We start from the raw sequence: 47,579 nt of genomic DNA on the forward strand, positions 1-47,579 counted from the left end.
ATCGACCGCTACTTTTCCGGCGGCTACTTGCTCGACCCGTTTTGCCTGGCCGTCGAGCAGGGGCTGGCGGAAGGGTTTTATCACCTGGAGGAAATCGCCCCGGACAACTTCTTCGACAGTGAGTATTACAAGACTTACTACTTGAAGGCGGGGAGTTCTGAAGACAGTTTTTATATTGTCGATACCGGCCATGACACCAAGGTGTCGGTGAGCCTGTTTCAGGGATTTGGCGGGGAAAGTCTGCGGGCTGAACAGTTGAATCTGTTACGGGCGGTCGAGCCGCTGGTGCGCGAATTCATCAGCGAGTTTGGGCGTCGGGGCTTGCAGCACAGTGCCGTCAGTGAAGGTGGGCGCGACGATCTCAAGCATCGCGTGCAGTCTGCATTCGAACACTTTGGCTGCGACTTGCTGACCGAGCGCGAGCGGGAAGTGGCGCATATGGTGCTGCGTGGGCACTCGGTGAAGTCCACGGCCAGCCAGATGAGCATCTCACCGGAGACGGTGCGCATGCACCGCAAGAATCTTTATTTGAAGCTGGAAATCGGTTCGCAGTCGGAATTGTTTGCGCTGTTTATCGAGTGGCTGCGCAAGCACTGATGATCGTTCCCACGCTCTGCGTGGGAACGCCTCCATGGACGCTCTGCGTCCACTGTGACGCGGAGCGTCACGGGCTGCATTCCCACGCAGAGCGTGGGAACGATCAGTGAGGGTCAATCCTCGCGCTTAACGACCAACGTCAGAATGTCGTAACTGGCCACCAACTCGCCCAATTGGTTGGTCACTTCCACATCCCACGCCACCACGCCTTGCGGTATTCCCTGCGGGCTCTTCTTACCTTGATCGATCTTGCGTTTGCACGTCAGGCGCGCCTGGATCGTGTCGCCGATCCCGACCGGGGTAATGAAGCGCAGCGTGTCCAGGCCATAGTTGGCCAACACCGGCCCCGGCGCGGGCGAGACAAACAGACCGGCCGCCGCCGACAACACGAAGTAACCGTGGGCGATGCGTTTGCCGAATTGCGATTCCTTGGCGGCGATGTCGTCGAAGTGCATGTAGAAGTGATCGCCAGACAGGCATCCAAAGTTCACCAGGTCGGCCTCGGTCACGGTGCGACGATGAGTCAGCAACGATTCGCCAATCTGCAGATCCTGGAAGAAACGGCGGAACGGATGCACGTCGGTTTCGATGACCTTGGCGCCGCGCACGTATTCCCCGGTGACGGCTGCCAGCATGCTCGGCGAGCCTTGCACCGCGGCACGTTGCAGGTAGTGTTTCACTGCGCGCAGTCCGCCGAGTTCTTCACCGCCGCCGGCACGTCCCGGGCCGCCGTGTTTGAGTTGCGGCAGGGGCGAACCGTGGCCGGTGGATTCGCCAGCGGACTCACGGTCCAGCACCAGCAAACGACCGTGCCAGGCGGCGGCAACCGGGATTGCCTTGGCGGCAATTTGCGCATCCTTGGTGATCAGGCTCGCCACCAGGCTGCCTTTGCCGCGAGCGGCCAAGGCCAGCGCTTCATCCAGATCGTCGTAGGCCATCAGTGTGCTGACCGGGCCGAACGCCTCGATATCGTGAGCGCCACCTTCGGCGTGCGGGTCACGGGCTTGCAGCAAGGTCGGTGCAAAGAACGCACCCTGGCTGACGTTCTCGCCGCGCGGTTCGAAACCGTCGCGGGCACCGAACAGCAGGTCGCTGCTCTGCAGCAGGCTTTCCAGACGCTCAGCGACGTCTTTTTGTTGATCGTGGGAGGCCAGCGCCCCCATGCGCACACCTTCGACCGACGGGTCGCCGACCACGACTTTCTTCAGTCGGTCACGCAAACGGGTCGCGACGGCGTCGATGTGTTTGGCCGGAACAATGGCGCGGCGAATGGCGGTGCATTTCTGCCCGGCCTTGGTGGTCATTTCCCGAGCGACTTCCTTGATGAACAGCTCGAATTCTTCATCGTCCGGGGTCACGTCCGGGGCGAGGATCGCGCAGTTCAGCGAGTCGGCTTCGGCGTTGAATGGCACCGAGTTGCGGATCAGGTTCGGGTTGACCCGCAGCTTGGCGGCGGTGTCGGCCGAGCCGGTAAAGGTCACCACGTCCTGGCCTTGCAAACGGTCGAGCAGGTCGCCGGTGCCGCCGATGATCAATTGCAGGCTGCCGGCTGGTAGCAAGCCGGATTCATCCATCAGCCGTACCACGGCTTCGGTCAGGTAGCTGGTGGCGCTGGCCGGTTTGACGATGCACGGCATGCCGGCGAGAAAGCTCGGTGCGAATTTTTCCAGCATGCCCCAGATCGGGAAGTTGAAGGCGTTGATGTGCACCGCCAGGCCGCCACGCGGCACCAGGATATGCGTGCCGGCGAAGGTGCCCAGTTTGCTCAGCTGCATCGCCGGGCCTTCGTGGACGATGTTGCCCGACGGCAATTCCCGCGAGCCGAGGCTGGCGTAGGTGAACAGCGTGCTGTTGCCGCCTTCGATGTCGATCCAGCTGTCAGCGCGGGTCGCGCCGCTGTGGTGCGAAATGGCGTAGAGCTGCTCCTTGCGCTCGCTCAGGTACAAGGCCAGGGCCTTGAGGCGCTGGGCCCGTTGCTGGAAGTCCAGCGCCATGAGGCCGCTGATGCCTTGGCGACGGCCATGTTCGACGGCTTCGGCGAAGTCCGGGCGCTCCTCGTGGGTGCGCGCGATTTCATGGCCGTCGATGGCGCTGCGCAGGACTTGGGCGCCGTGTTGGCCGATCCAGCGACCGGCGATGAAACTTTGCAGGGTAGGGGTAGACATGTCGAACTCCGGAGTCAGACTAAATAGAGGAATGCTGCGCAGGCCTTTGTGGGAGTGAGCCTGCTCGCGATGACTGTCTGTCAGGCGACTCAATGTTGAATCTGACGCCCTCATCGCGAGCAGGCTCGCTCCCACAGGTTTGGTGTGGCAGCAGTGAAAAAGATGTTTCAGAGCTGATCGAAATCCAGCACAACCTTGTCGCTCACCGGAAACGCCTGGCACGACAGCACATAGCCGGCGGCCACTTCGTAGTCTTCCAGGGCGTGGTTGCTGTCCATGTCGACTTCGCCTTCGATGACTTTGCATTTGCAGGTCGAGCACACGCCGGCCTTGCACGAGTAAGGCAGTTCGGCGCCCTGGGCGTTGCCGGCGTCGAGGATGCTTATGCTGTTGCGCGGCAGGTCGAAGGCCAGGGCGCGGCCGTCGCTGATGACGGTGATCTGGCTGACGGCGGCGTCCACTTGCCGGGCTGCCTCGCGGGCCTGGCGTTTTTGCGTGCTGCCGGCAGCGGCAAACAGTTCGAAGTGGATGCGCTCGGCCGGCATGCCTTTGGCCTTGAGGCTGTCGCGCACGGTTTCGGTCATCTCTTGCGGGCCGCAGATGAACGCGGCGTCGAGGGCCTTGACGTCGAGCCAGCGGGAGAACAGTTGCTCGCATTTCTCGGCGTTGATGCGGCCGTTGTACAGGTCGACATCCTGCTGTTCGCGACTGAACACAAAGATCAGGTTCAAGCGCTGCAAATAGCGGTTTTTCAGGTCTTCGAGCTGTTCGCGAAACAGCGCGCCGGAGCTCGAACGGTTGCCGTACAGCAGGGTGACGCGGCTGTGCGGCTCGGTTTGCAGGGTGGTCTTGATGATCGACAGGATCGGCGTGATGCCGCTGCCGGCCGCAACCGCCAGGTAGTTGCCATGACGAGCCGGGTCCAACTCCACGTGAAAGTGCCCGGCCGGTGGCATGACGTCCAGGCTGTGCCCAGCCTTTAGCTGCTCATTGGCGAACGCCGAGAAACGCCCGCCGGCCACACGCTTGATGGCAACGCGCAGTTCACCGTCGTTTACACCCGTGCAGATCGAGTAAGAGCGACGGACTTCTTCGCCGTCCATCTGGGTGCGCATCACCAGGTGCTGGCCCTGGGTGAAGTGAAAACTGTCTTGCAGGTGCTGCGGAATTTCGAAGGCGATGGACACCGCATCACGGGTCTCGGCGCGCACATCCTTGATGGTCAGGCTGTGAAATTTACTCATTATTGTTCTCCAGCTGGGACGGCCGATTGCCGCTCAGATGCACTTGAAATAGTCGAACGGTTCGCGGCACTCGATGCAGCGGTACAACGCCTTGCAGGCGGTTGAACCGAACTCGCTGAGCACTTCGGTGTGCGCACTGCCGCATTGCGGGCACACAACCCGTGGGCTTTCGCCGAGCAGGCTGCGCTTGCTGGTACTGCCCTCGGGCGGCGCGATGCCGTAGGCACGCAGGCGTTCGCGGCCACTCTCGGTGATCCAGTCGGTGGTCCAGGCCGGGGTCAACTTGCGCTCCAGCTGCGGCGCGTTGAAACCGGCCGATTCCAGCGCAGCGCGGATATCGCTCTCGATCACTTCCGTGGCGGGGCAGCCGGAGTAGGTCGGCGTCACCACCACGTGCAAGTGCCCGGCCTGCCAGTCGAGATCGCGCACGATGCCCAGATCAACCACGCTGACCACCGGCACTTCCGGGTCCATGACCTGTGCCAGGGTCGCCCACGCAGCGGCCAGGTCGGTCGGTTGAGCCGGCCGGGCGCCGAGGTCGCTGGCGATCAGCTCACCAGGTCGCATCGGGGTACGCTCGGGGCAGGAATTGCATCTCGGCCAACAGAATGCCCAGGTGTTCGGTGTGCAGGCCTTTGCGTGCATTGAGGTAGAAATAGCTCGGCGCGGCGGGCACGGGCAGGGTGGCGCTGGCGAAGATTTCGTTGACCTTGGCTTGCCACGCGGCGGCGACTTGCGCGGCGTCCGGGGTGACGCCGGCCTCGCACAGGCGTTGTTCGCTGTCATCGGCACTGGTCAATTCGACGGTAAAACGCCAGACCTCGGGGATCGCCGCGAGCATGCGCTGGTGGCTTTCCTCCGTGCCGTCACCCAGACGCTCGACCCACTCGCCGGAGCGGCGCAGGTGATAGGTGACTTCCTTCACCGCTTTGGCGGCGATCCCGGCGATGCGTTCGTCGCTGGACTGGCTCAGGCCGCTGAGCACCTGCAAGTGCCAGGCGTCATAGAGAAATTGCTTGAGGATGGTGACCGCGTAATCGCCGTTGGGTTGTTCCACCAGCAGCAGATTGCGATAGGCGCGCTCATCACGGCGGAACGCCAGGTGATCGGCGTCACGACCGTCGTTCAGCAGTTCGGCGGCGTATTCCAGCCAGTTGCGCGCCTGGCCGACGAGGTCGAGGCCGACGTTCATCAACGCCAGTTCTTCTTCCAGCGCCGGGGCCTTGCCGCACCATTGGCACAGGCGCTGGCCCTGGATCAGGGCGCTGTCGCCGAGGCGCAGCAGGTATTCGATCAGATCAGTCTGGTTGTTCATGGTCGACCTCACATGTGCCCGACTTCGGCCGGCAACTCGTAGAAGCTGGCGTGGCGATAAACCTTGTCGTCCGCCGGATCGAACAGCGGGTCTTTTTCATCCGGCGACGACGCGGTGATCAGCGCCGAAGGTACGACCCACAGGCTCACGCCTTCGCTGCGGCGGGTGTACAACTCGCGCGCGTTCTCGATGGCCATGGTGGTGTCGGCGGCATGCACGCTGCCGACGTGCTTGTGGTTGAGGCCGTGCTTGCTACGCACGAAGACTTCAAAAAGGGTCCATTCGGACATGGCGGTGTCTCCAGATCAGGTGGCCGAATCAGGCGGCGTTCTTGTTGTGTTTTTTACGGGCGTGGGCAACTGCGGCTTCGCGCACCCAAGCGCCGTCTTCAATGGCTTTGCGGCGGGTGGCAACGCGCTCCTGGTTGCACGGGCCATTGCCCTTGAGCACTTCATAGAACTCGCTCCACTGGATTTCGCCGAAGTCGTAGTGGCCGCGTTCGGCGTTCCACTTCAGGTCCGGATCGGGGCAGGTGCAGCCCAGCAGCTCCAGCTGCGGGATGGTCTGGTCGATGAAGCGCTGGCGCAGTTCGTCGTTGCTCTGGCGTTTGATTTTCCAGGCCATGGATTGGGCGCTGTTGGGGGAGTGTTCGTCGCTTGGGCCGAACATCATCAGCGACGGCCACCACAGGCGGTTGATGGCGTCCTGGACCATGTCTTTTTGCGCCTGATTGCCGTGGCGCATCATGGTCAGGAGGATTTCGTAGCCCTGGCGCTGGTGAAAGCTTTCTTCCTTGCAGATGCGCACCATGGCTCGGGAGTAGGGGCCGTAAGAAGTGCGTTGCAACACCACCTGGTTGACGATGGCGGCGCCATCGACCAGCCAGCCCACGGCGCCCATGTCGGCCCAGTTCAGGGTCGGGTAATTGAAGATGCTTGAGTATTTGGCCTTGCCGCTATGGAGCTTGGCGATTTCTTCGTCGCGGTCGGCGCCGAGGGTTTCCATGGCGCTGTAGAGGTAGAGACCGTGGCCGGCTTCGTCCTGGATTTTGGCCATCAGTTGCAGTTTGCGTTTGAGCGAGGGGGCGCGGGTGACCCAGTTGCCTTCGGGCAGCATGCCGACGATTTCGGAGTGGGCGTGTTGGGAAATCTGCCGGATGAGGGTTTGGCGGTAGGCGTCGGGCATCCAGTTTTTCGCTTCGATCTTGATTTCTGAATCGATTTTTTTCTGGAAGGCGCGTTCCTGGTCGGACATTTCCGAGAGGTCTTTGATGCGCTTTACGCCTGTTTCTACTAGCTGTGCGTACATGTGGGGTCTCCCGCCTTGAATCTGATCGAGGGCATGGAGAACTTTATAAGCGATACAGAAATTAATATCAAACATAAAATAACGTGTCATATTGTTTTTTTGTATCGCTTTGGGGGAGGGGTGTATATCCGTTTTCTCGGTGATGGCTGCTATTGGTTCCGCTTTTACAGCGGGTCACTTGGAGAAGCGCCAAGTAACCAAGCGCTTTTGCCCCTGACGTTCGGTGCCTCGCTAAGGCTCGGCATGCCCTCGCTCCGGTCCTGCTCCGTGGGCACGCCGCCATCGGCCATCCATGGCCGGGGGCGGCTAACCCGGCATCCATGCCGGGTTGCCCACTGCGCAGAACCTGCGCTCGGCCTCTCGAGGGGGCGGGGCATCAAGATCAAGAGCTGCAAGCGAGTTACCGCTCGGCTTGTTGAGTGGTGAGGGGCAGAAGCGTTGCGATCGGCTTTTTTGTGGGAGTGAGTCTGCTCGCGAAGTTGATCGTTCCCACGCTCCGCGTGGGAATGCATCCCGTGACGCTCCGCGTCACACGCGGTGGCGAATTCTGGACAGGGTAGTGGCTAGTTAGTAGCATCCGCGGCATACGGATTTTTCCTGTACGTCGACTGACGTGGGGCTATCAAGGAATCGAAATGCACACATTCACCCATGGCGATAAAACTGTTGTTTTCACTGTCTTGAGCGGTGAAGTGGTGGGCAGCGAGAAGCTCAGCGAGACGCGTGTGACGACCACGGGCGGCGTTCCTGTGAACGGTAAGGACGGGGATCTGACGCCGGTTCGAGTCAGTTCGGTGTCGATCATCAATCATGAGTTCTGGGTCAAGACCGCGGACGGTGTCGAGCACGATGTGAAGTTGCGTGGCGTGGATATTCCTTTGCGCACGGGTCAGGACATCTCATTGATCAGCGCCGTGAAAAAGGACGGTTCGCCCCTGCACACAATCCTGCTGAACCACTCGGCGTCCAAGCGCTGGGTACTGCGCGACGCGAGTGCGTTGAATACCGAGCTGGAGTTGACGCCCTTCAACTGGAAGACTGTGCTGATCGTGTCCGGCTTGTGTGTTGCCGGTTTTGCCACCGCCGGGCTCGGTCTTCTGGCGGCGGGCGGTTACCTTTGCTACGCGTTGTATCAGGGTTCTCAACGCAAGAAACTGCTGTTCAGCGACCTCAACGCCTACCTCGAGAAGCTGGACACCCTGGTCGCCAGTCGCGGCCAGGCGCCAAGCCCTGTTCAAGTTGAAAGCCCGGTCGAGGCCGAACTCTCTTTTGAACTCGACAGCCCTGCACCCGAGCAAAGCGCTGCCGAACCTGAAAGCCCTGCGCTGAACCGCGACAGCGTGCGCCGGGCGCTGTCGCGCAAGGTCTGAAAGTCATGCCCTGAGAGCCTCTGCACAAACCAGCGTTTGCATCGACAGCGGAACGCGGAGCGTCCCCGGCGGCATTCCCACGCAGAGCGTGGGAACGATCAATCGCGAGCAGGCTCGCTCCCACAAAAAAGCCGATCGCAACGCTTTTGCCCCTCACCACTCATCAGGTCGAGCGTTAGCTCGCCTTCTGTTCTTGATCTTGATGCACCCGCTCCCTCGAGAGGCCGAGCGTAAGTTCTGCGCAGTGGGCAACCCGGCATGGATGCCGGGTTAGCCGCCCCCGGCCATGGATGGCCGATGGCGGCGGGCCCACGGAGCAGGACCGGAGCGAGGGCATGCCGAGCCTAGGCGAGGCACCGAACGTCAGGGGCAAAAGCGCTTGGTTACTTGGCGCTCTTCCAAGTGACCCGCTGTAAAAGCGGAACCAATAGCGGACGTTACCGCAGCAATGGATATGTACACCTGAAAGAGAATGGTCGGCTGTCAGACCGCCATCGCGAGCAGGCTCGCTCCCACAAAGTCATTGCGCTGGCCAAAAAAAAAAGCCCCGCAAAAAGCGGGGCCAAAAAGGGTGCAGCAGTCATCCTTTGGGACGCTTGTCCATCACATGACAAGCCTTCCCCTCAGAGCGCTTGATCGAATGCATAGGCTGCAAAACAATCCGCGAACTGATCCCGATATACGTCTTGATATGCCGACTCAACTCACCACAGACGGCCTTCTGCTGATCATCCCCCAAATGCTGATGCTCAGCCTTCAACTCCACATGCACATCAACGCTGTCCAGATTCCCATTGCGATACAGATGAATCTCATAACACTCCGCCAGCTGTTTGATCTTCAGCACCTGCTCCTCAATCTGCGTCGGAAACACGTTGACCCCACGAATGATCAACATGTCATCGCTGCGCCCAGTGATCTTGTCGATCCGCCGCATCGGCCGCGCCGTTCCCGGCAGCAGGCGCGTCAAATCCCGAGTGCGATAACGAATCATCGGCAGCGCTTCCTTGCTCAGCGAGGTAAACACCAACTCGCCCATCTGTCCGTCCGGCAACACTTCACCGGTGACCGGGTCAATGATTTCCGGATAGAAATGGTCTTCCCAGATCGTCGGCCCGTCCTTGGTTTCCGCGCATTCCATCGCCACGCCCGGCCCCATGATTTCCGAGAGCCCGTAAATATCCAGCGCAGTAATGCCCAGGCGATTCTCGATGGCACTGCGCAATTCGGCCGTCCACGGCTCGGCACCGAAGATGCCCAGGCGCAGGGCCAGTTTGTGCGGATCGATGCCCTGGCGCTCGATCTCATCGGCGATGTTGAGCATGTACGACGGCGTGACCATGATGATGTCCGGCTGGAAATCCTTGATCAGTTGCACCTGTTTCTCAGTCTGCCCGCCCGACATCGGAATCACCGTGCACCCCAGGCGTTCTGCGCCGTAGTGGGCGCCAAGCCCCCCGGTGAACAGGCCGTAGCCATAGGAAATATGCACCTTGTCGCCACGCCGGCCGCCCGCCGCGCGGATCGAGCGTGCGACCACGTTGGCCCAGGTGTCGATGTCGTTCTGGGTATAACCCACGACCGTCGGCTTGCCGGTGGTGCCGCTGGAGGCGTGCAGGCGCACCACGTCGTGCATCGGTACGGCGAACATGCCGTAGGGGTAGTTGTCACGCAGGTCGGTTTTGGTGGTGAACGGAAACTTCGCCAGGTCTTCCAGGCATTTAATGTCATCCGGGTGCACGCCCAGCGCATCGAAGCGCTGACGGTACAGCGGCACATTGTTGTAGGCGTGGTTCAGGCTCCAGCGCAGGCGCTCCAGCTGATGCTGGCGCAATTGGTCGATGCTGGCGGTTTCCAGCGGGTCCAGCACGGGATCAAGCACAGCTTTGGCAATTGGCATGTTCATAACTTCACTCGAATTATTTTTGTGTTTCGGCCCTCGCAAAAGGGCTTTGAGTGCATGCCCCAAGGATACCTCTCGGCTCCTCGGGAATCGCGATTCTTTAGTCGGACAAACGCTCGATGATCAGCGCGATGCCCTGGCCGACGCCGATGCACATGGTGCACAAGGCGTAGCGACCCTGGCGTTCTTCCAGTTCATGCAGGGCGGTGGTCACCAGGCGCGCGCCGCTCATCCCCAGCGGATGACCGAGGGCAATCGCGCCGCCGTTGGGGTTGACCCGTGGATCGGTGTCGCTCAGGCCCAACTCGCGCAGCACCGCCAGGCCTTGCGCGGCGAAGGCTTCGTTGAGTTCGATCACGTCCATGTCGGCGAGGCTCAGGTTGGCCAGTTCCAGCACCTTGCGTGTCGCCGGCACCGGGCCGATGCCCATGATCCGTGGCTCGACGCCGGCAGTGGCCATCGCCACCACTCGTCCGCGCGCCTTCAGGCCGTGGCGTTTGGCGACTTCCGGGCTGGCCAGCAGCAATGCGCACGCACCGTCGTTGACCCCGGATGCGTTGCCGGCGGTGATGCTGCCGCCTTCGCGAAACGGCGTACCGAGCTTCTGCAACTGCTCAAGCGTGGTGTCGCCGCGCGGGTGTTCGTCCTGCTCGACGACTTTGGCCGGGCCTTTGCGCTGTGGGATTTCCACCGCGACGATTTCTTTGGCCAGGCGACCGCTGGCCTGGGCCGCACCGGCGCGCTGTTGGCTGCGCAGGGCAAAGGCATCCTGGTCGGCGCGGGAGATATTGAACTGCTCGGCGACGTTCTCGGCGGTCTCCGGCATGGAATCGATGCCGTAGGCCTTTTTCATCAACGGATTGACGAAACGCCAGCCGATGGTGGTGTCGTATAGCTGCGCATCACGGGAAAACGCCTGTTCGGCCTTGCCCATCACCAGCGGTGCGCGGGACATCGATTCCACGCCACCGACCAGCATCAACCCGGCTTCGCCGCAACGAATCGCACGCGCTGCGGTGCCGATGGCATCCAGCCCGGAACCGCACAAGCGATTGAGCGTGGTGCCGGGTACGCTGACCGGCAAACCGGCCAGCAGCGCCGACATGCGGGCGACGTTGCGGTTGTCTTCGCCGGCCTGGTTGGCGCAGCCGTAGATCACGTCGTCCACGGTGTTCCAGTCGACTTGCGGGTGACGGCGCAACAGTTCGCGCAGCGGCACCGCGCCGAGGTCGTCGGCACGCACGCTGCTCAAGGCGCCGGCGTAGCGGCCAATCGGGGTCCGCACCGCGTCGATGATCAAGGCGTCATTCATTCGGATTCTCCTGCGTCAGCACAGCGCCGCGCACTTTGTAGGATTTGCCATGGAACAGCGCGATGAGCTGGCCCAGTTGGTTTTCAATGCGTACGTCGTAGTTGCCGGTACGACCGGAGCGGCTTTGCTCTGTGCAGTCGGCGGTCAAGGTGTCGCCCAAACGTGCCGGGGCGATGTAGTCGATGCTGCAACCGATCGCCACCGTGGCTTCGTTGTAGCTGTTGCAGGCCAGGGCGAATGCCGAGTCGGCGAGGGTAAACAGGTAGCCGCCGTGGCAGGTGCCGTGGCCCTGAATCATGTCGGCACGCACGCTCATGCCAACGCGCGCGCAGCCTGGCGCGGCGGAAAGCAAGCGCATGCCCATCGCCTGGCTGGCGGTGTCGCGCTTGAACAGCGCTTGTGTGCAGGCGCTGGCCAGGTTCATGGCTTCATGGTTAGTCATGCAGCGTTCTCCCTTCGGCGACCCGACGGCGCAACAGCAGCGAGGGGCGATAACGTTCTTCGCCATAACTGGCTTGCAGGTTTTCCAGCACCTTGAGGAGGTGCGAGAGGCCGATGGCATCGGCCCAGGCCAGCGGGCCTTGCGGGTAATTGACCCCGGCGCGCATCGCCAGATCGACGTCGGCGGCCGACGCCACGCCTTGCAACACAGCGTCCGCGGCTTCGTTGGCCAGCATCGCCACCGTGCGCAAGACCGCGAGCGCCGGGCTGTCGCTGAGCGGGCTGACGGTGAATCCGGCCCGTTGCAGCAGCGCGACGCCGTGTTCGAGGGCGACAGGGTCGATGCCCGCCGCGTAGCTGATGGCGAGGCGGCTGGCCTTGCCATAATCGAATGCGAGGTCGAGCAGGATCAGGTTGCGCAAACCGTCTTCCCTGGCACGCTGACAGGCCATGCGCCCGTCGCTCAATGCCAGCACCGCGTCGCCGACCCGTATCAGGCCTTGGCCGTCACGCTGAATGACCTCGATGCCGTGCTCACGCAGACGCGGGATCAGCGCATTGGCGATGCCCAGATCTCCTTCTATAACGCAGGTTTCGATAGTGTGTTCGCTGCTGATGGTGGTCGGCAGCGCACGCTCGGCACCTTCGGCGTAGCTATAAAAGCCATGCGCGCTTTTACGCCCCAGGCGCCCGGCGTCCACCAGTTCTTTCTGGATCAGCGAAGGCAGGAAGCGGGTGTCGCCGTAATAGGCGTCGAACACCGAGCAGGTCACGGCGTAGTTGACGTCATGGCCGATCAGGTCGGTCAGCTCGAAGGCGCCCATCGCAAACCCACCGGCATCCCGCATCAATGCATCCAGCGTCGGGCAATCCGCCGCGCCTTCCTGCAACAGGCGCAGGCTTTCGGCGTAGAACGGGCGGGCGACGCGGTTGACGATAAAACCTGGCGTCGAACGGGTGTGCACCGGTTTTTTACCCCAGGCCTTGGCGGTGTCGTACAGGCACTCGGCCAAGGCCGGATCACTGGCCAGGCCCGAAACGATCTCCACCAGCGCCATGATCGGTGCCGGGTTGAAGAAGTGCAGGCCGAGCAAGCGTTGCGGATGATTCAGCTGCGCGGCGATGCTGGTGATCGACAGCGACGAGGTGTTGCTCGCCAGAATGCAGCTCTCGCCGCAGATGCCTTCCAGCTGGCGGAAGAGGGCGCGCTTGACCTCCAGGTTCTCGACGATGGCTTCGACGATCAGCTCGCAATCGGCCAATGCTTCGATGGCTTCCACCGCCTGCAGGCGGGCAATGGTGGCCGCCCGGGCTTCAGGCGACAGCTTGCCTTTTTCGACACGCTTGCCCAATTGCCGGTCAATGCCGTCGATGGCTTGCGCGGCGGCGCCCGGACGGTTGTCCAGCAGTAACACCGGGTGGCCGGCCTGCGCGGCCACTTGCGCAATGCCGGCGCCCATGGCCCCGGCGCCGATCACCGCGATACGTGCGTTAGAACTCAGTGCCGTCATGATTCAGCGCCCCTTGAAGCTTGGGCTGCGTTTTTCCATGAAGGCGCTGACGCCCTCACGGTAATCCTCGCTGCGCCCGGCCAGGCGTTGCAGGTCTTTCTCTAACTCAAGCTGCTCGTCGAAGGTGTTGCTCAGGCTGGCGTTCAGGCTGCGCTTGATCAGCGCCAGGCCGTAGGTCGGTTGCGTGGCCAGATGACGGGCGAGTGTCAGGGCTTCGGTGCGCAGTTCGGCATCGTCGACCACGCGGTAGATCAAGCCCCATTGCTCGGCTTGCTCCGCAGTGAGGCGATTGCCCAGCAAGGCGAGGGCTTTGGCGCGGGCCATGCCGACCAGACGCGGCAAGGTCCAGGTGCCGCCCGAATCGGGAATCAAGCCGATCTTGCAGAAGGCCTGAATGAAGCTCGCCGAACGCGCCGCCAGCACCAGGTCGCAGGCCAGCGGAATGTTGGCACCGGCGCCAGCGGCCACGCCGTTGACCGCGCAAATCACCGGCAGCGGCAAGTCGCGCAGCTGGCGGATCAGCGGGTTGTAGAACTTCTCGATCGACTCGCCCAGGTCTGGCACGGCGCAGCCCGGCGCGACATTGCGGTCGCTGAGGTCTTGCCCGGCGCAGAAGCCGCGACCTTCACCGGTCAACAGCAACACGCGCACGTCGGGGTTCTGCCGGACCTGTTTCAGTGCTTCCTTCACTTCACCATGCATTTGCGCATTGAAGCTGTTGAGCTGGTCCGGGCGGTTGAGGCTGAGCAGGGCGACACCGGCCTCGATGGAAAACAGGATGTGTTCGAAATTCATGGTCATGGCGCTCTCTTGGAGGTCGTTCGAATTCGGTGACTGATCGGCGAGTTACTGGCCGGTGAAGGCCGGCGTGCGTTTTTCCTGAAAGGCCTGAATGCCTTCATCGCGGTCGCGGGTGCCGGCCAGTACGGTGAAGGCATGGCGTTCGAAACGCAGGCCGCTCGCCAGGTCGGTGTCCATCGCCTTGAGCAGCGCTTCCTTGGCCAGGCGCACCGCCAGCGGCGCTTTAGCGGCAATGCTGAGGGCGATCTGCAGGGCGCGTTCGACGGTGAATTCCGGTTGCGTCACTTCGCTGACCAGGCCGGCACGCTGGGCCTGGCGGGCATCGATAGGCTCGCCGGTCAGGACCATTTGCATGGCCATGGATTTACCGACGGCACGCAGCAACCGTTGGGTGCCACCGGCGCCGGGCATGATCCCCAGGTTAATTTCCGGTTGGCCGAAACGGGCGTCTTCACCGGCGATGATGATGTCGGCGTGCATCGCCAACTCGCAGCCACCGCCGAGGGCGAAGCCGTTCACGGCGGCGATCAGTGGTTTGCTGAAACGGGTGATGGTTTGCCACGACGCCTGACGCGGGTCGTCGAGGATGCCGACCAGGTTGCGTTCGGCCATTTCCTTGATGTCAGCGCCAGCGGCGAAGGCTTTGCGGCTGCCGGTCAGGACCACCACGCGGGTGGCGGGATCGGCTTGCGCGGCGTTCAGTTCATCCGCCAGTTCGCCGAGCAATTGGGTGGTCAGGGCATTCAGCGCTTGCGGGCGCTGCAGGGTAATCAGGCGAACGCCCGGCTCGATGATCTCGACAGCAAGGGTTAGAGGCATGGCGGATGCCCTCACGGTGCACGCTCGGCGGTGATGCCGGCTCATTATTGGATCGGCGCGGTGGGCCGGTTTTGCCGGAGTATACCTACAACGTGATACGCAAATACAATAGTAAAATTGAATTAATGTGTCTTATTGGTCGATATTGGATTTTTAAAACCTGACCAACATCGTCCTCGTAAAGGGTTAAGTATGGCTATTTCATTGGGTTCTATCAGGATGAGGCGCCCTAAATGGGCGGCGCCTTCGACCGGTTTAATAAGTGATACGCTTTTTGTGCTTTGTGCTAACAAAAGCGATGTGATACAAAATGAGCCTGTATTGGCATCGCTTTGTGAATGCCCCATGAAGGGAACGTCCCATGACCTGCTACAGCCTCGATGGCCTGACCCCGGTGGTTGATCCCACTGCCTATGTTCATCCGTCCGCCGTGCTGATCGGCGATGTGATCATCGGTCCCCATTGCTACGTCGGGCCGCTGGCCAGTCTGCGCGGGGACTTTGGCCGGATCGTGCTGGAAGAAGGCGCCAACCTGCAGGACACCTGCGTGATGCACGGTTTCCCGGACAGCGACACCGTGGTCGAGCGCAACGGTCACATCGGGCATGGCGCGGTGCTGCACGGTTGCCGCATTGGCGCCGATGCGTTGGTGGGGATGAATGCCGTGGTGATGGACAACGCGCGCATCGGCCCGCGCTCATTCGTCTCGGCGGCGGCGTTCGTCAAGGCCGGGTTCGAATGCGCCGAGCAGTCACTGGTGATGGGCGCACCGGCCAGCATCAAGCGCAGCCTCAGCGACGAGGAGGTGTCATGGAAGCAGGCGGGCACCCGCGAATATCAGCAACTGGCCAAGCGTTGCCTTGAACAGATGCAAGTCTGCGAACCGCTGAGCGAACCGGAGCCGAATCGCCCGCGCATCAGCGACAGCGGGTTGCGGCCCAAGGGCAACAGCGTGTGAACACAATCCCCTGTGGGAGTGAGCCTGCTCGCGATAGCGGTGTGTCAGTCGACAGCAGTGTTTCTGACAGACCGCTATCGCGAGCAGGCTCACTCCCACAGGGGAACTCGCTTTCGGTATATTCCTTTTCTTTTTTCAACCCGGTACGCCCATGTCGTCCCTGACACCCTTGAACCACCTGATCACCCGATTCCAGGAACAGACGCCCATCCGCGCCAGCTCCTTGATCATCACGCTCTATGGCGATGCCATCGAACCCCACGGCGGCACGGTGTGGCTGGGCAGCCTGATTCAATTGCTCGAACCCATCGGCATCAACGAACGGCTGATCCGTACCTCGATTTTCCGCCTGACCAAGGAAGGCTGGCTGACCGCCGAGAAAGTCGGGCGTCGCAGCTACTACAGCCTGACCGGCACCGGCCGGCGGCGGTTCGACAAAGCCTTCAAGCGGGTCTACAGCTCCACCGTGCCGGCGTGGGACGGTTCCTGGAGCCTGGTGATGCTGACGCAACTGACCCAGGACAAGCGCAAACAAGTGCGCGAAGAACTGGAGTGGCAAGGTTTTGGTGCGATCTCGCCGGCGGTGCTGGCCTGTCCGCGCAGTGACCGTGCCGACCTCAACGCGACCTTGCTCGACCTCGGCGCCCAGGAAGACACCATCGTCTTTGAAACTACCGCGCAAGACGTACTGGCCTCCAAGGCCCTGCGTTTGCAGGTGCGCGAGAGCTGGAACATCGAAGAGCTGGCGACCCATTACAGCGAGTTCATCCAACTGTTCCGACCGCTCTGGCAAGCGCTTCGCGAGCAAGAGAACCTGCAACCGTCAGACTGCTTCCTGGCACGGGTCCTGCTTATTCACGAGTACCGCAAACTGCTGTTGCGCGACCCGCAATTGCCGGACGAATTGTTGCCCGGCGATTGGGAAGGTCGTGCCGCCCGCCAGTTGTGCCGCAACATTTACCGGTTGATCTACGCCAAGGCCGAGGAATGGCTGAACAGTGCACTGGAAACCGCCGACGGACCGTTGCCGGACGTGGGCGAAAGTTTTTATCGACGGTTTGGCGGGTTGAAATAACCCGTCGTCGTTCAAGGAGCGTGGCTGTTCAGGAGAACCTTTGGATTGGCGTAGATAATAAAAATAAGCCTGCGTGAGGCCTGACATGATTTCTTCAATTGCACAGCGCCGTGATGGATTCGATCAGTGGATTCATCAGATCAACCAGATCTGTGGAGCCTTCGACGCGCAAACCCTCGGCGCCGGGTTTTCCGGGCAGATCCGTGAGCACCAGAGCGGCGCCCTCAAACTCAGTTTTGTCGACGCCTGCCAGGCGCGGCTGTACCGCACGCCGGCACAAGTTGCAGCGGGCGAGGGCGGTAAATACTTTGCCGTGTTCCAGCTCGACGGGACGGCCGGCATGGCGCAAGGCGATAACAAGGTCTTGCTGTCGGCCGGGGACATCACGCTGATCGACGCCTCACGCCCCAGCGACTTCACCTACAGCGAAAATTCCCGGCAGTTGTCACTGATTCTGCCCTCGCACCTGGTGGAGCAAACCCTGCGCTTCAATCAGGTCAAGTGCGGCCACCGGATCGCCGCGACGTCGCCGTTGGCGATGCTGTCTCAGCGCCTGATCCTCGACGCCACGCGCCAAAACAACCTCAGCCTGCAAGAGAGCGAGGCCACGCTGGAGGCGATTGTCAGCCTGCTGCGCCCGGCCATCAGCCAGGCCGAAGAGTGCACGGATGTGCATGAGCGGATCTTTCGCAAGACCCTGGATTGCATCGACGAACACATTCGCTCCGAAGAACTCTGCCCCGAATGGCTGGCGCGGGAAGTGGGGATGTCGGTTCGCGGCCTCTATCGGATTTTCGCCAAGAAAGGCCTGGTGGTCGCACGCTACATCAAGAACCGCCGCCTCGACTTGTGCGCCGAATCACTGCGCCAATCGGGCACCGAGCAGAAGCTGTCAGTGCTGGGTTACTCGTGGGGGTTTTCCGATTCGAGCCACTTCTCCACGGCGTTCAAAACCCGCTTCGGCATCGCCCCCGGCGAGTACCGAAAAAAACACGCATGACATCTCACGGAATGAACACATAACCTGTGGGAGTGAGCCTGCTCGCGATAGCGGGGTGTCAGACAACATCAATTTATCTGCCACTGCGCTATCGCGAGCAGGTTCACTCCCACAGGGATCGAGTGTGTTTTACGGCTTGAGCAACTGGCTGAACGCCTCCAGCTCGCTTTTCTCGACGTCGGAGACCAGCACGTAGCGCATGTGATTTTCTTGCCAGGACACGACGTTGAAGCCACGAATCGACTGGGTTTTCGGTGGCTTGTCCGCTTCGGTGGTCGGCAATATGAACACGTTGATAATGTGCTTGGCCCGACCATAAGTCAGTGCCGCCGTGTTCTGGTGCTGCAAATAATCCAGTCGGCCGCCTAACAATGGAAACCCCTGCGCCGAGTAATCGAACACCGGCGGCGAGAAGTCGAGTTTGCCGGTAAACCAGGGTTTCACAGTGTGGCGGTCAGACGACACCACATCGTTCAAATGCTCACCCATCAACGAACGAACATGGCTCGACACCGCCTCATCCATCAACGGTTGTTCACCGCCGGGCATGGCCACAAAAAGCACCACCGCCAAGGCCAGCGCTGCCGCTGAAAAGGCCGGTGCGAACCATTGGCGCCAACGCTCGACGACACTAGTCCGGGGCGCAACGGTGGCCAATACGCCGTCGAGCAGCGATGCCGGCGCCGGGTAATACGGCGCCTGGCGTTTCACACTGACCATCAGCAGCTTCGCCTGATCATGCAACCGCGCGCACGCCGCGCACCCGGCCAAATGCCCGGCCACCTTCGCGGCCGCCGCAGGATCGAGTTCCCGGTCCAGATAGCCATGCATCAGCGTCTGGCAAACCTTGCAATCGAGTTCATTCATGGTCATGCAACTTCAGTAGTTCGAGCTTGAGCATGGCGCGAGCCCGGGCCAGCCTCGACATCACGGTGCCGATGGGAATGTCGACCACCAGGGCGATGTCCTTGTAGGGCATGTCTTCAAGATCCTTCAGCACAATCACCTCCCGAAACACCGGCGGCAGGGCGCACAAGGCGTGCTGGATCAGCGCCGCATTTTCCGTGTGAATCGCCAGCAGTTCCGGGCTCTCGCGATGGCTCAGCGCTGCGTCGTCTTCTGGCAGTTCATCGCCGATGGACACCCACTGGTGCCCGGCCGAGGCCTTGAGCCAGGTGTAGCTTTCATTGCGCACGATAGTCAGGAACCAGGCCTTGGCGTTGCCATCGGCGAAGCGGTGCAAAAACCTGAAGGCGCGCAGGGCGCTTTCCTGCACGACATCGCGCGCGGCGCTGTCGTTGCCCGTGAGCCAGCGCGCGAGGTTGTACGCTGCGTCCAGATGGGGCGCAAACAGTTCCTCAAATCGCTTCATAGTGTTTCCCGCACTGTCCCACCCATATAACTGTGATACGTCGGGTTTTATTCCCGGGAAAAAATATTTGTTTCGACCCGGAATAAAGTCCCGCCCCGCCAGGTTTACCTCATGTCAGCTACATCACTGTAGTTCGCCAGCGAGGGAATTCCGATGGACATTCAAGCAAAACACTCACGACGCACCGACGGCCCGCTGAGCCCTGACCGTCGAACACTGCTCAAATGCTCGGCCTGGGCCGGGGCAGGGGTAATCTGGGCGCTGTGCGGCGGTATCCCCCGGGCCTTTGCGCTGGATGAGTCGGGCACGGTCTCCGACCCCAAGGCACTGGCCAGCACCTTCCACTTCGTGCAGATCAGCGATTCGCACATCGGCTTCAACAAGGAGGCCAATCCGCAGCCAGCGAAGACCTTGCAGGTGGCCATCGACAAGGTCATCGCGCTGCCGAAACGGCCGTCGCTGATCCTGCACACCGGCGACATCACGCACCTGTCCAAGCCCGAAGAGTTCGACATCGCCGCGCAACTGCTCAAAGGTCTGCCGTCCACCGTGCACTATGTGCCGGGCGAGCACGACACCCTCGATGAGGGCGGCGGCAAGCTTTACCTGGAGCGTTACGGCAAGGGCACCAAAGGCAACGGTTGGTACAGTTTCGATGACCACGGCGTGCATTTCATTGCGCTGGTCAATGTCTTCAACTTCCAGGCCGGCCATGAAGCGACCCTTGGCGCCGATCAACTGGCCTGGCTGGCCGATGACTTGCGCGCCGTCACCACCAGCACTCCGATCGTGGTGTTCACCCATATTCCGTTGTGGACGATTTATCAGCCGTGGGGCTGGGGCACCGAGGATGGCGATCAGGCGATTGCCATGCTGCGCAAGTACGGATCAGTGACGGTGTTGAACGGACACATCCATCAGGTTATCCAGAAGGTCGAAGGCAACATCACCTTCCACACCGCGCGCGGTACGGCTTATCCACAACCTGCACCGGGGACCGCGCCGTCGCCAGGACCGATGACGGTGGCGGCCGATCAACTGCGTAATTACCTGGGGGTGACCGATGTGCGGGCGACGCAGGGCGAGCATCCGCTGGCGCTGATTGATTCGACACTGGTCTAGGGGAGGGCATGCAAATGAAAATGCGACTGTTGGCCGTTGTCAGCCTGATGCTGTCGATGCCGGTGTGGGCTCAGGACGTGAACATCGGCATCAGGGAGTTCATGTTCGAACCCAAGGATTTGACCGTGGCGGTGGGCACCAAAGTGACCTGGGTGAACGACGATCAGATCCCGCACACGGTGGCGGAAACCCACAAGGTGTTTCGCTCCGCGGCACTGGATACCAATGACAGCTTTTCCTGGGTATTCAACACCCCGGGGGAGTACGAATACTTTTGTGCCCTGCATCCGCAGATGATCGGGAAGATTGTGGTCCGCCAGTGAACTAACCCGGCACCTTGTAGGCGTGAGCCTGCTCGCGCCTACAAGGGGGGTATGTGTTTATTGGGGAACGCTGAGGTTCAGCGTCGGCGTTTCGTCAAAGAAATTCCACGGTTTCAACAGCACATGCACCCACTCGGTTGGCATGATCGGCCACTCTTCAGCACGCGCGATGTGCGTCGTGCCCGTGGTCAACCACACCACATCGTCGCTGTTTTCAATCGACTGGTTGTCCTGGCTGAACTGGCCCAGGCCCGAGTCTTTGTCCGAGCGGTTCGGGTATTTGCCTTCCGGGTATTTCTCCTGCGGGTTGTAGCGCGTCACCCAAAGTTGTTTGTCCATGAAGCTGAGGCGGTGATAGAGCCATTCGTCCTTGCCGAAGTTGGCGCCCTTGGCCACCGGGTGCGTGCCGCCGGCATAGGGAATCAGCTGATACGAAACCGGGTTGCCGACTTTGTTTTCCTTGCTGAAGTTGGTCAGCAGGCGCACGGTCGACGGGTCGAATTTCTGCGCCGCTTGCTGTTCGGTGCCGACCACCTTGTGCTCGGTCTGCATGGTGCTGGTGCGCGGGCCGCCACGGTCGTTCGGGGCAATCACCGGGTTCACTTCCACCAGCGAGTTGCTTTCACCGTCCACGTCCATGTCGAGGCGGAAGTTGTAGATGTGCTGGTGCGTGGTGCCGACGATGTTGTGGTCCAGCAGCGTGCCGTAGCGCGTGTCTTCCTTGGCGGTGCCTTCGTGCATGGTTTTCGATTTCACGCCTTTGACCGCTTCGATGCCGGTGGCGCCGGCGTCGATGCCGATGGTGCCGTTCTGCTGGAAGACCCAGTCGAAGATGTAGTCGTAGTTGCCGACGGTGCTGATCCAGCGCACCACCAGTTCACGACGCTCGGTGCTGAGGTTGGGCTGGCCCATTTCCTGGTGTTTGTATTCCGGGCCGGCGTAGCGCTCGAACACCGCCATGGCGTGGGGGATCGAGGTCGGCGCGCCGGTGTAGTCGGCAATCGTGGCGTCCAGCAGCACGGCGTTTTGCGGGGCGTCTTTGCCGCGTGCAATCGGCGAGGTCAAGGTGCCCATGCCGTAATCGCCCGAGTCGAGGTAGGCCTTGAAGTACCAGCCGACGTCCGGGTCGCCGTAGGGCACGATCATCCCGCCCAGCGAGCCTTCGTACATGATTTTGCGTTTCTTGCCCTTGTCGTCGTAGGTCACCGTGGACAGGATCGGCCCGACCCGCGAATCGAGGCGAACGTGGAAGTCCCAGTTCTGCCAATGAATGCTGTTGCCGGTGATGGTGTAGTTTTTGCCGTCTGGCTCAATGATCTCCAGCGGCTTGACCGACGTGCCAGTGCGCCCGCGTCCGTCATAGGGCGTCGGTTTCATCGGCACCGGAATCAGTGCTTCGTCTTCGATCTTGATCAGTTTTTTCTGTTCCAGGTCGACAATCGCCACCAGGCCCTCAATCGGGTGCGCCCAGTAGTTGCCGTCGCCGGTATTGAGGTAGCTGACGATTTTCAGCAGGCGCTTGTCCTGCGCCAAACCGTCCTTGCCGTCGAAGTAACCCACCGTCAATGGCGTGGCCACGACCTTTTTCACATCATTGATGCCGCGCTTGGCCAGGGCCTGTGCGTATTCGGGGCTCGATTCAACAGCGGACTGTACGGTGGCGAAGTCATCCAGCAGCACCATACCGTGGGCACCTTCGATGGGCTTCCACGACATAAGCTTCTTGCTGTCGAGATCAACCAGCGCTTCGATCACGTGTTTGCCATCAAGCACGACGATGCTGGCCTGGCGCGGCTGGGTGACGTTCTGGCCGGTGTAGACGAAATTCCACACCTGATCCTTCGGCGGTTCGTTGACCGACACTTCGGTGAAGCGAAAACCGGGCGCGTAGTGCTCCGATTGCTTGACGATGTCCACCGCCGTCTTGATTTCATCCGCGCTCAACGGGTTGAGCGGATTGGGGCGGGTCTCGACCACGAAGGTCTTGTCCAGACCGGACTGGAACACCTGATTGATGAAGTCTTTGCCCATGAACGCGGTCTTGTCCTTGAACACCACCGGCGCCGACAGCTCCATGCGCTTGCCGTTGAGCACGGCGACTTTGCTGCCGGGCTTGACCTTGAGGTAGACACCGTCCTTGGCAATCACGAACAGGTCGGCGTAATCGTCCCATTTGACCGTGGCCCCGAACGCTTCGAGGGTCGATTGCAGCGGCACCATTTCGGCGGCCCCGCCATGGGCCTGGGCGTTGGGCATCCAGCACGGCAAACCCAGGGTGCCCAAGGTGATGGCCAGCGCGAGGCGGGCCAGCGGTTTTCTTTTTATCAGGGTCATGGGCTTGAACATCTTGGTTTCCTTGGGACAACAGGTGGATAGCACACCTGCACTTTGCTACAGCCAGCGGATAAGTGCTTTGTGATTTCTGCCAAAACGTTTTGGCTCTGTGCCTGAATCGGCTTGGCTCACCAAACGCAATAAACCAATGCCACGGCAGCGGCGAGACCAAACGCGGCCAGCGCCTTGATCGGAAAGGATTCGTTCAATCGCTGCATGGGCGAGTGCGTAGACAGTGCGAAGGCGTAGCGCTCGCGCATCATTGCCCGGTAGGTATAGCGAAAGCCAATCAACAGAAACAGGATGATCAGGCCCAGGGCAACGGTGCGACTCATGACCGGCTTGGCCAATGGCGGCGTTTTGTCTTGCTGGCACGCGGCGCTGTCGGCCTCGACGACGGTGATTCGCCCGTAATCGGCGGAGGGCATTTTCTCGCCTTTGAGGATCGCCGCCTGTTGTTCCAGGTCCAGGGTTTGATATTTCCAGAGCGTCGACGACCCTTCTCGGCAGTAGGTGAACGTGATGGGGTTTGGGGCAGTAATAATGCACGCGTCATTGATGCCCAGTTTTTTCAGGGTTTCGGTCGCCGGCCGTGTGAAGTCCAGATCCAAAACAGGAACAATCCCGTTGGCAAACGCCGCCGCCGAAACCAACAGGCTCCCGGTAGCGCAGAATGTTGAAATTTTCAAGGTTGGAGGTCCCTTGTTTTTCAATGGCTTTTGTTTTTTGGAGCTCGGCTCCAATCTGCCTGTTGAAGTCTAGAATTCTAGTAGAACCTCAATGACCGGCGTCGAATCATTGCCAATTATGGCCAAAAAAAGATTCTCGACTCTGCGAGCGGCCGGCGATTCACTTCAGAGTGTCTGGATGACGATTGAAAAATTCAACGACGACTTGCGCCAGGCGCGCGAGGAGCTGACAGCCGCGACGGCCCAGGTCATGAAGCTGGTCCGTTCGGGCAAAGCGTTCGGGGATGAATGGGACGCGGCGGTTGCACGAGAGCGCAAAGCTTTTCAGAAAATGCAGTGGGTGCTGGACAGCCCCTTGGCGCCCCGGGGAAACGGGAAGTCGGATACGTAGCGGTTCGAGGGCTGACTCAATAGCTCATTCCGTCCTCAATCGCGATGCCTTGCGCACGCATGGCCTTGATCAACTCCGCCCGGGTGCCCGGCAGGTTGAGCATGGCCTTCTGGCGCAACTGCGCCACTTCATCGCTGCTGTAAGGCTGATAGTTCGCGGGGGTGCTCTTGCCCGCCAGGCCGTCTTCACGCATCAGCCAGTTAAGCAAATCCGCCAGTTGCGCATTGTTCAGCGCCGACTGCGACATGCCCGGCACCCGCACCAGAAACTCACGACCGCCCGGCACTTTGAGGAAGTTACCGACAAACCCGGTCAGGCGAGGCGTGTCGTTGGCGGCGGAACCCATGCCATTGCCCAAGTGGCAACCGGCGCATTGCAACTGGTAATTCACACCGACGCTATAACCGGCCTGGGCAATCGGTTTTTGCAGCGCTTCGTTACCCGGTGCATGGCGCTGTGCCGGGTCGGGAATGGCTCGGGCATACACGAGCGGGGCGCTCAGGGCGCAGACAAGACCGAGGAGTAGCAACTTACGCATGACAAAAGCACCTCTACGGTAAACACACTGTTATGTAGCCGCTAGCGAAACCTGTGGGAGCGAGCCTGCTCGCGATGACGGAGTGTCAGTCGACATTTATGTATCTGATACACCGTCATCGCGAGCAGGCTCGCTCCCACAGGTTTTACCAAGGGCTACAAAGGATCGTGCTGGGGCATGAAAAAAACCGCCGATTGCCTGAGCAACCGACGGCCAATGCGCGTTAAACGGCGACGCCACGGATGATCGAAACGGTGCAGTGATAGATGTGCGATTTGGCGGCCAGGCACCAGTTCACATCGTTGTTGTTGAACGGGCGGTAAGCCGGTTCTTCACTGTCGTTACGGGTGCAGGCGCACTGGGCGCAGCTTTGCTTACCGCAGCAATCGTTATACGAAATGATGTAATCCTTGCCATCGGCCGGGTTGCGGCAGGTGCCGATCCAGGTCACTTGCGACGCTTCGGTGCCTGGCGGGCAGGACGTCACCGAGCCGCCGCAGCAGCTGCACAGGAAGCCGTCGATGGAGCAGTAGCGCCAGTAGTCGCAGCTGTTCGGATCACCCGGGTCACCGGCCTTCGGATTGTCGGCGGCCAGGGCTTTGCTGGTGCGGTCCAGCGGCAACAGCAGTGGCAGGGCGGCGCCAGCGACCATCAGCGAACCCATGCGGGCCAGCAGTTTGCGGCGTGAGGTGGTGTCGGCGACTCGACGTGTCGAGCGCTCGAACAACAGATCCAGCAGTTTCATAAAAGTCTCCCTGCCTTAATCAGTGGCTATGGCCGTGGCTGTGATCGTGTGCGTGTGGCTGGCTGTTGAGGTATTCCTGCAGCGTGGATTTTTTCAGGTGCTCGACTTCGAACAGGCTGTCCAGGTGCTCACGGGAATTGACCAGGCCTTTGGCGCGCAGGGTGCCGGTCTTGTCGATCAGGGCGGCGTACGGCAGCTTGCCGATCTGATAGGTCATGCCGACTTCCGGCCCGACCACATAGGTCGCGTCTTCCAGTTTGTGTTCACGGATCAGCTTTTGTTGGGCGTCCATGTCGCCGTCGCTGATGAACACCACGTCCAGGCGATCAGCCTGTTCCTTGGCGATGGACTTGATTGCCGGCAACAGCGATTTGCAGATCGGGCAGGTTGGCGAGAGGAAGAACAGCAGCTGGTTCTTTTCACCGGCATAGCCGAAGTTCACCGGACGACCGTGACGGTCGGAGGCGGTGACTTGCGGCGCGGCTTCGTTGACCGCCACGCCTTTGTCCATCATCAGCGCGCCGGCCGGGGCCAGGCGGCCATGTAAAACACCAATCTGACGCACCAGGCCCATGACGGCAAACGCCACGGCCGCGAGCAGAATCCAGAGCAAAACGTTGGAAACAATTAAGCCTTCCATTGATCACCTACCAATCAGTTTGAGCAGAAGAGGGGAGTTCGCCAGCAAGCCATCGGCAGCGGCGTAGATCAGCAGCGCTACGCTGCTGGCGGCGACGGTGACGAAGCCGTCGAAAAAACCCAGGTCACGAACCACCGGCGAGACGCTGGCCAGCAGCGCCAGGCCCACCAGTGCGCTGTTGCGCAGCAGCAGGACCGGGCGCAGCGGTTGCGCCTGGTCCGGGCCGGCACAGCCGCAGTCGATGTCGCGACGACCGCGCCACAGGTTGATGCCAATGGCGGCGGCGTACAGCGTGATCAGGCCGGCCGCCGCCAACGCTGCCCAATACCGGCTGACCGGCACCAGCAGCGCAAATGCGATCACCAGCTCTACCGCTGGAATCACACGGGCGACCGGGCGCACAAGCGCCTCGGGCAACAGTTGGTAATCCGCCAACTGTTTGGCAAAACGTGCCGGCGCGCGGACCTTGTGCGTCGCGGCACTGGCCAGCAACACCGCAATGGCGATGGCGCTGGCAATGATGAAGATCGGATCTAAGTGCATGGCCGAGCCTCGTTTAGTAGCTCATGACCTGAGTCGCGGTTTTGGCGACTTTCGGCATGCTGCCGGTGAGCGTGTTGGTCTTCAGATCGAAAATCTGCAAACCGCCCTCGACGTCGGCACCCAGCAGCAACGGCTTGTCGTCACCGGTGGCCTGCATGCTCCACACCGGAACCGGTGCTTGCAGCGTCGCTACTTTCTTATGGGTTTTGAGATCAAACGCCCAGATCAGCGGGCTTGGGTCTTCCCACTTCATCGGTTCGTGCGCGTCGTGCATCAGCACGTACAAGCGGTTGAGCTTCGGCGCGACGGCCATCAGCTGCCAGCCACCCGGCGCCCAGCCGGCTTTCTTTTCTTCCTCGGAGGTCAGCGACCACGACGGCAGGATTTTCGGTGCGTCGGCCGAGAAATCCACCGGGCGAATGGTGCCCGTGGTGGTGGTGAAGTAATAGGTGTCGCCGACGTTCACCGCGCGCTCGTTGAGCTTCTCGGCATTCGGGTCGAAGAACGGCGTGCGGCTGCGCGCGGTTTCCTGGCCCTGGTCGTTCAGCGTGATCACCTGCAAGCTGCCGTCGCCGCACAGCGAGGCGAAACGGCGGTTGCCGACCGGGTAATTGAGCACGCAACCGGGAATCGCCAGTTCAGCGGTCACGGCCTTGGCCTGGGTGTCGACCACGGTCACCGAAGTCGATGGCGTGAAGTTGTAGACGTAGACGAAACGGTCATCGCCGCTGGTCTTCAAGCCGTAGCGTTGGGTCAGCGACTCGGCGCGCTTGGTTGGAATCAACAGTTCCCAGGCTGGCGCCAGGGTCGAGCTGTCCCAGGCGGTCAGCACATCGGTGCGGGTGCCACGGGTGCCGCGCGAGTAAAAGATGTCGGCGCTGTAGAGGGTTTTCTGATCGTGGCTTAGGGTCGACGGCGCGGCAAAACCGGTTGGCACCATGCCGAGCACGCGTTTTTTGTCGGGGTCGACCACGGTCACGCGGCCCGCCACGAAGCTTTCGAATTCGACGTCGACGACGAACGCACGGTGCACTTCCGGTGGAAATACCAAAACGGTCTGGCCGATGGTGTCGGCTGGCAGGTCCGCACGGGCGCTGGTCAAGCCGAGTACAAGCAGGCTCAGACCTAGCGCTGACTGTACGTTGATCCTGTTGGTTCGCATTAGGGGAACTCCCTGAATTGTTATTCACGCAGATCGCGGGTGCTTGGGCAGATTTTTACAATTCGATTCTGCCTCGCCGTGAATTCGGGAGAATTGCTGTGGCTGCCAACCGTTTGTGTGTCTGTGCCAGTCTCGGAAAACAAGCCGAAAACACCGTAAACACAGGCAAGAACGCACCTGTAGCCGCCTTTGGCAGCGGCTACAGGTCAGCGGGTTAATGTCAGGCGGGAGTTGCGAGGGGGAGGGAGAAGGTGAATACCGCGCCACACGGTTCCAGGTTTTGCGCCCAGATATCCCCGCGATGGCGGCCAATGATGTTTTTGCACAGCGCCAGGCCAATGCCGTTGCCGCTGACCTTGGAAGAGAAGAAACCATCGAACAGCTTGTTCTGCTCCAGCGCCGCAATGCCGCGACCACAATCCTCCACCCGGACCAAAGCAGTGTTTTCAACGCGACTGGCATGAATGCGCAGCACGCGCCGTTCGAGCGGCAAGTCGCTCATTTCTTCGATGGCATTAAAGGCCAGGTTGAGGATGACCTGGCCGATCAGGACCTTTTCGCAGCTGATCAGCAGCGGTTTGGGGCTGGTGACGATCTCGACCTTGATCAGGCTCGGGTCGGCGCGCAGGCGGATGAAGTATTGGGTTTCGCGCAGCAGGTCGTTGAGGTCGATCAGCTCTTCGGACTGCTCCAGCTTGACCACGTATTCGCGCACGCTTTTGATGATCAGCGACGCATGCTCGATTTGCCGCACCGCGTTCTGCAAACCCCAGGCGACGCCCTGGTCCTGGGTTTGGTCCTTGCCCAGACGAATCACCGCACCTTCGATGAAATTGCGCGTGGCGGCCAGCGGCTGACTCAGTTCATGGGCAATCGCCACGGCCATTTCGCCCATGGCGTTGTAGCGTGCCAGGTATTCGAGCTTTTGCTCGCTGACCCGCCGCGCTTCTTCGGCGCGCACCTGTTCGGTGACATCGCGGAACAACAACAGAAAGCCCACCAGGTCGTCTTCGATTTCGATGTAGCGGCACGTCGCGTGGTGCCAGCGCCATTCACCGTCACGCCGCTGCAAGTGGTAATGAACGCTGAACGGCGCGTGCTCCGGCTGCTCGCAGGACAGTTGTTGCAGCAAGCGCTGGCGTGAAGGCTCGTCGCACCAGTCGAGGAAATTCTCACCGATCAGCGTCTGATCCTCGCTGTTGAGCAACTGCGCGGCCGACTCACTGATGAAGCGGATATCACCCTGCGGCCCGAGCACCGCCACACCTTCCTCCAGGTCCTGCATAAAGGCCTTGAGCCGGCTTTCGAAACGCTTGAGGTCGCGCTTGACCTTGTCCTCCTTGGAGATGTCGCGGAACTGCACCATTAGCACATCGCGACCGTCCAGGTGCACCAGCGTCGCGACTGCTTCGGAGAGGATTTCCACCCCTTGCTTGGAGCGGTAACACCACTCGATGGCGCGCTGGCCGGTGCGCGCCGCGCCTTCCAGCCAGCGCAAACCGACCGAGCGACGGTACTGCGGTGCATCGCGGGTCATGTCGGGGGCTTTGAGCGGCGTCAGTTCTTCCAGGGTAAAACCCAGCGCCGCCAGGGCGGCGGCGTTGGCCCACAGGATCTCCTTGCTGTGGGCATCGTGAAGAATGATGCACAGCGGCATGGCTTCGATGAGGGCGTAGAAATCGTTCGGTTTAGGCAGGTACATCGCGCAGTCCTGAGGAACCGGTGAAAGGGAAGTATGGCTTTTTATACCCGCTTGCGCGTGGGGATGCGCTCAGAAGTAACCGGGGGCGAGCTAGGGGTTTTCTTTAGCCCAGGGGCTACACGCCCCAATAGTGGCGAGCGGATGCGGTTTTTACACTGGACCCATCAACGGTCGCCAGGCACTCCAGCAAGGCTCCGTCTAATAACAAGTCAAACGGAGAAAGCCCATGCTGCGTTCAGCCGCCGCGCAACAAGACCCTCTGCCAGTCGTCGACGACACCACCGTCCACAATCAGGCCTTCGAGCGGATGCTGGATGAAGTGCGCCAGCGTCGCGAAGAATTTGACGCCGGCTCCCACGTGCCACGGGACATGATCGAGCGCTTCAAGGAAGTGGGCATCTACCGTGCCGCCACGCCGAAATGCTTCGGCGGCGATGCGCTGGCGCCGGCACTTTTCCTGCAGATGATCGAGCGCATCTCCGAAGCCGACGGCTCTGCCGGCTGGGTCGCCAGCTTCGGCAGCGCTGGGGTCTACCTTGCGGCTTTACCGCCGCAAACCCTCGCTGAAATCTACGCCGACAGCCCTGACCTGGTGTTCGCCGGTGGCCTGTTCCCGTTGCAACCTGCCGAAGCGGTGGGTGACGGCTGGCAGGTCAACGGCACCTGGAAATTCGCCAGCGGCTGCAAAGGCGCCGACCTGATCGGTGTCGGCATCGGTGCTGCCGGCGGCAAGCCGCGTACCGCCGTGTTCCGTGCCGATCAAGTCGACATCATCGAGAACTGGGACGTGGTCGGCCTCAAAGGCACCGGCAGTCACGACCTGCGCGTCACCGACAAACACATCGATGAGCGCTGGACCTTCATCCGTGGCGGTGCCGCCACCATCGACGAGCCGCTGTTCCGTTACCCGTCGATTGCCTACGCCGCGCAGGTGTTGGCGGTGGTCAACCTCGGGCTGGCCCGCGCCGCCCTCGATGAGGTCAGCCGCATGGCCGCCGGCAGCGGCATCACCGGCGCACCGAAAATGGCCGACCGCGCTTACGTGCGCATCGAAATCGCCAAGGCCGAGGCGCAACTGGCCGCCGCACGGGGTTTCTTTTACGGCGCGACCGAACAGGTGTGGAACTCGATCCTTGCCGGCAACCCGGTCACCGCCGAACAAACCAGCCTGCTGCGCTTGTCCGCCATTCATGTGGCCCAGGCCGGAGCGGCCGTGGTGCAAAGCGCTTACAGCCTCGCCGGCACCACGGCGATTTACCTGCGCCATCCGCTGCAGCGCTACCTGCGCGACTCGATGGTGGTGACCCAACACGCATTCCTCAGCGAAGGCCTGTACGACGGCGCCGGTTCGGTGTTCCTCGGCGTACCGCCATTCCCTGGCTACATCTGAACCCACTCTTCAAGGATCAATCCCCATGTCCCAGACCACCCAAGAACCCCTGCGCGTTGTCTTTTGCATCGGCATCACCCAGAACTTTTTCGACCTGCCCACTGGCGAAGGCCTGAGCGTGTGGAAGGGTTTCAGCCAGATGATGGGCTCGCTCGGCGCCATGCCCGGCATCACCGTGCTCGGCGCAATGGACGATGACCGGCTGATGGTCGGCCCGTCGACCACCTCGCCGTGGACCGTCTACATCATGGCCGACGTCGATTGCCACCAGTCGGTGATCGAGGCCTGCAACCTGTTCCGCACCACGCCGGTGAACGAATACAGCCTGTGGCGTTACGCCAAGGTCGAAGCGCGTATCGGCCGTCCATTGACCATCCCCGATGCGGCCAAGGTGTAAGCCATGAACGAGGCCTTGTTGCAGCGTCTCGCGACGCTGGAAGGGGAGAGCCAGGTGCGCCGCTTGATGGCGCGCTACATGGACCTGTGCGATGTGCCGCGGGCGCTGACCCAGGTTCGTGAGCTGGCAGAGTTGTTCAGTGAAGACGCGATCTGGGAAGGCGTCGGCAGCCAGACCGCACAGACCTTTGGCCAGCACCAGGGGCGTGAAGCGATAGCAGCGTTCGTCGGCGGTTACTTGCCGCCCTCTGAGCACTTTCGCCTGAACCTGCATTACCTCACCAGCGAGTCAATCGTGGTCGACGGCAGCACGGCCCAGGGGCAGTGGATCATGCAGCAGATTTGCACCTACGCCGATGGTCGCAGTGAACTGTTCGGCACGCGCCTGAACATCGATTTCCACTGCGTCGACGGTGCCTGGCTGATCGCGCATTTCCGTACGCAACGCTTGTTCAACACAGGACTGGGCGCATGAGCACGTTTATCAGCGAATTTTTACTCGGTGGCAGCGGCAAGCGGGTCGCGATCAAAGACTCGATCGACATTGCCGGTTATCCGACCCGTTCGGGCAGCCGTGCGTTTGCCGAGGCTGAACCCGCTGCCCGCAACGCCGAAGTGGTGGACGCGATTCTTGCCGCAGGCTGGCAGATTGTTGGCAAAACCAACCTGCACGAGTTGGCCTTTGGCGTCACCGGCATCAACGACTGGACCGGCACGCCGATCAACCCGCAAGCGCCGGACCGGGTGCCAGGCGGTTCTTCCAGCGGTTCGGCGGCTGCGGTCGCGGCCGGTCTGGCGGACATCGCCATCGGCACCGACACCGGTGGTTCGGTGCGGGTGCCGGCGGCGTGCTGCGGCATTGCCGGGTTGAAACCGACCTATGGGCGAGTCAGTCGGGTCGGCGCGCATCCGTTGGTGTCCAGCCTCGATTGCGTCGGGCCGTTTGCTGCCGACATGGCGGATTTGATTGCGGCGATGCAAGTGATTTGCCCTGGTTTTCAGGCGCAAGGCTTGCCATCGAGCAACGCGTCCGTCGGTTTCCTCGACGTCGCCTGCGACCCGCATTTGCAAGCGAGCCTCGGCGCTGCCGCCGACCGCGCAGGCTGGCGCCGCAGCACCCTGCAACTGAGCGAATTCGACGCCGCGTTCGCCGCCGGCCTCACCGTCATCAATTTCGAAAACTGGGCTGCGTTCGGCCACCTCACTGGCAAAGGTCTGATCGGTGCCGACGTCGAGCAGCGCCTGTTGGCCGCCAGCCGCACCAGCGCTGCTGACCTGGCGCAAGCAGAACAAGTCCGCGCGCGGTTCAGCCAGCAAGTGGACGCCGCGCTGGAAGAGTTTGCGGTACTGCTGTTGCCGACGATGCCAAGCCTGCCACCAACGCTGATCGAAGCACGCAGCGCGAGCAAGGCCGTGGCCGGCATGACGCCACTGGTGCGCCCGTTCAACCTCAGCGGCCATCCGGCGCTGACGGTGCCGGTGGAGCTTGATTGCGGCGGGCTGAAAGTCGGTTTGCAGATCGTGGGTCGTAAAGGTCAGGACGAACAGGTGTGCGCCTTTGGTGCGCAGCTGCAACAGAGCATGGCCTGCGAACGGTCCAGACCTAAAAACAAATCATAAAAAAGCCATGAGGAGAACCGCATGAGCACTCATGAATACCGGCTGATCGCTTCATCGAAAAGCCCCGACGAACTGGTCCAGCATGACCGCGTCGACGTCTCGCTGTACAACGACCCGGCGCTGTTCGAAGCGGAACTGGAAAAGATTTTCTACCGCACCTGGGTGTGGGTCGCCCACGAAAGCGAAGTGCGCAACAGCGGCGACTTCAAGACCGCGACCATCGGCCGTCGTCCGGTGATTGTGGTGCGTGACAAAAAGGGCCAGATCAACGTTCTGGAAAACCGCTGCCGGCACCGGGGCGCCACCGTCTGCGAGAAACACAAAGGCAACGCCACCGGTTTCACCTGCCCGTACCACAGCTGGTCCTATGGCCTGGACGGCAAGTTGCGCGCGTTGCCGTATCCGGATGGCTACGAAGGCATTCTGGAAAAGTCCGAGTTGCCGCTCACGAGCCTGCGCGTCGGAAGCTACGCGGGCATGGTCTTCGCCAGTTACAACGACGAAATCGAGTCGCTGGAAGACTTCCTCGGCGGCGCGAAGCACTGGATGGACCTGTTCATGAAGCAGGGCGCCGGTTACCCGATCAAGACCCAGGGCGAACACAAATTCAGCTTCAAGGGCAACTGGAAGATCCAGCTGGAAAACACCACCGACGGTTACCACTTCCCGATCGTGCACAAGTCGTTCATGTCATCGGTGGATGAAGAAACCTCGGAAATGCTCTCGTTCATGACCGACGAACAAGCCGTCACCCACTCGCTGGGCAACGGCCACAGCGTGATGGTCATGGTGCCGGAGCACGTCGACCTGGATCACGACGACGGCAGCGAACAGTTGCAGGAGCGCTTCGCTCACGTCACCGAAGAACTGTCGAAAACCATGGAGCCTGCGCAAGTCCGTCGCATTGTGCGTTCGCTGCACGGCGCCGGTTTCAACCTGAACCTGTTCCCCAACGTCGCGATGTCGATGTCGTTTTTCCGCGTGCTGCGCCCGGTCTCGGTCACTGAAACCGAGATCCGCCACGTTGCGCTGGGCATGGACGGCGGCCCGGAGATCGCCAACCGCGAGCGCATGCGCATTCACGAACACTTCCAGGGCCCGTTCGGCTTCGGCAGCCCGGACGACGCCGAGGCCTGGGACCGTGTGCAGCGCGGTTCGTACGCTGGCGTCGACGCGCCGATTTTGGTCAACCGTGGCCTCAATCGCGAAATCATTGCCGAGAACGGCGACAAGGTCTCCCACGCCACCGACGAGGGCGGCATGCGCGGAGCCTATGACATGTGGAAAAGGATGATGAGCCAATGAGCAATCACGACACCCTGAACGGTTTTTCCGGCCCGTTGGCCCAGGCCATCGAATTCATCTGGCGCGAAGCCGAACTGCTCGACCACAAGCACTACGCCGAGTGGGCGACCCTGTGGAGCGAGAGCGGCAAGTACATTGTGCCGATCGACCCGGACACCGAAGACTTTGAAGCCACGCTCAACTACGCCTACGACGATGCGCGCATGCGCGGCTTGCGCATCGAACGCCTGACCGCCGGCTACTCGCCGTCGGCGGTGGATGCGGCGAAAACCGTGCGCAGTATTTCGCGGTTTCGCTTGGTAGAAGCGGCGGGCGACCTGGTTGAAGTCAATTCCGCGCAGCTGCTCTACGCCTACAAACGCGGGGTGCACACGCCTTTCGTGGCTGACCTCAACCACCGCATTCGTTTCACGGACGGTGTGGCGAAACTCGAACGCAAGGTCGTGCGCCTGATCAATTCCACCGACAGCTTGAGCGCGCTGGGTTTCCTGCTATGAGGATCAACACCATGAACCGGGTCGCCCTGGTGACCGGCGCCTCGCGCGGTCTTGGCGAATGCATCGCCCGTCGCTTGCACGCGGCGGGGTATCGCGTGGGCCTGGCGGATGTGCGCCTCGACGGCGTGCAGCGCCTGGCTTCGGAACTCGATGGCAGCGGTGCGAGTGCCGTGGCCATCGAGCTGGATGTGCGCAACAAAGCCGACTTCGTCCGCGCCCGCGATCTGCTCGCCGAGCGCTGGGGCGGCACCGACATTCTGGTGAACAACGCCGGCGTGTCGAAAGTCGCCGCGCTGATGGACATCACGCCTGAGGAGTTCGACGAGTCGATGGCGATCAACCTGCGCGGCACCTTTGTCGCGTGTCAGGTGTTCGGCGCGCACTTCGCCGAGCGTGGCTTTGGTCGCATCGTCAACATCGCTTCGCTCGCCGGGCAAAACGGCGGCACCGCCACCGGCGCGCATTACGCGGCGGCCAAGGGGGGCGTGGCGACGTTGACCAAAGTCTTCGCCCGCGAACTGGCGCCGCAAGGGGTGACGGTCAACAGCATTTCGCCAGGGCCGCTGGATTTGCCGGTGGTGCGCGAAACCGTGGCGCCGGAGCGTCTGGAACAGATCCTGAAAATAATCCCGGCCGGTGTGCTTGGCGACCCCGGATACATCGCCGACAGCGTGTTGCTGCTGATCGCCGATCACGCCGCCTCGGTCACGGGGGCATGTTGGGACATCAACGGCGGCTTGTTCATGCGCTGATACTCGCGGCGGCAGGGATTGCTCAATACACAAAACCAACCGTATTTCAGGTGATGCAATGATGAAAGTGAGGATCGAAAGGATCGTCGACGAAGCGCTGGATATCCGTTCCTTTCGCCTCGTGCGCAGTGACGGCCAGCCGCTCGACAGTTATGAACCGGGGGCGCATGTCGACCTGACCGGACCGACCGGGGTGACCCGCCAGTACTCGCTGTGCAGCCCGCCGCAGGATCGCCGCGCGTACCTCGTGGCGGTGAAGAAAGAAGCGCAGTCGCGTGGCGGCTCGCTGGCGCTGCATGAGCAAGTGGAAGAGGGCATGGAGCTGGAAATGGGCGCACCGCGCAACCTGTTCCGCCTCGACCCGACGGCCACCGAGCACGTGCTGTTCGCTGCCGGGATTGGTGTCACGCCGCTGCTGAGCATGGCCTATCGACTGGCGGAAAGCGGTCAGCCGTATCGACTGCACTACTTTGCCCGTTCGCCGGAGTACGCGGCTTTTTCCACGCTATTGGCCAGCACCTTTGCCGCAAATGTGCAGTTCCACTATGGCGTCGAGCCCACCGACATGGACGCGGCATTGACTGACAGCCTGAGTCAGGCCGGCAGCACTGCACACGTCTACACCTGCGGCCCGGCGCCGTTCATGAACAAAGTGGTGGAAGTAGCGGCGCGCAGCCGTTGTGACGATTTCATCCACCTGGAGCACTTTCAGGCCGATCCGGCCGCCAATGCGGGCCCGAGCGGGAGCTTCGAAGTGGAACTGGCCAGCTCCGGCGTGGTGCTTCACGTGCCAGCCGATTCCAGCCTGGTCGACGTGTTGCAGGCCCACGGCTGTGACATCGACACCGAGTGCCGCGAAGGCATTTGCGGCACCTGTATTGTCGAGGTGCTGGACGGGGTGCCGGAGCATCGCGACAACTGTTTGTCGAACAAGGAGAAGGCAGGCAATAAACAGATCTGTGCCTGCGTTTCGCGAGCACTTTCCGCTCGTCTGGTATTGGACCTGTAACCCGCTAAACCCCTGGAAACATTGCGTGGGAGTCGATTAAATCGGCGCCCCACGGCCGTCAAGGGAGAAGACGGTCACGTAAACGGCATTCATCGAACCGCTCGGCGAAGCGGTCGAAAAATAACAATAAAACTGACGTGAGGCCTTGCGGTCATGATTACTTCTTCGGCAGTGCGCAACGATGCATTTGAAAGTTGGTTAAGCCAGGTCAATCAGGCCTGTGGGCGTTTCGATGCCCGCGCACTGGACGCGAATTTCTACGGTGAGCTGGCGGAATATCGCAGCGGCGCAATCAACCTCAGCGTGGTGGACATGGCCCACGTGCATTTGTATCGCACCAGCAAGGATGTCAGCACCAGCAGCGACGGCCATTACTACGCCGTGTTCCAACTGCGCGGCAGCTCGCAACTCGAGCAGGGCGACCACCGCGCTCAGCTGGGGTGTGGCGACATCGCCCTGATCGACGCCTGCCGCCCCAGCGACATGACCTACAACGACGACTCCCGGCAGTTGTCGCTGATCCTGCCGCGCCAAGTGGTGGAGCGCGGCTCGCACTTCAGCGCCGTCAACTGCGCCACGCGCATCCCGGCCAACAAGCCATTGGCCGCGCTGGCCAACCGCATGGTCCTGGAAGCCCGACAACAACACAGCCTGCAGATGCAGGAAAGCGAAGCGGTGCTCGACGCACTGGTCAGCCTGCTCCTGCCGGGCATCAGCGCCCGGGACGTCAGCGCCGATGCGCACGAGCGGCAGTTTCGCAAAACCATCGCCTACATCGACGAACACATCAGCAGCGAGGAACTGTGCCCTGAACTGATCGCGCGTGAGGTGGGGATTTCGGTGCGCGGGCTGTACCGGATGTTCTCCAAACGCGGGTTGGTGGTGGCGCAATACATCAAGCATCGACGCCTGGACTTCTGCGCCGAAAACCTGCGCCGCTCGGATGTGGAACAGAAGCTTTCGGCGTTGTGCTATGCGTGGGGCTTCTCGGATTCGAGCTACTTTTCGTCGGCATTCAAGTCGCGGTTTGGCGTGTCGCCGGGTGAATACCGCAAGCGCTATAGCCACTGACCGCGTGTGGGAGCGAGCTCGCTCGCGATAGCGCTGTGTCAGGCGCCGCAATGTTGAATGTGCCGGCCTCATCGCGAGCAAGCCCGCTCCCACATTGGACTGCATTCGTCCGGACAACTCGGTCAACTGTGGGAGCGAGCCTGCTCGCGATGGCGGAGTGTCAGACGCCGCAATGTTGAATGTGCCGGCCTCATCGCGAGCAGGCTCACTCCCACATTGGACTGCATCCGTCCGGACAACTCGATCAACTGTGGGAGCGGGCTTGCCCGCGATGGCGGAGTGTCAGGCACCGCAATCTTGAATGTGCCGGCCTCATCGCGAGCAAGCCCGCTCCCACAGGGATTCGGGGTGTACACATATTTTGTGTCCACTACCGCCTACTGTGGGAGCGGGCTTGCTCGCGATGGCGGAGTGTCAGACGCCGCAATCTTGAATGTGCCGGCCCCATCGCGAGCAAGCTCACTCCCACATTGGACTGCATTCGTCCGGACAACTCGGTCAACTGTGGGAGCGAGCCTGCTCGCGATGGCGGAGTGTCAGACGCCGCAATCTTGAATTTACTGTCCCCATCGCGAGCAGGCTCACTCCCACATTGGACTGCATCCTTGCGGACAACTCGGTCAACTGTGGGAGCGAGCCTGCTCGCGATGGCGGAGTGTCAGACGCCGCAATCTTGAATGTACTGGCCCCATCGCGAGCAGGCTCACTCCCACATTGGACTGCATTCGTCCGGACAACTCGATCAACTGTGGGAGCGAGCTTGCTCGCGATGGCGGAGTATCAGACGCCGCGATATTGAATGTGCCGGCCCCATCGCGAGCAAGCTCACTCCCACATTGGACTGCATCCTTGCGGACAACTCGATCAACTGTGGGAGCGGGCTTGCCCGCGATAGCGCTGTGTCAGACGCCGCAATGTTGAATGTGCCGGCCCCATCGCGAGCAAGCTCACTCCCACATTGGACTGCATTCGTCCGGACCACTCGATCAACTGTGGGAGCGAGCCTGCTCGCGATGGCGGAGTGTCAGGCGCCGCAATCTTGAATGTACTGGCCTCATCGCGAGCAGGCTCACTCCCACATTGGACTGCATCCTTTCGGACAACTCGATCAACTGTGGGAGCGAGCTTGCTCGCGATAGCGCTGTGTCAGACGCCGCAATCTTGAATGTACTGGCCCCATCGCGAGCAGGCTCACTCCCACATTGGACTGCATCCTTGCGGACAACTCGATCAACTGTGGGAGCGAGCCTGCTCGCGATGGCGGAGTGTCAGACGCCGCAATCTTGAATGTACTGGCCCCATCGCGAGCAAGCTCACTCCCACATTGGACTGCATCCGTCCAGACCACTCGATCAACTGTGGGAGCGAGCTTGCTCGCGATGGCGGAGTGTCAGACGCCGCAATCTTGAATGTACTGGCCCCATCGCGAGCAAGCTCACTCCCACATTGGACTGCATTCGTCCGGACCACTCGGTCAACTGTGGGAGCGAGCCTGCTCGCGATGGCGGAGTGTCAGGCGCCGCAATCTTGAATTTACTGTCCCCATCGCGAGCAGGCTCACTCCCACATTGGACTGCATCCTTGCGGACAACTCGATCAACTGTGGGAGCGAGCCTGCTCGCGATAGCGGAGTGTCAGACGCCGCAATCTTGAATGTACTGGCCCCATCGCGAGCAAGCTCACTCCCACATTGGACTGCATTCGTCCGGACAACTCGGTCAACTGTGGGAGCGAGCCTGCTCGCGATGGCGGAGTGTCAGGCGCCGCAATCTTGAATGTGCCGGCCTCATCGCGAGCAGGCTCACTCCCACATTGGACTGCATCCGTCCAGACCACTCGGTCAACTGTGGGAGCGAGCTTGCTCGCGATGGCGGTTCGAAGATCGCCGAAAATTCAGGCTCAATGCCGCACCGGCTCATCCACCGGCAAATGCAGCACCTCACGCACTAGCATGGCAATGCTGCTCACGCCCATCTTTTCCTTGATCTTGGTGCGGTGCACATCAACGGTTTTCACGCTGATGTTGAGCTCCCGGGCGATGACCTTGCTGGCCTTGCCATCGATCACCAGCATCAAGACTTCCCGTTCCCGACTGGTCAGCAGCGCAAGCTTGCCTTGCAGGTGCTGGCGTTGCTGCTGCTCGGCCTGGGCGTGCACGGCGGTCTTCAGCGCCGCTTGTATGCGGTCGATCATCTGTTGCGGGTTGTAGGGCTTCTCGACGAAATCCAGTGCGCCGTTTTTCATTGCCGTGACCGACATCGGAATGTCGCCATGGGCCGAGACGAAAATCGTTGGCAAGGTGCTGCCACGCTGGTTGAGGATTTCCTGCAACTGAAAACCACTGGTTTCCGGCATGCGTACGTCCAGCACCAGGCATGCCGGTTGCTTGGGGTCGTACTGGCTCAGGAACTCTTCAGCGCCGGCAAAGCATTGCGCTTGCACGCTGACCGACTCCAGCAACCAGGCGAGCGAGGTTCGCAGGTCTTTGTCGTCATCGACGATATAAACAATCGGTTTGCGGGTTTCCATCAGGGACTGCCACGAGAATTTCTAATTATTGTTTTCGCACGCGAGCACGCTGCGGCGGACGTCGACGCCTATGTTGGCGCCTCCCTGCAGAATACTCACTGTGACGGGCCCTGACGATAAAGAAACCACCTAGTCGACTAGCGGAAAGCCCACCTCGCCATGGGGATCGTTGCAATGGTTGCGGGCGACGCCGGGCCTTAGTCTTGTTCCATCACTTGGGGCCGCGCAACGACGGTCCTCCTGAAGGAAGGGGCATCGACATGGCCGACCTGAGCCAGCAGCAAATCGACTTTCGCAACGCCATGGCGCAGCTGCCTGCTGCGGTGAACATCATCACCACCAACGGCCCCGGCGGCCGCTGCGGGATCACCGCCAGCGCGGTGTGCTCGGTCACCGACTCGCCGCCGACCGTGCTGGTTTGCGTCAACCGCAACAGCGCCACCCACGACGTGTTCCGCACCAACGGCCACTTGTGCGTCAACGTGCTGTGCAGCGAACAGGAAGAACTGGCCCGACACTTCGCCGGCATGACCCAAGTGTCGATGGCCGAACGATTCGCTTGGGACCTGTGGGACGACGGCGCGGCCGATGTGCCGGTGCTGCGCGATGCCCTGGTGCAACTGGAAGGGCGGATCACCGAGTGCAAGGAAGTGGGGTCGCATTCGGTGATGTTTGTGGAGTTGTCGAAAGTGGGCGTGCGCGGGGAAGGGGATAGCCTGGTGTACTTCAACCGGTTGTTTCATCGGGTTGAGCATGTTGCGGCGACTTGCTGAAACAGAGCGTTAGATCGTTCCCACGCAGAGCGTGGGAACGATCTGTGGGGGTCACTCTTGCAGATATTCCCGAGCCAACTGACACGCCCGCTCGATCAACATCGGCGCCATTTCAATCGCTGTCGGCGTGCCTTTGCGGGTATGAATCCAGCCCAGATACGTTGTGCCGCGCAGCATCAGAAACAGCGCCAATGTGCTGCGATCCGCCTCGGTCAGCGGTTTGACCGCGTCATAGCCGGCCAGCAGCGACGCTTTGATCTGCTCATAACGCGGATCATCCAGACAGAAATACAGCGCGGTCGCCAGTTCGAACATGTGCCAGCCAAACCCCGCATCATCGAAGTCGATCAGGCGCAGTTGCGGCCCTTCGATCAGCAGGTTCTCCGGCACCAGATCGGCGTGAATCATGCCGAAGTTCTCCAGGTGCCGGCCGTATCGACGCAGGTCGCTGCGTGCGCGGCGCCGGGCTTCCTGCAACAGCGCCCGTTGATCATTGCTGAGCGGTTCCAGCTCCCAAAACCGTCCCCAGAACGGATTGGCGCCGATCAATCCATCCTCATCCCACGCATGGCGCACAAACTCGTCCGGCTGCTGCCAATCCGCCGCGTGCAAGTGAATCCGCGCGGCAATTGCGCCGGCCTCGGCAAACAGAAAATCAATTTCAGTGTCAGCCTGCACCCCGGCTTCGGAGGTGCCCGCCGTCGCACCGGGCAGCCAGGCGAGCATGTCGACATGCCGTGGTTCGCCGATGTCGGCGTGGACGACTTCGACCAGGTGCCGCTCGTCCCGCGCCCGAATGATCTGCGGCACGGTGATGCCAGCCGTGGCCAGCGCTTCCATCCATTGCAGCTCGGAACGCAGCGCCGCCTCGCAGTGATAGCCGTTGCGATGGATGCGCAGGGCGACGCGCTGGCCGTCCTCGCGCCGCGCTGAGAACACCGCGTTTTCGCGGAATTTCACCAGTTCGATCTCACCAAACACGCCGTCCCACTGTTGCAGGGCATGGCGGGCAAGGTTGTGCAGTTTGGCGACTTGCTGGTCGTGGCTCAGGGTGTGGAAATCAGTCATGGCAAGGCCTCAGATTGCGCTCAGGGCGCTGTCCAGTGTGTCAACGAAGAGGTCGGCGTGATCGCGGTTGAACACCAGCGGCGGCCGCAGTTTGAGGATATTGTCGCCGGCGCCGATCTTGCTGATCAGCACGCCGTTCTCGCGCATGTCATTCACCACTTTGCGCGCCTCGAGGCCGGCAGGCTCCTTGCTGGCGTGGTCGCGCACCAGTTCCATGGCGAAGAACAACCCTTTGCCGCGCACATCGCCAATGATCGAATGCTTGCTGGCCAACGATTGCAGACGTTGCTGCACATAGGCGCCGACGGATTGCGCGTTACTCAGCAACTGTTGGTCTTCGATGACATCAAGCACCGCCATGCCCACCGCTGCGGCGACCGGCGAGCCGCCGAAGGTGTTGAAATACATGGCGCTGCGTCCGAACGCCTCGACCAGCGATTTGCGGGTGATCAGCCCGGCCAGCGGATAGCCGTTGCCCATCGGTTTGCCCAAGGTAACGATGTCCGGCACTACCGCGTGGGCCTGATGGCCCCACAGATGATCACCGGTGCGGCCGAACCCGGATTGCACTTCATCGGCGATGAACAAACCGCCGGCCGCGCGAATCAGTTCGGCGGCCTTGGCGACAAACCCGGCCGGCACCCGTGGCAAACCTTCGTTGGCGAACAGCGTGTCGATCAGCAGCGCGGCGGGACGAATGCCCTGCGCCTGCATCGAGGCGATGGCGGCTTTGATGTTGGCGGCATATTGCTCCGTCAACTCGGCTTCGCTGGTGCCTGCCGGCGTGTGGTACAGACACGGGATCGGCACCGCGCGAGCGTGTGCGGCGAATGGCTCGGGCGAAGGCAGCGCGGTGGTGACTTCGGCCAGCGACGACGAGTTGCCGTGGTAGTTGTAATCGCTGACGATGATGCCGGTGCCGCCGCTGGCAAACCGCGCCAGGCGCAGCGCCAGTTCATTCGCTTCGCTGCCGGTGCAAGTGAACATTGCGGTGTCCAGCGGCTCGGCGAACGTGGCGGTCAGACGCTCGGCGTAACGCACGACGTTTTCGTCCAGATAGCGAGTGTGAATATTCAGCGTCATCGCCTGACGGTGCATCGCCTCCACCACGTGCGGGTTGCAATGGCCGACGCAGGGCACGTTGTTGTAGACGTCCAGATAACGGCGGCCGTCGACGTCAAACAGCCAGACGCCTTCGCCGCGCACCAGGTGCAGGGGGTTGTCGTAGAACAACGGTGAAGCGCTGCCGAGGACGCGATGGCGGCGTTGCAGGAGGGTGTCTTCAGGCATGGTCGGGAACCTCGATGGCAGGGGTGCGGCCTTGCAGGTGGGCGCGCAGCAGGAAGTTGAACGTGCACAGGACGAAGGTCGCCGCGAGGGCGATCAGCATCAGCATGTCGAGTTGGAAGCAGGCGGCGATCACCACCAGCGTCAAGGCCAGGCCCAGCCAGGCAACCACAGTGCCGCCGGCCAGACGGAACGGACGCGGCAAATCAGGCTGGCTGCTTTTGATTCTTAGGTAGGCGCCGAAAATGAACAGGTAGCAAACGTTGAGCAGCAGCACGACTGCGAGCATCACCGTGGCCGGGTCGATGGCGGACAACGGCAGGCCGATCGCGCCGATCAGCAGCAGGGCCGGGAACGGCGTGCCGCGCTTGCCGGTTTTGCCCAGCCATTGCGGGAACAAACCGTCGCGGGCCATGGCGAACAATTGCCGCGAGGCGGCGTAGATCAGCGAGAAGAACGTGGCGATCAGACCAAACACCGCGCCGCAGCCAATCACTTTGGCCAGCCACGACGCATCGCCGTAGACGTTGGTGCTGGTCATCGCGGCATACAGCGGATCGCCCGCCGACCCCACCAACTCGACCCCACCGGCGCCCGGCGCGCAGACCAACACCACCAGCGCGGTCACCAGCAACGTGCCGATGGCGGCGAGGATGCCACGCGGCATGCTGCGCCCGGGGTTGTGCGCTTCTTCAGCGGCCGAGCCGGTTTGCTCGACGGTGATGAACAGCCAGATGGCGAACGGCACACAGGCGAAAATCCCGCCGAGGCTGACGGACGGACCACCAATGGCCGCCGGCATTTTCAACAGGTTCGCCAGTTCGACATGCGGCGCCATCGCCACGCCAAAGATCAGCAGCGCAATGACCGCGATGGCGCCTGCGACCATGGTCAGGCCCATGGCCTCACCGACGCCCCGGATGTGGATGCCAATGATCACCGCGAACAGGGCGATTTTCACCGGCCAGCCACCGAGCCCGAACATCGATTCGGTGTAGGCGCAAATGAACGTCGCCGCCGCACCGGTGCCGATGGTCAGCGCCAACGCACAGGCGACACCGACCAGATAACCCACGAACGGCCCGAAGGCGCTTTGCGCATAAACGAATACGCCACCGGCACTCGGCAGCGCGGTCGACAACTCGGCCACGCACAACGCCAGGCCACCGCACAGCAACGCCATCAGCACCGTGGCGATCAGCATGTTCATCCAGCCGCCGGCCATCAGCCCGAAATTCCAGCCGGAAAACTGCCCGGCCACCACCAACGCAATTCCAAGGCCGGCAATCTTTGGCCAGCCCAACGCACTTTTCTTAAGCACAGAAGTCTCCCGCGACCCGAGGGTCGAATTGTTGTTTTTGGGGTAGAGAAGGGGATCGGTTTTGATACTACGCGCGGGGGGCGGCGGGGCTTGTTTGCGGGGATGCCAAGTGGTTGTGTGTGGGTGCCAGAATTGGGCTGGGGCGAGGAGGGCAGATGGACCGCGTTATCGTTCATCGCGGGCAAGCCACGCTCCCACAGGGACCGAGTTGTTTGATCGTTCCCACGCTCTGTGGAAGTTCAGCTGTCTTCTGATAAATCTTCAAAATAAAGTCATCAAGACAGTTGCTCCCACATTAGACCGCGTTCTCCCGGACAACTCGGTCAACTGTGGGAGCGGGCTTGCCCGCGATGGCGGCCTCAATTCGGAGTGCTTGTTTAAGGGTGTTTAAGGTTACTTCCTGAAAGCTACAACGCCTTGTGCCATTGCCTACGACTACGCCAGAATCGGCCGGCTTGTGCGCTTTGGACGCCCTCGGTAACTTGATCCCCGTCACTGATTCCCAGTGATCGGGTTTAGTAGCCCGAGGATGTGAAGGCTGCACAAGCGTCTGTCAGACAGGTATTTCGATGCCTGTATTTGATGGTGGTTGTGCGCAGGGCGCCCTCGGGCGCGCCGGCTTTGCCTTCGTTCCCCGGTCTACTAACCTGCGTACAGCCGCCACCCCTCGTATTAGTAGCGAGGCGTGGCCGCCCGATAAGGAAGAAGGTAAATATGTTCAAGGTAACGCCAAATCCGCCAGACACAGATCCGGCATCCCCCTACGAATCAGTCGATTCAAAGAAATTCCACGAAGCCGCCGACCGCGCCCTCGATCACTACCTCAACCCCGCCGCCCTCAAGCCCCCGCTCGTGCGCAAACCCAGCACCATGTTCATGATCGCGCCGGACATCCGGGACGAAGACCTGCTGGCACACACCTGCGAATCCCTGGCCTCGGCCAGCGTCATGACGGCCGACTTCGCCGCGTACCTCGAAGGCCCACACCGGCATACGGCACTGGGGATTCAGCAGATCATCATGCAGGCGGAACTGGCGGTGAATCGAATGATGGATAACGTTGAGGTGCCGAAGTAACAATCAGAGACCGCGTTATCGTTCATCGCGGGCAAGCCCGGCTCCCACAGGTTTTGTAGTGTTCAATCATTTTGTGAACACCTCAAAACCCTGTAGGAGCCGGGCTTGCCCGCGATGGCATCACCTCGGTCAAAAGTGAACCACACTCGACGTGCCTGTAAGACCGTGCTGTCAGCCCCTTCTGAATTTTCCGCTCTACGGATTAAAACCCCAACGGCCGTGTACCTTGTCAGCAAGGACCCATTGTCGAGAGAACGAGCATGGATATCTCTTCAACGAAAACCGTTACGAACAGTGCGCTTAAACAAGCCCTGCTGATGGTCGATCTAACCGAATCTAACACCCCCGATCACGCCGTCCGGCTACTGCTGAATGAAGTCCTCCAAGGACTAGCAGAACAAGGCTGGCCTCAAGCTCAACTGCAGACAGGATCGCGGATTGTGTCTGCTGAGGAAAATTATGGTTTGCTCGGTTACGACTCGGCAGAGGTCACGCTCGGGAGTGAACACACACGCTGGGTCGACGAGTGCTCGCTGTTACGTACGCAAACCACCAGTCAGATTCCGGCAGCGCTTCAGCGAGCCGCTCAAGCACGGCAACCGGGGCAGACGATCTTGCTGGCGGCACCGGGTATTACGTTTCGTCGTGACAGTCGGGATCGCTGGCATTGTGCCGAACCGCATCAGATGGATATCTGGGTACTGGGTGACCCGGAACTGGCTACGCATGAACATCTGCTACGTCTGGTCGGCGATATCCTCAAGTCCGCCGTCCCTGAAAAAGCATGGGTCTACAGCGACAGTCCGCATCACTACACCGAGGGTGGAATTGAAGTGAATGTGTTGAATGACAACGCGCCGGTCGAGGTACTGGAGTGCGGTCGTATTGCGAGGTCTTTGCTGGAACGTTTGAATATCGACCCGCTACGTCACGGAGGACTGGCGCTGGGGATGGGACTGGATCGCCTGACCATGTTGCGCAAAGGCATCCCGGATATTCGCTTGTTACGCGATCAGAACACGCGAGTGCAGGCGCAGATGCATGATCTGAATCCATGGACTGCGGTATCTCGTTTGCCGTCGATTGCTCGGGACATTTCGTTGGCGGTAACACCGGGGCTAAGCGAAGAGGTGTTGACCGAGAGGATGTTGCTGGCTGCGGGTGACAGTTCTGACTGGATCGAAGAGATGCAGATCAAGGGTCGTTGGGATTTCTTGGATTTACCCTCGCAAGCCATTGAGCGACTCGGGATGCTGCCGGGCCAAGAGAATGTGCTTTTGCGTGTGGTGCTGCGTGATTGTTCGCGATCGATCACTACCGCTGAGGCGAATGCTTTGTATGCGGACATTCAGGCGGCGATGCATGAAGGGGCGCCGGGGGCTGGTTATAGGATGGATCTTCCTATGATTTTAGCTAGCGCTGTCCGTGAAGTTACGTAACTGTCCAGGCCAACAGTTCCTAGTCGCAGCAGCGCTCCGAAGTTTGTTGCACCTTGAGCATATTGTGCAAGTCTGAGAATAAAGCTTTCGTCAGAAGTGCAAGTTGCAATCAGGCCAAATGAAAAGTTGTCGAACGGCTAGCTAATGCACTAACTCGGATCAGTCAACGGCACACCAAAAGCTGTGGTTTCAATTGTTTTGTTGCTGGATGTAGGCAAAATTTTTCTTTTTGCTTGAGTTGAATATTCGGTGTTGTCTGGTTGCGCACTATGTAGCTTGTCGTGAGAGGCGTTCGCTGCGGCATTTCATCAAGAGCTAGTGGTTTGCGGTATGAGGGTGATGTCAGTTGGTGCGCGCCTCTGTACTAGATAGTACTCGCTCATAATGATTGATATTTTGCCGATGGATGATCACGGGGACGCGTGGCAGATATGGGTCGTTAGATAGTTTCATAAAGCTGCATTTGCATGGTGTAAGTACAGTCAATCAATAGAGTGGATGTAATTCACTTTTAGGAGGCATGGATGCACGGCCAAGTTATTGCTAGTTATTCTGATTATTTGTGTATTCATCATCTATTCGAGGAGCAGGTTGCTTTAAATCCTGAGGCAACGGCATTGGTCTTCGGGGCAGAGACGCTCAGCTATGGTGAACTCAACTCCAAG

General features: G+C 61.0%; 46 protein-coding genes (1 of these 46 only partly in view). 20 read left to right on the forward strand and 26 right to left on the reverse strand.

Going from position 1 to position 47,579, the window contains the following annotated elements:
* Window positions 1-597, forward strand: partial view of a helix-turn-helix transcriptional regulator gene (locus tag ACM6I0_RS06425; RefSeq protein WP_414921757.1) — the 3' portion only. 240 nt of this gene lie to the left of the window's left edge; only the last 597 of its 837 coding nucleotides appear in the window; its start codon lies off the left edge, out of view; the stop codon is at window positions 595-597.
* Window positions 598-710: 113 nt separating this feature from the next.
* On the opposite strand, the gene paaZ is transcribed toward ACM6I0_RS06425, so the two are convergent.
* From paaZ to paaA, 6 genes are all read right to left on the reverse strand, one after another.
* A complete protein-coding gene (paaZ, locus tag ACM6I0_RS06430; protein WP_285436105.1) occupies window positions 711-2,762 on the reverse strand; it encodes a phenylacetic acid degradation bifunctional protein PaaZ in 2,052 nt (683 codons plus the stop codon).
* A 167-nt stretch (window positions 2,763-2,929) separates the two neighbouring features.
* Window positions 2,930-4,006, reverse strand: a complete 1,077-nt coding sequence (gene paaE, locus ACM6I0_RS06435) for a 1,2-phenylacetyl-CoA epoxidase subunit PaaE (RefSeq protein WP_285436103.1) — start codon at window positions 4,004-4,006, stop codon at window positions 2,930-2,932.
* Between the two features lie 33 nt (window positions 4,007-4,039).
* Window positions 4,040-4,573: a 1,2-phenylacetyl-CoA epoxidase subunit PaaD gene (gene paaD, locus ACM6I0_RS06440; RefSeq protein ID WP_285436101.1), complete on the reverse strand. Its 534-nt coding sequence runs from the start codon at window positions 4,571-4,573 to the stop codon at window positions 4,040-4,042.
* Entirely contained in the window at window positions 4,560-5,321 is a 762-nt protein-coding gene (paaC, locus tag ACM6I0_RS06445; RefSeq protein ID WP_285436099.1) for a 1,2-phenylacetyl-CoA epoxidase subunit PaaC, read from the reverse strand. The genes paaD and paaC overlap by 14 nt, the downstream gene beginning before the upstream one ends.
* Window positions 5,322-5,329: 8 nt before the next feature.
* A complete protein-coding gene (paaB, locus tag ACM6I0_RS06450) occupies window positions 5,330-5,611 on the reverse strand; it encodes a 1,2-phenylacetyl-CoA epoxidase subunit PaaB (RefSeq protein ID WP_003208899.1) in 282 nt (93 codons plus the stop codon).
* Window positions 5,612-5,639: 28 nt separating this feature from the next.
* On the reverse strand, window positions 5,640-6,629 hold the full coding sequence (gene paaA, locus ACM6I0_RS06455; protein WP_414921758.1) for a 1,2-phenylacetyl-CoA epoxidase subunit PaaA: 990 nt from the start codon (window positions 6,627-6,629) through the stop codon (window positions 5,640-5,642).
* Window positions 6,630-7,264: 635 nt separating this feature from the next.
* Here paaA and ACM6I0_RS06460 point away from each other — a divergent pair.
* Window positions 7,265-7,999, forward strand: coding sequence for a hypothetical protein (locus ACM6I0_RS06460; RefSeq protein ID WP_414921759.1), 735 nt, complete (start codon window positions 7,265-7,267; stop codon window positions 7,997-7,999).
* 580 nt (window positions 8,000-8,579) lie between these two features.
* Here ACM6I0_RS06460 and paaK read toward each other — a convergent pair.
* The 6 genes from paaK to paaF all read right to left on the reverse strand — a co-directional run bounded on the left by paaK (window position 8,580) and on the right by paaF (window position 14,786).
* Window positions 8,580-9,905: a phenylacetate--CoA ligase PaaK gene (gene paaK / locus ACM6I0_RS06465; protein WP_414921760.1), complete on the reverse strand. Its 1,326-nt coding sequence runs from the start codon at window positions 9,903-9,905 to the stop codon at window positions 8,580-8,582.
* Between the two features lie 97 nt (window positions 9,906-10,002).
* On the reverse strand, window positions 10,003-11,214 hold the full coding sequence (gene pcaF / locus ACM6I0_RS06470) for a 3-oxoadipyl-CoA thiolase (RefSeq protein ID WP_285436091.1): 1,212 nt from the start codon (window positions 11,212-11,214) through the stop codon (window positions 10,003-10,005).
* Entirely contained in the window at window positions 11,207-11,656 is a 450-nt protein-coding gene (paaI, locus tag ACM6I0_RS06475; protein ID WP_414921761.1) for a hydroxyphenylacetyl-CoA thioesterase PaaI, read from the reverse strand. The genes pcaF and paaI overlap by 8 nt, the downstream gene beginning before the upstream one ends.
* The gene (gene paaH, locus ACM6I0_RS06480; protein WP_414921762.1) at window positions 11,649-13,166 is read right to left on the reverse strand and encodes a 3-hydroxyacyl-CoA dehydrogenase PaaH; all 1,518 of its coding nucleotides are present in this window, start codon (window positions 13,164-13,166) and stop codon (window positions 11,649-11,651) included. Before paaH ends, paaI begins: the two co-directional genes overlap by 8 nt.
* A 3-nt stretch (window positions 13,167-13,169) precedes the next feature.
* Window positions 13,170-13,961, reverse strand: coding sequence for a 2-(1,2-epoxy-1,2-dihydrophenyl)acetyl-CoA isomerase PaaG (gene paaG, locus ACM6I0_RS06485; protein WP_414921785.1), 792 nt, complete (start codon window positions 13,959-13,961; stop codon window positions 13,170-13,172).
* A gap of 51 nt (window positions 13,962-14,012) precedes the next feature.
* Window positions 14,013-14,786, reverse strand: a complete 774-nt coding sequence (gene paaF, locus ACM6I0_RS06490) for a 2,3-dehydroadipyl-CoA hydratase PaaF (protein WP_414921763.1) — start codon at window positions 14,784-14,786, stop codon at window positions 14,013-14,015.
* A 361-nt stretch (window positions 14,787-15,147) separates the two neighbouring features.
* On the opposite strand from paaF, the gene paaY reads away from it, so the two are divergent.
* From paaY to feaR (ACM6I0_RS06505), 3 genes are all read left to right on the forward strand, one after another.
* Window positions 15,148-15,744: a phenylacetic acid degradation protein PaaY gene (paaY, locus tag ACM6I0_RS06495; RefSeq protein ID WP_285436085.1), complete on the forward strand. Its 597-nt coding sequence runs from the start codon at window positions 15,148-15,150 to the stop codon at window positions 15,742-15,744.
* A 151-nt stretch (window positions 15,745-15,895) separates the two neighbouring features.
* Window positions 15,896-16,819 carry a phenylacetic acid degradation operon negative regulatory protein PaaX gene (paaX, locus tag ACM6I0_RS06500; protein WP_285436084.1) on the forward strand — a complete coding sequence of 308 codons (924 nt, stop codon included), beginning with the start codon at window positions 15,896-15,898 and terminating at the stop codon, window positions 16,817-16,819.
* An 85-nt stretch (window positions 16,820-16,904) separates the two neighbouring features.
* Window positions 16,905-17,819 carry a transcriptional regulator FeaR gene (gene feaR, locus ACM6I0_RS06505; protein ID WP_414921764.1) on the forward strand — a complete coding sequence of 305 codons (915 nt, stop codon included), beginning with the start codon at window positions 16,905-16,907 and terminating at the stop codon, window positions 17,817-17,819.
* Window positions 17,820-17,948: 129 nt separating this feature from the next.
* On the opposite strand, the gene ACM6I0_RS06510 is transcribed toward feaR (ACM6I0_RS06505), so the two are convergent.
* Both ACM6I0_RS06510 and ACM6I0_RS06515 read right to left on the reverse strand, forming a co-directional pair.
* Window positions 17,949-18,686, reverse strand: a complete 738-nt coding sequence (locus tag ACM6I0_RS06510; RefSeq protein WP_414921765.1) for an anti-sigma factor family protein — start codon at window positions 18,684-18,686, stop codon at window positions 17,949-17,951.
* Window positions 18,679-19,191, reverse strand: a complete 513-nt coding sequence (locus tag ACM6I0_RS06515; protein ID WP_285436081.1) for a sigma-70 family RNA polymerase sigma factor — start codon at window positions 19,189-19,191, stop codon at window positions 18,679-18,681. Before ACM6I0_RS06515 ends, ACM6I0_RS06510 begins: the two co-directional genes overlap by 8 nt.
* A gap of 153 nt (window positions 19,192-19,344) precedes the next feature.
* Between ACM6I0_RS06515 and ACM6I0_RS06520 the strand changes: the two genes are divergently transcribed.
* Both ACM6I0_RS06520 and ACM6I0_RS06525 read left to right on the forward strand, forming a co-directional pair.
* A complete protein-coding gene (locus ACM6I0_RS06520) occupies window positions 19,345-20,313 on the forward strand; it encodes a metallophosphoesterase family protein (protein WP_285436080.1) in 969 nt (322 codons plus the stop codon).
* 14 nt (window positions 20,314-20,327) lie between these two features.
* Entirely contained in the window at window positions 20,328-20,636 is a 309-nt protein-coding gene (locus ACM6I0_RS06525) for a cupredoxin family copper-binding protein (RefSeq protein ID WP_414921766.1), read from the forward strand.
* Between the two features lie 57 nt (window positions 20,637-20,693).
* Here ACM6I0_RS06525 and tynA read toward each other — a convergent pair whose 3' ends face one another.
* Window positions 20,694-22,982, reverse strand: coding sequence for a primary-amine oxidase (tynA, locus tag ACM6I0_RS06530; RefSeq protein WP_414921767.1), 2,289 nt, complete (start codon window positions 22,980-22,982; stop codon window positions 20,694-20,696).
* 116 nt (window positions 22,983-23,098) lie between these two features.
* Window positions 23,099-23,659, reverse strand: a complete 561-nt coding sequence (locus tag ACM6I0_RS06535) for a hypothetical protein (RefSeq protein ID WP_285436074.1) — start codon at window positions 23,657-23,659, stop codon at window positions 23,099-23,101.
* A 91-nt stretch (window positions 23,660-23,750) separates the two neighbouring features.
* Between ACM6I0_RS06535 and ACM6I0_RS06540 the strand changes: the two genes are divergently transcribed.
* The gene (locus ACM6I0_RS06540; RefSeq protein ID WP_285436073.1) at window positions 23,751-24,050 is read left to right on the forward strand and encodes a hypothetical protein; all 300 of its coding nucleotides are present in this window, start codon (window positions 23,751-23,753) and stop codon (window positions 24,048-24,050) included.
* Window positions 24,051-24,066: 16 nt separating this feature from the next.
* Here the strand turns inward: ACM6I0_RS06540 and ACM6I0_RS06545 are convergent, their stop codons facing one another.
* The 6 genes from ACM6I0_RS06545 to ACM6I0_RS06570 form a co-directional block, all read right to left on the reverse strand.
* Window positions 24,067-24,588 carry a cytochrome C gene (locus ACM6I0_RS06545; protein WP_285436072.1) on the reverse strand — a complete coding sequence of 174 codons (522 nt, stop codon included), beginning with the start codon at window positions 24,586-24,588 and terminating at the stop codon, window positions 24,067-24,069.
* 223 nt (window positions 24,589-24,811) lie between these two features.
* Window positions 24,812-25,333 carry a methylamine dehydrogenase light chain gene (locus tag ACM6I0_RS06550; RefSeq protein WP_008079640.1) on the reverse strand — a complete coding sequence of 174 codons (522 nt, stop codon included), beginning with the start codon at window positions 25,331-25,333 and terminating at the stop codon, window positions 24,812-24,814.
* 19 nt (window positions 25,334-25,352) lie between these two features.
* Window positions 25,353-25,973 carry a methylamine dehydrogenase accessory protein MauD gene (gene mauD, locus ACM6I0_RS06555; RefSeq protein WP_285436068.1) on the reverse strand — a complete coding sequence of 207 codons (621 nt, stop codon included), beginning with the start codon at window positions 25,971-25,973 and terminating at the stop codon, window positions 25,353-25,355.
* A gap of 3 nt (window positions 25,974-25,976) precedes the next feature.
* Window positions 25,977-26,516, reverse strand: coding sequence for a MauE/DoxX family redox-associated membrane protein (locus ACM6I0_RS06560; protein WP_414921768.1), 540 nt, complete (start codon window positions 26,514-26,516; stop codon window positions 25,977-25,979).
* Window positions 26,517-26,529: 13 nt separating this feature from the next.
* Window positions 26,530-27,678, reverse strand: a complete 1,149-nt coding sequence (locus ACM6I0_RS06565) for an amine dehydrogenase large subunit (protein WP_414921769.1) — start codon at window positions 27,676-27,678, stop codon at window positions 26,530-26,532.
* A gap of 220 nt (window positions 27,679-27,898) precedes the next feature.
* Window positions 27,899-29,380 carry a sensor histidine kinase gene (locus ACM6I0_RS06570; RefSeq protein WP_414921770.1) on the reverse strand — a complete coding sequence of 494 codons (1,482 nt, stop codon included), beginning with the start codon at window positions 29,378-29,380 and terminating at the stop codon, window positions 27,899-27,901.
* Between the two features lie 226 nt (window positions 29,381-29,606).
* On the opposite strand from ACM6I0_RS06570, the gene ACM6I0_RS06575 reads away from it, so the two are divergent.
* The 9 genes from ACM6I0_RS06575 (at window position 29,607) to feaR (ACM6I0_RS06615) (ending at window position 37,420) form a co-directional block, all read left to right on the forward strand.
* Window positions 29,607-30,770, forward strand: coding sequence for an acyl-CoA dehydrogenase family protein (locus ACM6I0_RS06575; RefSeq protein WP_414921771.1), 1,164 nt, complete (start codon window positions 29,607-29,609; stop codon window positions 30,768-30,770).
* A 25-nt stretch (window positions 30,771-30,795) separates the two neighbouring features.
* Window positions 30,796-31,167 carry a hypothetical protein gene (locus tag ACM6I0_RS06580; protein ID WP_285436062.1) on the forward strand — a complete coding sequence of 124 codons (372 nt, stop codon included), beginning with the start codon at window positions 30,796-30,798 and terminating at the stop codon, window positions 31,165-31,167.
* Between the two features lie 3 nt (window positions 31,168-31,170).
* Window positions 31,171-31,641: a nuclear transport factor 2 family protein gene (locus tag ACM6I0_RS06585; protein WP_285436060.1), complete on the forward strand. Its 471-nt coding sequence runs from the start codon at window positions 31,171-31,173 to the stop codon at window positions 31,639-31,641.
* Window positions 31,638-32,786, forward strand: a complete 1,149-nt coding sequence (locus ACM6I0_RS06590; RefSeq protein WP_414921772.1) for an amidase — start codon at window positions 31,638-31,640, stop codon at window positions 32,784-32,786. Before ACM6I0_RS06585 ends, ACM6I0_RS06590 begins: the two co-directional genes overlap by 4 nt.
* Window positions 32,787-32,807: 21 nt before the next feature.
* Window positions 32,808-34,091: an aromatic ring-hydroxylating oxygenase subunit alpha gene (locus tag ACM6I0_RS06595; RefSeq protein ID WP_414921773.1), complete on the forward strand. Its 1,284-nt coding sequence runs from the start codon at window positions 32,808-32,810 to the stop codon at window positions 34,089-34,091.
* On the forward strand, window positions 34,088-34,588 hold the full coding sequence (locus ACM6I0_RS06600) for an aromatic-ring-hydroxylating dioxygenase subunit beta (RefSeq protein WP_285436056.1): 501 nt from the start codon (window positions 34,088-34,090) through the stop codon (window positions 34,586-34,588). The genes ACM6I0_RS06595 and ACM6I0_RS06600 overlap by 4 nt, the downstream gene beginning before the upstream one ends.
* 11 nt (window positions 34,589-34,599) lie before the next feature.
* Window positions 34,600-35,340: an SDR family NAD(P)-dependent oxidoreductase gene (locus tag ACM6I0_RS06605; protein WP_414921774.1), complete on the forward strand. Its 741-nt coding sequence runs from the start codon at window positions 34,600-34,602 to the stop codon at window positions 35,338-35,340.
* Between the two features lie 58 nt (window positions 35,341-35,398).
* A complete protein-coding gene (locus ACM6I0_RS06610) occupies window positions 35,399-36,349 on the forward strand; it encodes a PDR/VanB family oxidoreductase (protein WP_285436054.1) in 951 nt (316 codons plus the stop codon).
* Between the two features lie 153 nt (window positions 36,350-36,502).
* A complete protein-coding gene (feaR, locus tag ACM6I0_RS06615) occupies window positions 36,503-37,420 on the forward strand; it encodes a transcriptional regulator FeaR (RefSeq protein ID WP_414921775.1) in 918 nt (305 codons plus the stop codon).
* Window positions 37,421-39,319: 1,899 nt separating this feature from the next.
* Here the strand turns inward: feaR (ACM6I0_RS06615) and ACM6I0_RS06620 are convergent.
* Window positions 39,320-39,949, reverse strand: a complete 630-nt coding sequence (locus ACM6I0_RS06620) for a response regulator transcription factor (protein WP_414921776.1) — start codon at window positions 39,947-39,949, stop codon at window positions 39,320-39,322.
* A gap of 260 nt (window positions 39,950-40,209) precedes the next feature.
* Here ACM6I0_RS06620 and hpaC point away from each other — a divergent pair, with 260 nt between their 5' ends.
* Window positions 40,210-40,722 carry a 4-hydroxyphenylacetate 3-monooxygenase, reductase component gene (hpaC, locus tag ACM6I0_RS06625; RefSeq protein ID WP_414921777.1) on the forward strand — a complete coding sequence of 171 codons (513 nt, stop codon included), beginning with the start codon at window positions 40,210-40,212 and terminating at the stop codon, window positions 40,720-40,722.
* Window positions 40,723-40,773: 51 nt separating this feature from the next.
* Here hpaC and ACM6I0_RS06630 read toward each other — a convergent pair whose 3' ends face one another.
* The 3 genes from ACM6I0_RS06630 to ACM6I0_RS06640 are packed head-to-tail and all read right to left on the reverse strand — an operon-like array spanning window position 40,774 to window position 44,398.
* Window positions 40,774-41,790, reverse strand: a complete 1,017-nt coding sequence (locus ACM6I0_RS06630) for a phosphotransferase enzyme family protein (RefSeq protein ID WP_414921778.1) — start codon at window positions 41,788-41,790, stop codon at window positions 40,774-40,776.
* A gap of 9 nt (window positions 41,791-41,799) precedes the next feature.
* Window positions 41,800-43,080: an aspartate aminotransferase family protein gene (locus tag ACM6I0_RS06635; protein ID WP_414921779.1), complete on the reverse strand. Its 1,281-nt coding sequence runs from the start codon at window positions 43,078-43,080 to the stop codon at window positions 41,800-41,802.
* The gene (locus tag ACM6I0_RS06640) at window positions 43,073-44,398 is read right to left on the reverse strand and encodes an amino acid permease (protein ID WP_414921780.1); all 1,326 of its coding nucleotides are present in this window, start codon (window positions 44,396-44,398) and stop codon (window positions 43,073-43,075) included. The genes ACM6I0_RS06635 and ACM6I0_RS06640 overlap by 8 nt, the downstream gene beginning before the upstream one ends.
* A 714-nt stretch (window positions 44,399-45,112) precedes the next feature.
* Here ACM6I0_RS06640 and ACM6I0_RS06645 point away from each other — a divergent pair.
* Window positions 45,113-45,475 (forward strand): DUF6124 family protein, encoded by a 363-nt coding sequence (locus tag ACM6I0_RS06645; protein ID WP_414921781.1) that lies wholly within the window; start codon window positions 45,113-45,115, stop codon window positions 45,473-45,475.
* Between the two features lie 260 nt (window positions 45,476-45,735).
* Entirely contained in the window at window positions 45,736-46,914 is a 1,179-nt protein-coding gene (locus tag ACM6I0_RS06650; RefSeq protein WP_414921782.1) for a hypothetical protein, read from the forward strand.
* Window positions 46,915-47,579: the final 665 nt, after the last annotated feature.

Source organism: Pseudomonas sp. IT-P294, assembly GCF_949767865.1.
GTDB lineage: Bacteria > Pseudomonadota > Gammaproteobacteria > Pseudomonadales > Pseudomonadaceae > Aquipseudomonas.

Coding starts and splice junctions, on each gene's coding strand:
- paaZ (WP_285436105.1), bottom strand. CDS start 2,762: ATGTCTACCCCTACCCTGCAAAGTTTCATCGCCGGTCGCTGGATCGGC.
- paaE (WP_285436103.1), bottom strand. CDS start 4,006: ATGAGTAAATTTCACAGCCTGACCATCAAGGATGTGCGCGCCGAGACC.
- paaD (WP_285436101.1), bottom strand. CDS start 4,573: ATGCGACCTGGTGAGCTGATCGCCAGCGACCTCGGCGCCCGGCCGGCT.
- paaC (WP_285436099.1), bottom strand. CDS start 5,321: ATGAACAACCAGACTGATCTGATCGAATACCTGCTGCGCCTCGGCGAC.
- paaB (WP_003208899.1), bottom strand. CDS start 5,611: ATGTCCGAATGGACCCTTTTTGAAGTCTTCGTGCGTAGCAAGCACGGC.
- paaA (WP_414921758.1), bottom strand. CDS start 6,629: ATGTACGCACAGCTAGTAGAAACAGGCGTAAAGCGCATCAAAGACCTC.
- ACM6I0_RS06460 (WP_414921759.1), top strand. CDS start 7,265: ATGCACACATTCACCCATGGCGATAAAACTGTTGTTTTCACTGTCTTG.
- paaK (WP_414921760.1), bottom strand. CDS start 9,905: ATGAACATGCCAATTGCCAAAGCTGTGCTTGATCCCGTGCTGGACCCG.
- pcaF (WP_285436091.1), bottom strand. CDS start 11,214: ATGAATGACGCCTTGATCATCGACGCGGTGCGGACCCCGATTGGCCGC.
- paaI (WP_414921761.1), bottom strand. CDS start 11,656: ATGACTAACCATGAAGCCATGAACCTGGCCAGCGCCTGCACACAAGCG.
- paaH (WP_414921762.1), bottom strand. CDS start 13,166: ATGACGGCACTGAGTTCTAACGCACGTATCGCGGTGATCGGCGCCGGG.
- paaG (WP_414921785.1), bottom strand. CDS start 13,961: ATGAATTTCGAACACATCCTGTTTTCCATCGAGGCCGGTGTCGCCCTG.
- paaF (WP_414921763.1), bottom strand. CDS start 14,786: ATGCCTCTAACCCTTGCTGTCGAGATCATCGAGCCGGGCGTTCGCCTG.
- paaY (WP_285436085.1), top strand. CDS start 15,148: ATGACCTGCTACAGCCTCGATGGCCTGACCCCGGTGGTTGATCCCACT.
- paaX (WP_285436084.1), top strand. CDS start 15,896: ATGTCGTCCCTGACACCCTTGAACCACCTGATCACCCGATTCCAGGAA.
- feaR (WP_414921764.1), top strand. CDS start 16,905: ATGATTTCTTCAATTGCACAGCGCCGTGATGGATTCGATCAGTGGATT.
- ACM6I0_RS06510 (WP_414921765.1), bottom strand. CDS start 18,686: ATGAATGAACTCGATTGCAAGGTTTGCCAGACGCTGATGCATGGCTAT.
- ACM6I0_RS06515 (WP_285436081.1), bottom strand. CDS start 19,191: ATGAAGCGATTTGAGGAACTGTTTGCGCCCCATCTGGACGCAGCGTAC.
- ACM6I0_RS06520 (WP_285436080.1), top strand. CDS start 19,345: ATGGACATTCAAGCAAAACACTCACGACGCACCGACGGCCCGCTGAGC.
- ACM6I0_RS06525 (WP_414921766.1), top strand. CDS start 20,328: ATGAAAATGCGACTGTTGGCCGTTGTCAGCCTGATGCTGTCGATGCCG.
- tynA (WP_414921767.1), bottom strand. CDS start 22,982: ATGTTCAAGCCCATGACCCTGATAAAAAGAAAACCGCTGGCCCGCCTC.
- ACM6I0_RS06540 (WP_285436073.1), top strand. CDS start 23,751: ATGACCGGCGTCGAATCATTGCCAATTATGGCCAAAAAAAGATTCTCG.
- ACM6I0_RS06545 (WP_285436072.1), bottom strand. CDS start 24,588: ATGCGTAAGTTGCTACTCCTCGGTCTTGTCTGCGCCCTGAGCGCCCCG.
- ACM6I0_RS06550 (WP_008079640.1), bottom strand. CDS start 25,333: ATGAAACTGCTGGATCTGTTGTTCGAGCGCTCGACACGTCGAGTCGCC.
- mauD (WP_285436068.1), bottom strand. CDS start 25,973: ATGGAAGGCTTAATTGTTTCCAACGTTTTGCTCTGGATTCTGCTCGCG.
- ACM6I0_RS06560 (WP_414921768.1), bottom strand. CDS start 26,516: ATGCACTTAGATCCGATCTTCATCATTGCCAGCGCCATCGCCATTGCG.
- ACM6I0_RS06565 (WP_414921769.1), bottom strand. CDS start 27,678: ATGCGAACCAACAGGATCAACGTACAGTCAGCGCTAGGTCTGAGCCTG.
- ACM6I0_RS06570 (WP_414921770.1), bottom strand. CDS start 29,380: ATGTACCTGCCTAAACCGAACGATTTCTACGCCCTCATCGAAGCCATG.
- ACM6I0_RS06575 (WP_414921771.1), top strand. CDS start 29,607: ATGCTGCGTTCAGCCGCCGCGCAACAAGACCCTCTGCCAGTCGTCGAC.
- ACM6I0_RS06580 (WP_285436062.1), top strand. CDS start 30,796: ATGTCCCAGACCACCCAAGAACCCCTGCGCGTTGTCTTTTGCATCGGC.
- ACM6I0_RS06585 (WP_285436060.1), top strand. CDS start 31,171: ATGAACGAGGCCTTGTTGCAGCGTCTCGCGACGCTGGAAGGGGAGAGC.
- ACM6I0_RS06590 (WP_414921772.1), top strand. CDS start 31,638: ATGAGCACGTTTATCAGCGAATTTTTACTCGGTGGCAGCGGCAAGCGG.
- ACM6I0_RS06595 (WP_414921773.1), top strand. CDS start 32,808: ATGAGCACTCATGAATACCGGCTGATCGCTTCATCGAAAAGCCCCGAC.
- ACM6I0_RS06600 (WP_285436056.1), top strand. CDS start 34,088: ATGAGCAATCACGACACCCTGAACGGTTTTTCCGGCCCGTTGGCCCAG.
- ACM6I0_RS06605 (WP_414921774.1), top strand. CDS start 34,600: ATGAACCGGGTCGCCCTGGTGACCGGCGCCTCGCGCGGTCTTGGCGAA.
- ACM6I0_RS06610 (WP_285436054.1), top strand. CDS start 35,399: ATGATGAAAGTGAGGATCGAAAGGATCGTCGACGAAGCGCTGGATATC.
- feaR (WP_414921775.1), top strand. CDS start 36,503: ATGATTACTTCTTCGGCAGTGCGCAACGATGCATTTGAAAGTTGGTTA.
- ACM6I0_RS06620 (WP_414921776.1), bottom strand. CDS start 39,949: ATGGAAACCCGCAAACCGATTGTTTATATCGTCGATGACGACAAAGAC.
- hpaC (WP_414921777.1), top strand. CDS start 40,210: ATGGCCGACCTGAGCCAGCAGCAAATCGACTTTCGCAACGCCATGGCG.
- ACM6I0_RS06630 (WP_414921778.1), bottom strand. CDS start 41,790: ATGACTGATTTCCACACCCTGAGCCACGACCAGCAAGTCGCCAAACTG.
- ACM6I0_RS06635 (WP_414921779.1), bottom strand. CDS start 43,080: ATGCCTGAAGACACCCTCCTGCAACGCCGCCATCGCGTCCTCGGCAGC.
- ACM6I0_RS06645 (WP_414921781.1), top strand. CDS start 45,113: ATGTTCAAGGTAACGCCAAATCCGCCAGACACAGATCCGGCATCCCCC.
- ACM6I0_RS06650 (WP_414921782.1), top strand. CDS start 45,736: ATGGATATCTCTTCAACGAAAACCGTTACGAACAGTGCGCTTAAACAA.